We start from the raw sequence: 56,498 nt of genomic DNA, 5'->3' as shown, positions 1-56,498 counted from the left end.
ATTTAGAGTTGGCCACACGAGATACGGTTGAAATATCCATATCAATCTTGTCCGCAATATCTTTCAGGATCATGGGACGCATTTTACGCTCATCGGCCGTTAAAAAATACTCGTACTGATAATGCATAATTGCATTCATGGTTTTCAGGAGGGTTTGCTGACGTTGTTTAATGGCATCAATAAACCATCTTGCCGAATCGAGCTTTTGCTTTACAAACTGAACGGCTTCTTTTAGTTTTTTATCTTTTGATGCAGCCTTATCGTAATGCTCGAACATTTCCTGGTACGAGCGGCTAACTTTTAATTCGGGTGCGTTTTTTGAGTTCAGGGTCAAAATCAGTACACCATCATTATTGCTGATGTGAAAATCGGGGATAATCTGCATCTGCTTGGTAGTTACCTGATTGGCGTCGCCAGGTTTAGGATTTAAGCGCAAAATCTCGCTCACTACCTCTTTAAGTTCTTCGCTATCCAGGCCTAAACTTTTTTCCAGTTTATCGTAATGTTTGCGGGTAAATTCATCCAGATAGTTTTCTACCACATTCATCGCTTTAATGATGATTGGGTTATGTGCGTCTTTCCTTTTCAGCTGAATCAACAAACACTCTTTAAGGTCTCTGGCACCTATGCCCGGAGGGTCGAAGCTTTGAATCAGTTTTAACATTTCGAGCACATCCTCTTCTTCAACCATTACATTCTGCGAAAAAGCAAGATCATCGATCATTGAGCCCAGCGGACGACGTAAATAGCCATCATCATCTAAACTGCCAATAATCTGTTTACCAATAATAAAATCCTGGTCCGATAGCGGGATGAGGTCTAACTGCTCTTGTAAACTTTCAAAAAAAGTACTTTCAATGGCAATAGGCGTTTCTTTCTTCTCTTCATCGTCGTCGCCGTTATTATAATTGGTACTGTAGTCGTTAGCCGAGTCGTCCTGCAGGTAATCATCCACATTAAACTCATCCATGCTGGTGTCTTCCGATGATTGTTCGTAATCATCAGGACCATCATTTAAATCATCATACTCACTTTTTGGCTCATCCTGAGTCATTAAACTAGGATCTTCCAAAGCCGGATTTTCTTCCAGTTCTTCTTTTACACGCGTATCTAAGGCAACAGTAGGCACCTGCAACAGCTTAATAAACTGTATTTGCTGGGGTGATAACTTTTGTAATAATTTTTGTTGTAAGTGTTGCTTTAGCATAGTATATATAAAAGAATGGGCAAAAATAAACAATAGATTTCAGATATTCTGTTGAATTAGCCTAAATGCTATTGATATGTTCGGTTTTTAAATTATTTCCTAAACATTTGGATTCAAATTAAAGTTTGTTAATTTTAATAAAAAACTAAAACTTAATTTAAAATGGGATTTGTAAAAGAATTTAAAGAATTTGCTATAAAAGGCAATGTAATGGATCTTGCTGTCGGTGTAATTATCGGTGGCGCCTTCGGAAAGATAATCGACAGTGTAGTTAATGACTTGGTGATGCCTGTTGTTGCTGCGATTATCGGTAAGCCTGATTTTAGTAATTTATACGTTGTACTGCGCGGAGCCGTACCAGAAGGAACAGCACTGGCTGATGCCAAAAAAGTAGAGGGTGCTGCAATTTTTGCTTATGGTAACTTTATTACCGTAGCTATAAATTTCTTTTTATTAGCGTTGGTTATTTTCTTAATGGTTAAAGCAATTAACCAAATGAAACGTAAAGAAGAAGCTGTTGCAGCAGCTGCACCACCAGCACCAACAAAAGAAGAGGTACTTTTGACCGAAATAAGAGACTTGTTAAAAACAAAAGCATAATCAAAAAAAACGCTGCAGATTCGTCCCATCTGCGGCGTTTTTTAATAGCTCCTCTTTACAGCCGGGTCGGTAATAATAATGTAATCGCCCAGGTTTTTAAACTTTTCCCAATCCGGATTAGTAAAGCTCTGATCTGAAAACGAAGAAATGTTCAATATTTTTAGTTTCGGGTTGGCCTGAGCCAGTTTAGCCAGTGTACCCAGTTTTTCATCACTGTGAAAGCGGCCATTAAGCTGCAGTATCTTAAATCCTTTATTTAGTTTAGCAAACTTACCTATAGACCAGGCCATGGTCGCATCCCACAAATTTTGTGTCTGGTAAATTTTCATCGATCCCATGTTATGCCCGCCTAAGGTTTCGGTAAATTTATCGTAATACCTGCCCTGTGCCGTATCGATTGGGAGCGGAGGTAAAAAGTTGAGTGAGCTTTTAGGCAGGTTATCCAGTGCTTTTAAACCATTCATGGTAACTGCGTTGCTGTAGCGTGCAGCTGCGTTTGCAGCAATAACAGGTAGCTTTTGCTGTTTGGCTTGTTCTACCAAAGGTTTGTAGTCTTTGTAATTTCCCCAGGCGCGACCTTCTTTAATGAAGTTTTTTTCCGAAATCAATCCAGCCAGGTACTCATTTACTACGGGTTGCACATCGGTATGAAACATCTCTAAAGATAATGCGGCTTTTTGAGGATACCTGTTGCTTAACTTTTTGAAAATCTCGGCTTCGAGGTAATGCCCAACCGAATCGTTGTGATCTTCGCCAAAGAAAAGCACATCAGCCCGGTCCATATCTGTAATCAAATCATCAAGGCTGATTGTTTTTTGCTTTCTGGTATCGAAAATTTTATAATGGCTATTTATGTCTTGTGCGTAGAGTTTGCCGCAAAGCCCCAGACTGATAATAATAAGGAGGATTTTCATATTTCAAAATAACAAAATAATTTTCACCGACAAAATAAGGCTGCTTACCGCCATTTATCCAATTCCTGCACTTGTCGTATAGGCTGATGTCTGGCTGATATATACTTTTGATTATTAAATAACAGGACACAATGGAAAATCTCAATATAAACGAAAATAGCCATATTAAAAACTCAGGACGGGTTTGGAGTGGCGTAATCATAGTGGTAATCGGACTAGCTTTTTTACTGGATAATATAGGGTTCGATATTCCAAACTGGATCATTAGCTGGTCTAATTTTTTAATCGTGCTGGGCCTTTTTATCGGGGCACGCCGCAACTTCAGAGGCATAGGCTGGTTGATCTTAGTATTAATCGGAGCTTACAATACCCTCGATAACATGGGGCTCGATTTCGATTTCTCGAAATATGCCTTAGGAGCAGGCTTGGTAATAGTTGGGGGCTTTTTGATCTTCAGGCCTAAAAACTCATTTAAAGATGGCGGCTTGTTTGGCAGGCGCAAAAATGATAAGATCGATTCTACCACCTTTGGTTATGATAAAACAGCAAATAATAACGATATTATAGATGTGATGGCGGTTTTTGGTGGTAGTCATCAAACTGTTTACTCTAAAAATTTTCAAGGTGGCGATATTACTGCCGTTTTTGGTGGCGCTGATATTGTAATGACCCAGGCCGATTTTTCGGAAACTGTTTCACTTGATGTAACCGCCGTATTTGGTGGCATTAAATTAATTGTGCCGCCAAACTGGGCCATCAAATCGAATGTAACCGCACTATTTGGTAGTGTTGAAGATAAACGTGCCCATACCATGCCGATAAGCGAAATGCAGAAAACGCTGATTTTAAATGGTACAGCCTTATTTGGAGGAATAGAGATTAAAAGTTTTTAATGTGATATAAAATCATTTGCCTATGAAGTGGTTTGCTGTAAATTGTATTTATCAGGTAATTTGTGGCGACGGAAAACATGCGCCGCAATTTAACGAGCAAACGCGTTTAATACAGGCTGTTGGGCAAATGGAGGCCCTCGATAAGGCCAGATTAAATGCAGTAAATTTTAACCCACCCTTTGATAACTGTAAAGGAGAAAAAGTGGTGTGGAGGTTTATCGGGGTAGGGGGAATATCAGCAGTAGAAGAACCTGCTGATGGTGCGGAGGTTAGTTCGAGTATTGTTGAGCCGGAATCGGTTGATCAATACCTCGAAGCGCTTAAACACCGCAATCAATCATTAACTAATCAAAAACTGTTTTGACAACTAGACCATTATCCGTTCCACAGATACAAAAAACATCACTCTCCTTTGCGGTAGTTTGGGTGATATTGTGTGCTGTCGGATTGCATTATGTCGTAAATTTTTCGTGGTGGATCGCGATTACAGATAGCCTCATTAATAATATTTTATTGGCGCTGGCCTGTGTCGGAATCAGCAATATGCTGGGCTATTATCAGCCCAAAAATGAGCGGATCCTGTATGTGCTCATTATTACTATTGCACTCACCTTTGTAATTATTTATGCCGCAAAATATTCTTTGCTGTACATCTTCGCCGATTACACAGAATACAAAGACTTTTATAATTTTTCTTTCGCTTTTCGTGGCTTAATCTCCTTTATGTGTTTAGGCTGGTGTGCGCTGGCTAATATTTTATGGTACCGTTTAGAGGAGCAATCAGAAACACACGAAAGACTGTCGGCAGCTAAAAACCTGGCCAAAGAGGCCGAGTTAAATAAGTTAAGGCACCAGTTACAGCCGCATTTCCTTTTCAATAGTTTAAACTCAGTTTTTGCGCTAACAATGGTTAATCCTAAAGAAGCTGGTGTAATGATTACCAAACTGGCAGCCTTTTTACGCGGTACACTGAAACGCGACGATGAATTGTGGGTTTCTGTCGAAGAAGAAATGGAGTACATTCAATTGTACCTTGATATTGAGAAAGTAAGGTTTAGCCACCGGTTAAACATAGAGGTAAATGTAGCTGAAGATACCCTGAATCTTTGCCTGCCGGGTACCTTATTGCAGCCAATTGTAGAAAATGCCATTAAGTTCGGGCTATACAATACCTCTGCCGGTATTACCATTAAGATTGATGTTACTGTTGATCAGAATTTACTGTCGCTACGTGTACAAAATCCTTTCGATCCTGAAATGAAGGCTGCCGGGGGCACAGGTTTTGGTTTAAGTGCCATTAAACGGAGGTTATATCTGTTATTTGCGAATACCCATCTGTTACAGACCGATATTGAGGCAAATAATTTATATATTACCACCCTAAAAATTCCACAAAAAAATGATCAGAACAATACTAATTGATGATGAACCTTTAGCTAGAGATATTGTAAAATTCTATCTTTCCGATCATGCTGAAATAGAGATTGTTGCCGAATGTGGAGATGGTTTTGAAGGTTTAAAAGCGATTACCCAACACAAACCCGATCTGATTTTTCTGGATATACAGATGCCAAAAATCAGTGGTTTCGAAATGCTCGAGCTGGTTGAAGATAAACCTGCTGTAATATTTACAACTGCTTTTGACGAGTATGCCATTAAAGCTTTTGAAGTAAATGCTGTAGATTATCTGCTTAAGCCAATCGATAAAACCCGTTTTGACGCTGCGGTTAAAAAAATACCTGCCAAGTTAAACCAGACTGAAAATACCGAAGCTGTTTTAGATGCAGCTGCACTAAGCCCCGCACAAAACAATAGGGTAGTGGTTAAAAAAGATGGAGTAATTAAAATTATCCCGGTGGCCGATATAAACTACCTGGAGGCCGACGATGACTATGTAAAACTCAGCACCATTGAAGGTGTTTACTATAAGAATAAAACCATGGCTTATTTTGAGCAAACGCTCGATGCAAGTCAGTTTATCCGTATACACCGCTCGTACATCATTAACCTGGCGCAGGTAACCAAAATTGAACTTAAAGAAAAAGATAGCTATGTCGTGCTGCTAAAATCAGACATCTGGCTGCCTGTGAGCAAAACAGGTTATGCAAAATTGAAGACAGCTTTGGGATTGTAAGAGATAAGTTTAAAAGATAAAATAGTGAATAAAATATACTACCGTATTCTTTTGGGCGCTAGCATATTTGGACTCTTTCTTTTTGCATTTGGTATTATAAATACCATGGTGAGCTTAAAATATGAAACGGATGGTGGCAGTGATTGCATTTCCAAAATAACAGGAGATAATCTATGTCAATCTATTGTGCGAATGAAAACTTATTTGGGAATTTCTGCTCTATTGGCTTTGGCTCTGCTAATTTTTAAAAGAAGGATTTTAGGTGTCCGAAGCTAATGCAACGATCTTTTAGTGATTATAAGAAGAGATACAGCCCGTTTTTCAAAAGAATTATTACATTTGCAGCTAAATAGAAAAAATAATAATTAATCACTCTTGCATTTGTAGAGAAATCGCTTTATATTTGCACCTCTTAATTTTACAATAGATAATATACAGTCATGAAAAGAACATACCAACCTTCGCAAAGAAAGAGAAGAAACAAACACGGCTTCCGCGAAAGAATGGCAACAGCTAACGGCAGACGAGTATTAGCATCACGTCGTGCTAAAGGAAGAAAAAGATTAACAGTTTCTGACGAACGCAAGCATAAAGCATAATTTTTGATTGCTTTTCCGTAAAACCGGAATTGGCAGATCAAAATCTGCAGTTATCAATCAAAATATATGTACACATTCAGAAAAGAAGAACGGTTATGCAGCAGGAAACATTTAGACCTGTTGTTTAAAAACGGTTCTTCTTTTTTATTATACCCTTTTCGGGTTTCCTATCTTTTTATCGATCAGCCAGCCGATGTACCGGCGCAGGTAGTGATCAATGTTCCAAAAAAAAGATATAAGCGCGCAGTTGACCGCAACTTGCTTAAACGCCGTATCCGAGAGGCTTATCGCCTTAACAAACAAAGCCAGTTATACCTGCCATTACCAACTGATAAGGGATTGCTGTTATTTTCCATTCAATTTGTAGGGAAAGATAAGTATGCATTTCCTTTTATCGAGAAAAAACTCATTGCTACATTTAAGCGATTCCAAAACTTAATTCAGCCCAATGAAGTTCATCAATAAACTGTTTGGTTGGTTCTTTTTAGGCTTGATAAAAGTGTACCAATATGCTATTTCGCCTATGTTGGGCGCAAATTGCAGGTTTACACCAACCTGTTCGCAATATGGGGTAGAAGCCATTAAAAAATACGGGCCCTTTAAAGGTGGCTGGATGGCACTAAAAAGAATTGGCCGATGTCATCCCTGGGGTAAACACGGGCATGATCCAGTACCGTAGTGTTTAGTTGTTCATTAGTCATTAGTTCATTAGTCAATAGCTCATAGTTTATAGTAGAATCCAAACTGAAAACTGACAATTGCAAACTGAATTATGCGATTAGTTCTTCTCATCGTACGATCTTATTGATAATTGGTTATTGAGTATTGGTGATTAGTTTATAGCATAATCCAATTGAAAACCGCGAACTGGTAACTGCAAACTGACTCCGCACTTCTGACTAAAAAACTTATCTTTGCAGCATGGCTAAAATACTTCAAATAGAAACAGCTACAGCGGTTTGTTCAGTTGCTTTATCGGTTGATGGGAAAACAGTTTCAGTGAAAGAAGAAAGCGGGCAAAATCTGCATGCCAGTAAGCTCACCCTGTTTATTGATGAAGTATTAAAAAGTGCCGGTGTTAACTACAACGAGCTCGATGCCATTGCGGTAAGTAAAGGCCCCGGATCTTACACGGGTTTGCGTATAGGAGTTTCTACTGCGAAAGGTTTATGTTACGCCCTGGATAAGCCTCTAATTGCCATCGAAACGCTAAAAATGATGGCAACAGGTTTCCAGTCAGAAAACCCAGGATATATCGGGCTAATTTGTTCGATGATTGATGCGCGCCGTATGGAAGTTTATACTTCAGTTTTTGACAACAATTTGAATGTACTTTTACCAACTGAGGCCAAAATTATCGACGAAACCAGTTTTGCTGATTTGCTGGCCACAGAACAAATTACTTTCCTGGGCGATGGCGCAGCAAAATGTGCAGCCGTTTTAACGCACCAAAATGCCTTGTTCAATACTGCTAATTTTAATGCTGCAAAATATATGTCAGCATTGGCAGAAACAGCATTCCAGCAAAAAAACTTCGAGGATGTGGCTTATTTCGAGCCTTTTTACCTGAAGGACTTCGTAGTTACCCAATCTAAAAAACAACAGGTACAGCCTTAATTACCTTCTTTTAAAGATCGAGAATAAGCTTTTAAAGAAACTTCCGCCTTCATTATCGTTAATGCCAGGCATAACATCGCTAAATTGCGGGTGGTTAACCACATTCCCGAATTTAATGCCTACACCCATATAAAACGATGCCCCATTTGGCCCGCTTCCTACGGTAGCATCATTTCTGATTGTACCAATAGTTTGAAAGCTGGTGGCAACCAAATTATCCGTGCCTAAAAATAATTCGAAATTTGGGGTCTGGTATTTTACTTGTGCGCCAACCATAAATACCTGGTTCAAATTGTATAAAGGCGTAACACTGGCCGAAAAATCGTTGGCTATAAAAGTATTTACAAAAGCGATATCGCCGCCTTTGTAAAACAAATTCTTCGAAACTGCTAAAGCTGGTTTATAGAAGCCATAACGTTTAGATACAAATACATCAATTTTGGCATTTGTAGGTGCCAGAAACTTTTTGCTTTGTTCTGATAATAGAAAGATGTCTTCAATTTCCTGATTGGTATTGGACTGGTTGTTCTCGAGGTCTTCGATTATTTTCGATTGATCTACCGTATTTCTGTGTGTATTGCTACGCCACCAGATAAAACCGAGGTCTTTAATATTGGCCATTAAAAACAATCCTTTTTTTGTGGTATAGTTAGTGCCAAAACCTAATGATAAGCCTGGGTTTTTAAAATTAGGAAAGAACGTTTTTTTATCTACTTCGTTAAAATCAGAAAAATTAGCTGAATAAGTACCTCTCAAGCCAATCAGCATGGCCGATGCATCCGGATCAATATAGAGATAAGAATCCTTAATATCCAGTTTGTTATAAACCATACCACTCAATAAACTGGCTTTTAAGCCAAATGCAAGGCGTTTATCCCAATTTTCGCGGTAAGTAAAGCTAAACTGGTGGTAAGTTTGCTGATATCCCTTAGTATCGAATATACCAGTGTATTCTCTGCCCGGCGTAAAGCGTTCATACGAATCGAAAATAGCCAGTGTTTCGTTGGTATAATCGATATGGGCATCCGATCTGATTTGCCAGGCAAAGCCCATTTCTTTCTGGTATTTATACGATTTAAAAAGGCGGAACGCAGCAACATAAATATTGCTGTTTTCGAAGAAATGGTTAACCTCACCAGTGCCCAAAGGTAACCCTTCAGTATCCCAGGTGCCCTCTTGTGTTAATTTGCGGATCACATATTTAGAGCTCCCTTTATTAATGGCATTGGTGCCAAAATAGGGCAGGAAGAAGTTGGAAGAAAATTTTCGTGACGAATCTAAAGTGAACGATTTCTGAGAGGGGTTTTCGAATGCATCAAACATCGTTTTTGAGCCAAAAAGCGCATATTGCTGAGCATTTGCTACCCCGATACCAGCTACTGCCAGTAACGTAAGTAAAAGTTTCTTCATGTAAATTAGTTCTTGGGGACGGTTCTTTTTATTAACGGTTGCTTAGTGAATCTGGTATTTCTGGTTTTAAATATTTGTTTAAGAGTAAGTTGGTAATAAATTTGTCGCGATCGGCACTCATCTGATAACAAAAAGTATCGAAACTTTTTAAACCACTATCAGCCCTTAAATGTTTGTAAAAAGGTTGTTGGATGTTATCCTTGAAAATACCCGTCGAATTTTTGGTGTTGATGTAATAACTCACATTCGAAGTGTTCGAAATCTGGTTTACCGCATCTAAATATTCGGGGGTTTGTATTAAAAGCCTGTTATTTTTGTAATTGTTCAAAAATACCTGGATGGTACTCGCGTTATTGGCTACAATTAAATTATTATCAATGATGGTGTAATAGGGCCTTCCGAATTTTTTAAAAGGCTCGCCGAAATAGCTGAATAAAATATCGGCTGATTTAAAAATCTTAATGTCTTCATTGTAATCTGCACTTACTTCCAGTAGCAGCTGCCGTACCTTTTCACCATTGCTCAAGGCAATTGCACCCAGTTTTTCGGTTGTACTCAATTGAAAGGTTACAAATTGATTTTTGGCGTAAGCCGGAAAAACCGTATTCAAATCAACCCTGTACTGATCTTTAATGCGTTGGATTACGCTACCGGCCTGCTCAAAAGTTTTATTTTGCTCTTGCCAGGTACTTAACTTTGCCGACCATTTGGTGTAATCATCAAAGGCATACAGTACATAACTGGCTGTATTATCGGGTAAAATATTTTGTATGGTCGTATTTTGTGCAGGTGTGTTTTCGAACAATTTAAGGTAATTGTTGGGGTCTTTTAGCAGCGTATTTCCGTTAAACAGGATTTTTTCTTTACTGAAATTGTAACTGAGGATGGCATAACTGTTTTGTTTATCAAATACAGCAATTTCGCCATTAATATTACCGGCAATAATGCTTTTGAGCAATAGCGGGGCCTGGTTAAAGTTAATGTAAACATGCGCCAGCACATTTTTAATCTGATGATTATTTTCTTTAATAAACTCAGTAAAAGGATTTTCGCTTAAGCGGATGCTTGCATCTTTAATCAGTTTTAGCGAAGTAGATACCGTTATCACTTGGTTTTGTACCCCCATATAAACCGAGAGGCTATCATTTACTTTAATGCTGTAAATATCTTTTGAGGTTTGGCCAATTGCCTTTTTCGATTTTAACTGATCGTAAAACTTTTTAATGTCGTTTTCGGGCGAAATCTGAATGGTGATCAGAAAGTTTAAGGTCTTATTCGTATCAGGCAATACGCTAATGTAAATTTGCTGATCTTTAATGAATTTGTTGAGTGCGTTATCGTCGATGATACTTTTTTTTAACTGGTTGAGCAGGTTCATTTTATCCTGACCCAAAACCTGTTGAATCAGTTGCTGACCCTCCATAATATTATAAAAGCCCTTATCGTTCTGAAATGAAAATACCAGCGCTGCATTATTGGTGGCCGATTGCAGGGCCAAATCTTTTGCATTATTTTCAATCCCTAATCTCGAAAAATAGAGGTAAGCCATTAGGGCTACACCTAAAAATAAAGCGCTTGTTAGAATTATGATCTTTTTCATCTGCTGTGCAACAAATTTAATTTATTACATTGATTAGTGAGAAGTTCTTTGTCAATTTATTAATTTAGCGATTGCTTATAGCAAAGAACTATGAATAAACGAATAATCCTTACTGCTTCTTTTTTTGGTGTTGTTGCTGTTCTGTTGGGTGCCTTTGGCGCTCATGGCTTAAAAGCTTTGATCGATGCACCTTCACTTGAGATCTGGCAAAAAGGCGTTGATTATCAGTTTTATCACACTTTCGCGCTGCTATATCTGTCTACCTTTGCGCGTTACCGCAATAAACTCATCAATATTGCTTATTTCTGCTTTACTTTCGGGATTGTGCTTTTTTCGGGCTCCCTGTATTTAATGGCAACGAGGAGTATATCGCACTTAGGTTTTACTGAATTTATTGGCCCGTTAACCCCAATTGGTGGACTTTTATTTGTGCTGGGATGGATAATGCTCTTTTTTGCGGCATTTAAAGATAAATAATGAATACTTACGAAAACGATATATTTACAGAAAGAGAAACACTTTTTGTTGAAGTTATTTTGCCCTTATCTCTGGCAAAAAACTATACTTATCGTGTACCTTTTGATCTTAATGAGCAGATTGCCATCGGGAAACGTGTGGTGGTTCAATTTGGGAAACACCGCATTTATACTGCTTTAATTAGTGGCATAACCACTGTTCCGCCTACGGTTTATGAAGCCAAATATATTATTGATGTAATTGATAACGAACCTGTAATAACGCCTACCCAGCTAAAGTTCTGGACCTGGATGACCAATTATTACATGTGTAATGAGGGCGATGTAATGGCTGCAGCTTTGCCTGCAAGTTTAAAACTCGCCAGTGAAACCATTCTGATCCTCCGCGATGATTATGACGAAGAAACGGCGCTGACTGATAAAGAGGAAGTAATTATTGCAGCCCTTAAAAAACAGGAGAAACTGACAGTAAACGATGTTTCTAAACTGTTGGGGCAAAAAACGGTGTATCCGATCATTAACCAGCTGTTAGATAAAATGCTGGTACTGGTGGCAGAAGAGGTGGTACAGAAATATAAACCATTGCTTAAATCGTTCGTAGTGCTGAATGATTTTTACAGTGACGAAGAAAACCTCAAACAGCTTTTTAATGTTTTAGACCGGGCACCTAAGCAATTAGACGCTTTACTGGCTTACCTTAAATTGCAAAAATCTAATTTACCTGTATCTAAAGAACAACTTTTAGAAGAAAGTAATTGCGGACCTGCGGCGTTAAAAGCCCTTACCGATAAAGATATTTTTGTGGTGATGAAGCGACCGGTTAGCCGGCTTGCAAGTCACGATGAAGCATTTAACGTTAATTTTGAGCTGAACGAAGGTCAGCAGCAGGCTTTAACGCAGATTAACCGTCACTTTGAAGAAAAAGAGGTGGTACTGTTGCATGGTGTTACCGCCTCGGGTAAAACACAGGTGTACATTAAGCTGATAGAAGAAATTATTCAAAATACCGATGGTCAGGTGTTATTCCTGTTGCCTGAGATTGCTTTAACCACCCAAATTGTAGAGCGGATTAAACGTTATTTCGGCAATTCGATAGGGGTGTACCACTCTAAATTTAATAATAACGAAAGGGTCGAAATCTGGAATAAAGTAAGAACTGGTGCTTACAAGGTTGTACTCGGAGCACGTTCGGCTGTCTTTTTGCCTTTTCAGCACCTTAAATTAATTGTGGTGGATGAAGAGCACGAACCTTCTTATAAACAATATGATCCGGCGCCACGTTATCAGGCTCGGGATGCGGCCATTTACTTAGGTTATTTGCATCAGGCAAAAGTGATATTGGGCTCTGCTACACCATCACTCGAAAGTTATTACAATGCCTTACAGGGTAAATATGGTTTGGTAGAAATGAAAGAGCGTTTTGGTGGGGTACAATTACCCAATCAGCAAGTGGTCAGCATTTCGGAAGAAACCAAGAAAAAAACGATGAGTTCGTATTTTTCGAGTGTGCTCATTAAAGATATCGATCTGGCACTTTCTAAAAAAGAACAGATTGTGCTGTTTCAGAACAGGAGGGGATATGCCACCATTCTCATTTGCGCCACCTGTGGTTATACGCCTAAATGTGTAAACTGCGATGTGAGTTTAACTTACCATAAAAGCAGCGGTAAATTGCATTGCCATTATTGTGGTTACCAGCAAAGCAGCGTAAACATTTGCCCGGCCTGTGGTTCGGTGCATGTAGAGCAAAAAGGATTTGGTACTGAACGTATTGAAGAGGAGCTGAGATTGCTGTATCCAGAGGTTACTATTGCCCGTCTGGATATGGACAGCACACGTACCAAAAATGGTTTGCAGCAAATTTTAAACGATTTTCAGGAAAAGAAAACTGATATTCTGATTGGTACACAAATGGTGGCCAAAGGATTGGATTTTGATAACCTGAGTCTGATTGGGGTAATTAATGCCGACACACTTTTAGGTTATCCCGATTTCAGGGCTTACGAGCGTAGTTTTCAGCTGCTGGCACAGGTTGCCGGTAGGGCAGGCCGAAGGGCAGACCAGGGTAATGTTTGCATCCAGACTTATGATGCCGAGAACCGCATTATAAAGCAGGTAGTAAACAACGATTACGAAGGGATGTATAATGATGAGATTGTAGAACGCGAAAAGTTTTTATATCCGCCATTTTCGAGGATGATTTTCCTGTACATTAAACATAAAGATTCGCATGTGTTGGATCATGCTGCATTAACGCTGGCCAATATTCTTAAAGCTAAATTTGGTAAAAGGGTTTTGGGACCAGAGCAGCCATTGGTTACCCGTGTGCGTAATCTTTACATCAAACAGATTATCATTAAAGCCGACAAGCATACTGCTATCCAGAAAGTTAAAGATGCCCTGCGCGAAACATTAACAGAATTTAATGCCACCAAAGAATTTAAAGGCATTTTTACGCAGATTGATGTTGATCCTTACTAAGTGATTTTGAATGATTGAGATTATACAATTCAATCATTCAATCCACCACTCATGCTTTAATCCAGAAAAATCAGTAATTTTATGTGGATAATGTATCCTTCTCAAACACAGGTATTCACTCGTTAATCGTAAGCTAAATTCTATAATGCTCTTGTAACACGGTTTAAAAAGGCTAATTTTGAAACTTCATGGCGTATAAATTTGTTGATAATTATCGGGAGCGGGGAGCTAGAAAAAAATTGGTCGAGTTGTTAAGATCTCGCGGAATTGAAGATGAAAGCGTATTAAAAGCCATTGGCAAAGTACCGCGCCATTTCTTTTTCGACGAAACCTTCTGGAACCAGGCTTATAAAGACATTGCTTTTCCGATTGGTGATGGACAAACCATTTCGCAACCTTATACGGTAGCTTATCAGAGCGAATTACTGCACATTAAAAAAGACGATAAAGTGCTCGAAATTGGTACCGGTTCTGGCTACCAAACCTGCATTTTAATGGAGCTTGGTGCAAAGGTTTATACGATTGAAAGACAGGAAAATATTTACAACAGAACCATTCAGGTTTTACCGGGAATGGGTTATAAACCTACCTTTTATTGTGGCGATGGCTCAAAAGGTATTGCTGAACATTCGCCTTACGATAAAATAATTGTTACTGCAGGTGCACCACTGGTTCCAGAAATCTTATTGAAACAGTTAAAAATTGGTGGAATTCTGGTTATTCCGGTAGGCGACGAGAAAACGCAGAAAATGGTAACTGTAATCCGCGTAAGTGAAACCGATTACGAAAAAATTGTATTGGATACTTTCAGGTTTGTGCCCCTGGTAGGCGATCAGGCATGGTAGGTGAGTTTGGAGTTTTTAGTTCGGAGTGTTGAGTTACAACCCCATCAATTAAAAACTTCCAGCCATTTTTAACAACAGTTTATCTGAGTCTAGACTCCCAACTAAATACTGCCAACTCCAAACTATCTCTTCAATGCTCTATCCAATTCGCGTTTGGTATCTCTATCTTTAATGCTATCGCGCTTGTCGAATTCCTTTTTACCTTGCGCCAGGGCAATTTCCATTTTGGCGAAACCCCTTTCGTTAATAAAAATACGCAAAGGAACAATGGTGTAGCCTTTTTCTTCTCCCTTTACTCTCAATTTTCTGAGCTCTTTCTTTTGTAGTAATAATGCCCGGTCGCGTTTAATATCGTGGTGATAAAAAGAACTGTGGCTATATTCAGAAACGTGGAGGTTACGCACATACAAAATGCCACCAATAAACGTGCAAAAGGCATCGGTCATATTGGCTTTCCCTTGTCTGATCGCTTTTATTTCAGTACCTAAAAGGGCAATTCCGGCTACGTATTTATCTATCAGATTGTAATCGAAATAGGCTCTTTTATTTTTTATATTGATATCGTTTTTCAAAATTTTATAAAGTATAGGTTATTGCTATAATTATACAATTGTATATAAAGTATAGTTTCGGGGTTGCAAATATCTTAAAAATTGATGTGATAATTTAATTTTTAATTGTACAGTTTAAAGAAGTCAGGTTTTATAGCGATTTGTACATTCAAACCTGACTTCATTTTGGTTTTAAAAGTTTAAAGAAGTCAAGTTTTTATAGCGATTTGTACATTTAAACTTGACTGTTTTTGGTAATGAGGTGTGATTTGGAAATGTACGGCTATCTCTTTTGGCATCTTCAGTCCCGCTTTCCCTCCTGCCAATTTGAAGGAAATTGGCATCCGTTCCATCCGATAGCTATCGGATCGGGTTTATTTAACTCTGGCTAGTGCAAGGAACCTAAAAACCTTTCATCTACATACCAACCGCTGTTCCTAAGCCCGACAGCAGCGAACACGGAGTGCAACGGAGTAAAGCGGATGGCGGGGCTGCAGATGCGATGGAAAACAGACTTTCGCTTTCAAAATGTTTACTGCTTTTTAAAGCCAGGCAACCCATAATGGCCATTAAAAATCTTCATCTGTTTGTAAAAGCTAACGATATATTATTATGTTCGCATTTATTCGTTTAAGTTTGGACTTTAACTATCTAAAATGAAATTCAGGAATTTACTTTTAATCTTATTACTCGCCATTACTTTTCAGGTAAAAGCACAACAGCCTACTTTACTGCCTCAGTTTACCTTTTATAAATTGGATGGAAAAGCTTTTTCAAACGGCGATATTAAACAAGGAAAGAAAAATCTTTTCATTTTATTCGATTGTACCTGTGAGCACTGCCAGAGAGAAAGCAAGGAGTTGAATACCAATTACGCCAAATTTAAAGATGTAAACATTTACATGATTACCATGGATGAAGGCTATATTATCCCTCAGTTTTTCAATTCGTATGCTAAAGGTTTAAATACTAAGCCGAACGTATTGGTGTTGCAAGATAAAAAACGCATGTTTATTCCAACCTTTTTGCCTAAACAATATCCAGCCATGTATTTATACTCATCGGCAGGCAAGTTGTTGTTATATGAGTCAGGCGATGGTGGTATTAAAAAAATGATGAAGGTAGTAGGTAAATAACCCCGGTTTTAGCCGCAGATTTACACAGATAAAATTGCCTGGATAAACAAAGTCTGGTATATCTGTGTCTATCCTTTTTATCTGTGGTTAATTGTACTTTAACCGGCTAATGATGAGCATAGCTGAAACTACCTGATAATCAATACCGGTATTTTTACCTTATGCCTCACCGAATCTACGGTTGTACCAAAGATTAGGTCTTTAAGGCCTTTATGTCCGTGGGCACCCATAACCAGTAATTCCATTTCGTTTTCGTTGCTGATATTGGCTATGGCTTTTGCTGTGCTCCCAAAACCAATAAATGGAGTTGCATCGTAGCCCAAATCGCCCAGGTTAGCAACATATTTATCCAGGTTTGCCGCATCACTTTGGGTTTCGTGGTCCATTACTTCTTTGCCGAGATAACGGGCGGCAGCGGTTTCAACTACATGGATTAAATAGTAATGCGCATCTTTCCCTCCCTGAATTAAGGCATGTCTGATGGTATTTCTATCGTTTTTAGAAAAATCGACCGCAATACCGATGCGTTTATAGCTGATTTTTTCAATTTTACCGATGTCAAGTGCATTGCCATGTGGTACCAGTTGTTTGCTTGCATTTCTTTTACTTTCAATCATCGGATGAAAGAAAACGTATAACAAAAGCAATACAACAAGAATTAAAGCTGGAATCACAATTACGTAAATCCACCAGTTATTGGCTTCTTTTGCCCAGCCTCCAATCTCTTCTATTACCAGCTTTACATTGAGTGCGATAATTACCAATGCACTGGCCCATGCCAATACTTTTACCCAGGGTTTAATGGCAAAATCTTTCATCTGTTTCTTATCAGAGGTAAAGTGAATAAGCGGGATGATGGCAAAACCAAGCTGTAAACTTAAAACCACCTGACTCAATACCAGCAATCCTCCTAAAGCATCTTCACCATAATGTAAGATCGTGAAAAAAGCCGGGATAATAGCCAGCAAACGGGTAATTAGCCTGCGCAACCAGGGCTGGATACGTAAGTTAATGTGTCCCTCCATAATGATTTGTCCGGCTAAAGTTCCGGTTACGGTAGAGCTTTGTCCAGCTGCAATTAATGCAATGGCAAATAGGGTTGGGGCAACATTCCCAAAAATATTCGATAGCAGTTTATGGGCATCCTGTATTTCGGCAACTTCGTGTAATCCATTTTTATAAAAAGCAGCTGCCGCTAAAATGAGGATGGCTGCATTTACAAAAAAAGCAAGGTTTAACGCAACTGTGGTATCAATCAGGTTAAATTTCAAGGCTTCTTTAATGCCTTTGTTGCTGCGCTCTATTTTGCGTGTTTGTACAAGCGAAGAATGGAGGTACAGGTTGTGCGGCATTACTGTGGCACCAATAATCCCAATGGCAATGTACAAGGCATCGCCAGTTAATATAGAAGGTTCAAAACCTCTGGCAACTTCCTTTAACGATGGTTCTACGATGAACATCTCCACTAAAAACGAAATGCCTACAATAAACACCATCGATACGATAAAACCTTCCATAGCGCGCATGCCCTTGTTGAGCAGGAAAAGCAGCAACATGGTGTCGAATATGGTAATAGAAATGCCCCAGATTAAAGGCAAACCGAAAAGGAGTTGTAAACCAATGGCCATACCGATAATTTCGGCCAGATCGCAGGCAATGATTGCGGTTTGGGCCAATGCAAATAATGGAATGTTCGCCCAGCGTGCATAAGCTTGTTTTGATGCCTGTGCTAAATCGAGCCCGCGTACAATACCCAAACGTGCACTTAGCGATTGCAAAAGGAGGGCAATGAGGTTCGACATGAGCAAAACCCATATTAGCTGATAACCAAATTTACTACCACCGGCTAAATCTGTTGCCCAGTTTCCGGGGTCCATGTAACCTACACTAATGAGGTAGGCCGGACCAATAAACGATAAAATTTTTCTCCAGCCTTTTCTTTTATCGGTATTTACGCTTTGATGAACTTCACTTAACGATTCAGTTTTTACCATTACTGCTTATTAAAATGTGTTTTGCAACTTCTCTGCTAATATTAACTTGTTTATCTGCTAACTGGATTTCTACTGAACCATCGAAATCGGTAACATCGCTGATTTTTATTTTTTTGCCCAGGGTTAGGCCTAGTTTCTCTAAATGTTTTAAAAAAGCCGAGCTATGCTGACTAACGCCTGTTATTGTACCGGTATCGCCAACTTTCAGCTCAATTAATTTAATAAACTGGGTTTTGGCAAAGCGGCCGTTTTTATCGGGGATCGGGTCGCCATGTGGGTCTGCTTTCGGAAAACCCAAAAATTCATCTAGTCTTTCTATCAGTTCTATCGATCTGATGTGTTCCAGTTCTTCGGCTACATCATGCACCTCGTCCCATTTAAAATTTAATTTATCAACCAGGAAAACTTCCCACAAGCGGTGTTTTCGTACAATATCGATTGCAGCATTCCTGCCTGTTTCGGTTAAAGTAACCCCCTGGTATTTAACATAATCTACCAAACCTTTATCTGCCAGCTTTTTTATCATATCCGTAACCGAGGCTGGTTTTGTTTGCATTTGCTCTGCAATGGCGTTTGTTTGTACGTTAGTGGTCTTCTCAGCAAGGTGATAAATGATCTTTAAATAGTTCTCCTCGGTGTAACTTTGCATTTATATTTATCTAATTAAATTTTTAGGTAAATCTAAAAATTTTTATTTAAAATATATATGATAAATTATGTTAAAATTTAGAATATAATTTGGTTATGTTTGTGTTCTCAAATACCTTTAACACCTTATGGCATCTGAATTAGATAAAATTGATTTTAAAATTTTAAGAATCCTTCAAGAGAACGGAAGAATTACCAACTTACTTCTATCACAAGAAATTGGTTTATCGCCTGCACCAACTTTAGAGCGCGTACGCAAGCTGGAAATGGCTGGATATATTAAAAGTTACCATGCTTTGGTTGATGAGGAAAAACTGGGTTTAGGGATTAAAACCTTTATTCAGATTCAGCTCGATTTTCATAAAAACAATACCATTCAGATCTTTTTGGATGAAGTAAATCAGATTAAAGAAATTACGGAATGTCACCACGTTACTGGTCAGGCCGATTTTTTATTGAAGGTTTATGTGAAGGACATTAAGGCTTACGAAAGGTTGATTATGGATAAGATCAGTAAAATTTCGGTGGTTAAGACCTTCCAGACGATGATGATTATGTCGACGACCAAGAAAGAGCCAATTGTGCCTTTGGAATACTAAAATATTGCACCACCTAAGACACCTTAGTGCATCTAAGAAAATATAAGACCAGGTTCTAACGCGTTCTTAGTTGTCTAAGGTGGTAAGAATTATTTAAAGGTTGTTCCTCCATGCATATCATTACACCACCTAAGACATCTTAGTGCATCTAAGCAAGTATAAGGCTAGGTTCTAACGTGTTCTTAGTTGTCTAAGGTGGTAAGAATTATTTAAAGGTTGTTCCTCCATGCATATTATTACACCACCTAAGACACCTTAGTGCATCTAAGGCGATATAAGACCATGTTCTAACGTGTTCTTAGTTGTCTAAGGTGGTAAGGACTATAATGTTACCGTCTATTATTGCACCACCTAAGACACCTTAGGGCATCTAAGCAAGTATTAGATCAGGTTCTAACATGTCTTAGTTGTCTAAGGTGGTAAGAAATGTTATTGCAATAGGAGTTGAAATAAATTAAAAGTCATACATAAACTCACTTACAAAACTCCGCTTACCGTGTTGCACGATATTTGTTGAGTTAAAATTTATGAGTAGCCCTTTAGGTGCTTTTAATAATTTCATGTAGGTTAAAATTTGCGCTTCGTGGATAGGAAGTATGCTTTCAACTGACTTTAGCTCCAATACCATACAGTTTTCAATAACTAAATCTGCCCGAAGAGAGGTGTCTAACACTACATCTTTATATGAAAGTAAAATTGAATGTTCTGCTTTAAAGCTTATACATTGCAGCTCCAATTCTCGCATTAAACATTTTTGATAAACACTTTCCAATAAACATGGTCCCAGTATTTTATGCACTTCTATACAGGCTCCTGTAACTTTGTATTCTAAATTGTCGAGAAAAGTTTTATTCATCATAAAAATCAAACTATTAGGTTAATAAATATTTAATGGGATGATTTTTTCTGATGACTAACTAAATATGTTGAGCCATCTAGGGAGTAAGACGCAATACTAATTTATCAATAATTCCTGATATTTCAACTGCATTTTGATAAACCATAAAGTGGGTTCCGTTTTCGATTACAAAATCGGGCTTTGCTGTTTTGCTGTATAATATTTTATCATTTGTACCGTGAATATGATAAATCCGTTCTGGTTTAATGTTATTTTTCCAGCCGAGTATACTGCCTATGGCCCATTTTAAAAAATAAGGGTCGGTATCCTTTATAATTTTGCTCAATAATATTTTCTCACTACCTGATCGGGTACCGAAATAGTAGTTTTGGGTAAGCTTATTAGAAGATTTTAAGATTTTGGCCGGAATCAGTTTCAATAAGCCTAATTTTCCAGCTAAACGGTAAAGCCGGGGCAATTGCTTGCTAAGCATTGTACTGGAAATGATAACTGTTGTGGTAGGCGCTAAAATTTTTGCAATTTCAACGGCAATCATTCCTCCAAAAGAAACACCTACTAAAGCAAAAGGTTGGCTGGTATCTATAATCCGGCTCAACCGTTGGGCGTAAGCTTCAAGTGTTTCATTTTTCTTAGGGTTTATCCAATCGATATGAATGATGTTTATCTTTTCGCTGAGCTTTAGCTTCGAAAAAATCCGCTTATCGGCACCTAAGCCGCTAATAAAATAAGTATTCATTATGCTGGCAAGTTCCAGTCAATTGGTTTCAGGTTATTTTGTACCAATAACTGGTTTGCTTTCGAAAAATGTTTTGATCCGAAAAAGCCATTATAAGCCGAAAAAGGCGAGGGGTGTGCTGCGGTAAGCACGTAGTGCTTTTTCTGATCAATTAACGCTGCTTTTTGCTGAGCATATCTGCCCCACAACAAAAAGACTAAATGCTCACGTTTTTGCGATAAGGCTTTTATAATTTCATCAGTAAAAATCTCCCAGCCCCGGTTTTGGTGCGATCCTGCTTCAGATGCGCGCACAGTCAAGGTTGCATTAAGGAGCAACACACCTTGTTCTGCCCAGTGTGTTAAATGGCCATGATTTGGCGCTTTAAATCCGGGTATGTCGGTTTCTAACTCCTTGTAAATGTTTTTTAATGAAGGCGGTACTGCAATGCCGCGCTGTACAGAAAAGGAAAGTCCGTGCGCCTGACCTACGCCATGATAAGGATCCTGACCCAGAATGACTACCTTTACCTCATCAAAAGGAGTTGTATTTAGCGCGTTAAATATATCTGCACCTTTCGGATAAACAGTAGCACCTCTCTGCTTTTCTTCCTGCAAAAAAGACTTCAGCTTAATCATGTAGTCTTTCTCAAATTCTTCTTCTAATACGGCTAACCATCCCGGTTCTAATGCTGCTGACATATTTTTGTGTAGGTAAAATGTGTAATGTAAAATGGTTCATGGTTAATAGTGAAGTTAAGCTATCAGCTATCAACCATTATCTAACAAACCTCAACTATGGTTTCTTTTGGTAAATCGCTAGTAAATCAGCTTCCAGTGTGGCTTTAGGCCCCTCAATAATTCGTCCTAGCTCTTTACCTTTTTTATCGTAAACAATAAAAGTTGGTACCCTTAAAATTTCTAAGCCGTCTAATATGCCGTTTTCTGCTTTTTTGTTGCCATCAACTGCTATAAATTCTACATTTTTTTGTTTAAAGTGTAAATCATCAAGCACTTTTAAGAAATTAGGCACATTTACTTTGCTATCACCACACCAGGTGCCGAAAACAATTTTAATCTTTTCGTTTTTGATTAGTTTTTTCAGTTCGATCATGGTTGCTGCATCTGGCACATAAGCTTTATATAGCGGATCGTACATTTCCTTAAACTCGGGGAAGGTAGTAACCCCTTCGCGGGTACAGGCATTGATCAGGATATCTTTATTGTGAACTGAATCGTGGATTTTTTTATTGACTTCTTGAGCAGAAACATTCATGGCAAGTATAATTAGTGTGATAGAAAGGATGATTTTCATAGTATTGAGCTGGTTTTTTAAGTCTTTGAAATTTTTAATGAAATTATTGTTTTAAAATCTAAATTCTGCCATTTAAACACGATATTTGCAAAAAAATAATTAGAATAGAATTTATGCCAAATATTATCAGATTAATTGCGGGGTTTGCTTTATTGGGAGGTGCAATAGCTTTATTTGTTTTCGGCTTCTGGCCTTGGGGCATTGTTGCCATTTTATTGGGAATAATTGTATTGGTAACTTATTTCTTTAATGAAAACATGCTTTTGGCACAATGGTTTTTAAGAAAAGATAATATGCCTAAAGCAAAACAGTTTTTAGATCGCATTACCAATTACGAAAGTCAGTTAATTAGAGTACAACATGGTTATTATAACTTACTAATCGGTTTAATTGAAAGCAGGACTGCACCAATGAAATCGGAAAAATATTTTAAAGCTGCATTAAGCTTAGGTATGCAAATGGATCATAACGTTGCCCTGGCTAAATTGAGTTTAGCAGGTATTGCAATGGCAAAACGCAATAAACGCGAAGCAACCATGTATCTGGCCGAAGCTAAAAAGGCAGATAAAAATAAATTACTGGCCGATCAGATTAAGCAGATGAAAGATCAGATGGGGATGATGGATAAGCAGCAGCAAGTTCGTTACCGCTAAAATTTTAAAGCTATTTCTTAACCGGAATGGCTTTTTTGTTTCAAGCAGGTTTTGTTTATTTAAAATTGCAGCCGATAATTTATTATTTTTATGGATACTAAACTTTTAAATATTCATGAAAAAAGTATCTTATTTACCCATGCTGACTTTTTTAGCCATTTTAGGTGCCTGTAATAATCCTAAAAACGGCGAAACCAGTAGCGAAAGCTTTTCGTCAGCCAATCCCTTTTTTAAGGCCAGCGAACTTCCCTTTCAGGCTCCGGCATTCGATAAAATTAAAAACGGTGATTTTAAGCCTGCGCTTGAAGAAGGAATGAAGCAGCAAATGGAAGAAATCCAAAAGATTGCTGATCAACCCGAAGCACCAAGTTTTGAAAATACCATTCTGGCGCTGGAGAAAAGCGGTCAGTTGCTGAGTCGTGTAAATATGGTTTTTACCTTGTTAACAGGTGCCAATACCAACCCCGAATTGCAAAAGGTTAAAGAGGAGGAAGCGCCTAAGTTAACCGCAAATACCGATGCCATTTACTTAAATACCAAACTTTTTAAACGAGTAGAAAGTCTATTTAAGCAGAAGGATCAACTTAAACTGGATGCCGAATCTTTGCGTTTATTGGAATATTATTACCAGAAATTTGAACTGGCTGGCGCGAAGTTATCAGATGCAGATAAAAACAAACTGAAAGAGCTGAATAAAGAAGAAGCTACCTTAAGCGCTAAGTTTACCGCACAGTTGCAGGCCGCAGGTAAAGGTTTAAAAAATACCACTCAGCAACCCGAACTGCAATCGATGACCGATCGCGCGAAAAGAGAAGAACTTTTTAATAAATCTTGGAACAGGGCAGAAAAAGGCGATGCAAATGATACCCGTAAAATCATTTCCAGGATAGCACAAATCCGTTCTACGTAGGCGGCCTTATTAGGTTTTAAAAACTATGCAGCCTGGAAATTGCAAAATCAGATGGCTAAGACACCAGAAGCGGTCGAAGATTTTTTTAGTAAGGTTATTCCGGCCGCTACTGCGAAAGCAAAAAGCGAAGCGGCAGATATACAAGCCGTAATCGATCAGCAAAAGGGCGGTTTTAAATTAGAACCCTGGGATTGGGATTTTTATGCCGAGCAGGTGCGTAAGGCAAAATACGATTTAGACGAAAATGAAGTTAAGCCTTATTTCGAATTAAATAAGGTACTCATTAATGGTGTGTTTTATGCGGCAAGCCAACTGTATGGTATTACCTTTAAAGAACGTAAAGATTTACCTGTTTATCAGGAAGATGTACGTGTGTTTGATGTGATGGACAAAGATGGTAAGCAGTTGGGCTTGTTTTACTGTGATTACTTCAAACGCGATAACAAGGATGGTGGTGCGTGGATGGATAACCTGGTACCTCAGTCTAAATTATTTGGCACCATTCCGGTAATTTACAATGTCTGCAATTTTACAAAACCTGAAGCCGGAAAGCCAGCCCTGATTAGTTTTGATGATGTGACTACTATGTTCCATGAATTTGGGCATGGTTTACATGGTTTATTCGCCAATCAGCAATATCCAAGCCTTTCAGGTACCAATGTCGCCCGCGATTATGTTGAATTCCCATCTCAGTTTAACGAGCACTGGGCTTCTGATCCGAAAATATTGAAAAACTATGCCCTTCACTATCAAACTGGTGTACAAATGCCGCAAGCATTATTAGATAAGATTAAAAAAGCAAGCTCGTTTAACCAGGGGTATATTTTTACAGAGGCTTTAGCAGCAGCTGATTTAGATATGCAATGGCATACACTTCCGGCTGGCTCGCCTTTACAGGATGTAGATCAGTTTGAAGCCGATGCTTTAAAGAAAACCAACCTCAATTTATCTTATGTTCCACCGCGTTACCGTTCGAGTTATTTTCTACACATCTGGAGTAATGGTTATGCAGCCGGTTATTACGCCTACAGCTGGACTTCAATGCTGGAGAACGATGCTTACTCGTGGTTTCAGGAAAACGGTGGTTTAACGAGGGCAAATGGTCAGCGGTTTCGTGATCTGATTTTATCTAAAGGAAATACCGAAGATTTGGGTAAAATGTTTTTCAATTTCAGGGGGCATAATCCTGATATTAAGCCTATGCTTAAAAAACGTGGGTTGTTGTAAAACTGATTTTTAATTCATGTTCAGGGAGGTCAGGTTTTTAAAAACCTGACTTCCCTAAATTCCATCTCTCCCGATAAAACGCTCTTTACCCAAAAGAAACTGAATAGCCTTCTTAACATTCCGGTCTATCGATTCTTCCGTTTTTAAATGATTGATGTACCTGATAATTTCAAGTTGCAGATAAGGAGCTTGCTGCTCGAAAATGGCCTTAGCTGCAGCATTTTCTGTCAAAGCCTGTAAAAGCATAGGGTGTGCAGTAATGGTGCGTTCTTCGGCATCAAATTCGATTTCAAAAAGCGCTTCAGCTCCAACTTCTTTTCCTGCGGCTTTACGCATAGGTGTGTTAAGGTATAAACGCCAGGCACCGGCATATTTAACGAGTGTTTGTTTAAACTCATGCCCGTCTATTTTCATCCGTACCGGAATTTTTCCCTTTTCTTTTCCTGCTTGTTCAAAGAGGTAGCTTAAATATGCTTCAGGTACAAATACAAAAGGGTTTATACCAATAATATCAATTTTAGCTTTAAAGGGATTGGGCCTCGTTTTACTCATATTATACAATAAATTAAAGTTAATGCTTTCTGTTCGATGGTACAAATTGGATATGCTCACTTTGAGATTGTTAAAACCAAAGTGCTTTGTTTCTTGTACTTTAAATAAAACCTACATTATGGCAACATCACAAGAAGGAAGTACAAACCGTACCCAGGAGGAAGAAAATATTAAAGATTTAAGTGGAAAAGGCGCTGTTGAAAAGCTACGTGAGCTGGCAGAGAAAGCCGAAAGTTGTTTCTTTTGCACCAATATTAAAACAGGCGTGCCTTTATCTGTAAGGCCAATGGCCATTCAGCAGGTAGATGATGATGGCAATATCTGGTTTATGAGTATGAAAGACAGTCATAAAAATGAAGAGCTGGCTACCGATCCATTTACGCATTTGTTTTTTCAGGCCAGTGAACATTCAGGCTTTGTAAATATATATGGTATTTCCGAAATCAGCCGCGATCAGGCAAAAATTGATGAGCTGTGGAGCCCGTTGATCAAAACCTGGTTTCAGGGAGGAAAAGACGACCCAAATATTACCTTAATCAAGGTAATTCCATCTGAAGGATATTATTGGGATACAAAACATGGAACAGCTGTTGCTTTCTTAAAAATGGCAGCATCTGTAATTACAGGAAAAACCATGGATGACTCGGTAGAGGGGAGCCTGGAGATTGATTAGCTAGTAAATATTATAGTGGGTTAACTGCCAACTGAATATTGTTGACTGTTAACCTTTATTTATCCCCTAAATAATCAAAACCTTCAAATTCTTCTCTTTGGGCTCTTTTGCTTAAGATATCATCCTCTTCGGCTTGCACTCTTGAGAAGAACAAAGCTTCGGCCTGGATTCTTTTAATTAATTGACGTACTAAGGTCAAATCAAAAGCTTCTTTGCTTAATTTGATGCAATATTCTCTTTCGTTAATTTCTAAACTTGAAGTATTCATAACAATCTTTTTTATTTATCGATTGCTGTAAATATAGAAAAGGCTTGCTAAACAATTGTTAGCAAGCCTTTTAAGTTTATGTTATGTTTTTGTTAAAATCTGACCGGTGTTTTGCCGCTACATTAACAAATTTACTATTTATGCGATAAGAATAAACCATTATCGGTTTTGGCTACTTTTAATATGCCTTTACCGGTTAAGCCTTTTAAAGTAGTATCCCATTTTTTATTGCTCCAGTCGGTTAATTTTGCTTTTACATCGGTTAAAAGGTGTTGTTCGTTTTCCTTTACCAATGCATACAATTCACTTTCTTCGGCAGTCATTTCGATTTTCTTTTTCTCCGGGCGCATCTGCGGGAAGAAAAGAACTTCCTGGATGGTCGATTGATCAGTCATCAACATCACTAATCTATCAATACCAATACCTAATCCAGAAGTAGGAGGCATACCATATTCTAATGCACGAACGAAATCATCATCCATCGCCATTGCTTCATCATCGCCTCTGGCCGCTAATTTCAATTGCTCTTCAAAACGTTCTTTCTGGTCAATCGGATCATTTAACTCTGAGTAAGCGTTGCCAATTTCTTTACCCATTACAAAAAGTTCGAAGCGCTCAACCAAACCTTCTTTGCTGCGGTGTTTCTTCGCTAAAGGTGTCATTTCGATAGGGTAGTCGGTAATGTAGGTAGGCTGAATTAAGTTAGCTTCCACTTTCTCACTGAATAGTTCATCTACCAGTTTACCACGACCCATGCTGTCATCAATCTCGATGCCCAAATCTTTACAGGTTTGCGCCAATTGTGCTTCAGTCATTTCTGAAACATCGATACCGGTATATTTTTGAATAGATTCGTACATGGTTAACTTCTCGTACGGACCAGCAAAATCAATTTCATGTCCACCAACTTTAACAACAGGTGAACCGTGTATGGCCACTGCAATTTTCTCTAAACACTCTTCCACCATGCCCATCATCCAAACGTAGTCTTTGTAGGCTACATAGATTTCCATTGAGGTAAACTCAGGGTTGTGGGTTCTGTCCATTCCTTCATTACGGAACATTTTACCGAACTCATAAACGCCATCAAAACCAGCAACAATTAGCCTTTTCAGGTAAAGCTCGTTGGCAATACGCAAAAATAATGGCATATCTAAAGTGTTGTGGTGTGTAGCAAACGGACGGGCCGCAGCACCACCATGTACCGCCTGTAAAATTGGCGTTTCTACCTCCATCCAGCCCTGGCCGTCGAAATAATTACGCATGGTGTTGATTACTTTAGAACGGTTAATAAAGATCTGTTTGTAATCAGGATTTACCGTTAAATCTACATAACGCATGCGATAACGTAATTCAGGATCGGTAAAACCATCGTAGATATTACCATCATCATCACGTTTCACTACAGGAAGTGGTTTTAATGATTTTGATAATACTGTTAGTGAGGTAACATGTACCGAAATTTCACCGGTTTGCGTGGTAAATACATAACCTTTTACACCAACATAATCTCCAAGATCCAGTAATTTTTTGAAAACCGTGTTGTATAAAGTTTTATCTTCATCAGGACACAAATCATCACGCTTCAGGTAAAGTTGTACTCTACCGGTAGAGTCCTGCAATTCAGCAAAAGATGCATTACCCATAATACGACGGGTCATGATACGTCCGGCAATGCTGATATTCTTGTAAGCAGTTTTATCTCTTTCGTAATTTTCGTTAATATCTGCAGCGTAGGCATTAATTTCATAAGCCTCGGCAGGGTATGGGTTGATGCCCAATTCGCGAAGTTGTTTTAGCGAGTCACGTCTTTGTATTTCCTGTTCTGATAATCCTATACTCATTTCGGGTATTTTTTGCAAAAGTAATGAATTACTTCGTCATTGTGAGGAACGAAGCAATCATAAAGCAATAGAAATTGATTTTTTTAATTCACGATGATGGTTCTGCCAATCTTGTTTTACCTAAGATTCTGCTTCTACATCTTCTTCATACATTTCGTTAATCGCTTCCGCATATTTCTTTTCTACAATGCGGCGTTTAACTTTCATGGTTGGCGTAATTTCTCCTTCGTCGATATTGAAAGGATTACGTTTGATCTTAAAATTTTTAATGCGTTCGAATTTAGCCAGTTCGTTTGAGATTTTTTTGATATCCTGCTCCATCCATTCTATAATTTCAGGGTTGCGGATAAACGGATCGGCCTCTTCAAAAAATGAAGGCTTCAGTTTAAAGGTTTCTTCTAAAGTTTCGCGGTTTGGAATAATGATAGCGGTAATAAATTCACGCTTATCGCCAATTAAAAATAACTGGTCAATTTTTGGACTTTTTAAGTAAATGTTTTCAACCGGGGTAGGGTAAACATTTTTGCCATAAGCATTTACGATCATATTTTTCAAACGATCGGTAATTTGCAGGTTACCCTTGTAAAAACGGCCAATATCACCCGTGTGGAACCACATATCTTTATCAATAGCTTCGGCGGTTTCTGCAGGCTTGTTGAAATAACCTTTCATTACACAATGGCCTCGTACAATTACTTCGCCTTCTGCACATTCAAATTCTTCGTTAAAAGTATTGTGGGTTTGGATGCTGATCATTTCTTTGCTCTCCACATCCTGTATAGCCACTTCAATACCAGGGATAATCCGCCCGACAGTACCATAAACCTGTCTGTGGTATTCGGTAACCGACATTACCGGAGAGGTTTCGGTTAAGCCAAAACCCTCTAATATTTTAATGCCCAGATCGCCAAAAAACTCGCCCACATTTTTAGGCAAAGCAGCGCCACCCGAAATCATAAACTTTAAACGACCACCGGTTTTTTCTTTAATCTTACTGAATACCAGTTTCTCGGCAATTCCTTTTTTTGCCGATAGGATCATTCCCGGATTTTTACCGGCTTCCTTAGCTACTCGGTATTTATTTCCCGTTTCTAACGCCCAGGTAAATATTTTGGCTTTGGTGCCTCCACCGGCAGTGCCCGATTTAATGGCTTTATCGTGGATGCGTTCCAGTAAACGCGGCACGCAACTCATAACGGTAGGGCGTACTTCGCCCATGTTTTTGGCCAATAGCTCCAAACTTTGGGCAAATGCAATTTTACAACCCTGTGCGCAACATACGTGGTAGGTAGCTGTACGTTCGAATACGTGCGATAGCGGTAAGAAAGACAGGAAAGTTTCAGTCTGATCTATTACCGGAATCTGCTGCAAACATACCTCTACGTTTTTAACAAAATTATAGTGGGTAAGCATTACGCCTTTAGGTGTTCCTGTGGTGCCGGAGGTATAAATCAGTGAAGAAACATCCTGCGGTAAAACCTGGTTTCTGCATTGATCTATTTCGGCCTTTTCTGCAGCTGTAATCTGGTGTTTAAGTGCCAGGATATCAGAAAAAGCAATTACTTCAACATGAACATCGGCCGGAACCGTTACTTTTTCGAAATCTTTAAAAGCCGGAATAATGTATTTTAATTCTTTACAGTTGGCGGCTACCTTTAATACTTTGCGATAAAGGAAATTGTTCCCTACCAGGATGGCTTTAATGCCCGAATCATTAATAATATAGGCTACTTCCTGTTCAGACAGCGTAGGGTAAATAGACACGTTAACCACACCAATTTGCTGGATACCCTGATCGTAATATACATATTCGGGAGAGTTTTCGATCATTAAGCCCAAACGGTCGCCTTTTTTGATTCCCTTTTCTAAAAAGAATGCAGAAACGGCATCAGCTCTTTTAAGGGTGTCCTCATAAGAAATTTCGAGCCACTCATTACTTTGTTTATGGATCAGGAAAGTTTCTTCGGGTTTATGTATATTTTTTACAACATTCCTTAAAAGGGTAGGAACGGTTGAAAATTCGTTAATTAGTGGCATGCTCGTAATTTGGTGTGTTCGTTATTTTAACAATTATAACGCTTTTTGGTTTAAAAATACAATTTGATGTGCGCTCAGGGAGGTTTCACTTTTTGGTTGGACTGATCTTAAGTTATTTTCTGCATATTAAACAGGAAAGAAACGCAGGTTAAAGCAACTTTACATCATTGCCAATTCTTTATATATAACATAATTTAAGGAGATGGGAGGTATTGTATGATGGCTTGGTTAGGCAGTGAATATGTTGTTACATGAAATCTGCTAAATCTGCGGGAAACCAATGCTAATGGTCTGAAAAAATAAAATCCATAAACGCAAAAAAGGTTCCATAGCCATGAAACCTTTTTGTAAAATATTTTAATTCGCTTAAACGGAGAAACTCTCGCCACAGCCGCAGGTACGGCTTGCATTTGGATTTACGAAGTTGAAACCTTTTCCGTTCAAACCATCAGTAAAATCCAGTTCAGTTCCGGCCAGGTAAAGAAACGATTTCATATCTAATGCAATCTTAATTCCTTTATCTTCAAAAAACTGATCGCCTTTTTGTTCTTCGTTATCGAAATCTAAATTGTATGATAAACCAGAACAACCACCACCTTTTACAGAAACGCGTAAAAAGTAATCAGAACCCATTGCAGAATCCTGCATTAAGTGATCAATTTTATCTTTTGCCTTATCGGTTATTGTGATCATGGTATTGAGTATTTTAGTATCAAGTATCAAGTATCTAGTATCAAGTAGCATGAGATTATCAAGCCGAAATTTAAATCTTGATAATTGATTCTCTAATACTTGCTACTAGATTAGTGGTGTGATTTTTCTAAAGCAATTGCTTCTAAACCATTTTTAACGCGGTAATCGTTAATAGCCGATTTAATTGCATCTTCTGCCAATACTGAACAGTGAATTTTAACAGGTGGTAAAGCCAGTTCTTCCACAATATCCATATTATCGATCGCTAATGCTTCGTCAATTGTTTTTCCTTTTAACCATTCGGTTGCTAAAGATGAAGAAGCAATAGCCGAACCACAACCAAATGTTTTAAATTTAGCATCGGTAATTACATTATCTTCTCCAACTTCTATTTGTAAACGCATTACGTCGCCGCACTCTGGTGCACCAACTAACCCAGTGCCTACAAATTTACTGTCTTTATTTAAAGTACCTACATTACGTGGGTTATTGTAATGATCAATTACTTTTTCTGAATATGCCATGTTTTTATTTTTTAATCTCCTTACGGAGCAAATTTTAAATAGTTATCAATTTTCAGTTATCAATTATCAGTTAGCGTACTCAAAACTGCAAACTGCCAACTCCAAACCGTTCTTAGTGTTCTGCCCACTCAATTTTACTCAAGTCAATACCTTCTTTAAACATTTCCCAAAGCGGAGAAAGTTCTCTTAAGTGATTAACTGCTTTTTCGGTTACGGCAATCGCCTGGTCAATTTCTGCTTCAGTGGTAAATCTTCCTAAACCAAAACGGATAGATGAGTGAGCCAAATCATCAGATAAACCTAAGCTTTTTAAAACGTATGATGGTTCTAAAGAGGCAGAAGTACAAGCCGAACCCGAAGATACTGCTAAATCACTCATGGCCATCATTAAACCTTCACCTTCAACATATTTGAATGAAATGTTGGCTACGTGTGGTAAACGGTGTTGTGTATTACCATTAACATAACTTTCTTCCATTTTGTTTAAAGTCGATTCTAACTTATCACGTAAAGCTGACAAACGAACGGTTTCGCTTTCCATCTCTAAACGGCAAAGTTCGCAGGCTTTACCTAAACCAACAATACCCGGAACGTTTAAGGTACCTGAGCGCATGCCACGTTCGTGACCACCGCCATCCATTTGTGCAGTAACTTTAACCCTTGGACCTTTACGGCGTACATAAAGTGCACCAACACCTTTTGGTCCGTACATTTTGTGTGCCGAGAAAGCCATTAAATCAATACCGTCAGCATTTACATCAACCGGAATTTTACCAACTGCCTGCGTAGCATCAGTCATAAATAAAGCGCCGTGTTTGTGTGCAATAGCCGAAATTTCTTTAACGGGTTGGATTACGCCGATTTCGTTGTTACCATACATAATCGAAACTAAAATCGTTTCTGGTGTCATGGTAGCTTCTAATTCAGCTAAATCAATTAAACCATCTTCTTTAACACCTAAATAAGTAACACGTGCACCATTTTTTTCTAAGTGCTTGCAGGTATCTAAAACTGCTTTATGCTCAGTAACCGCAGTAATAATGTGGTTACCTTTTTCTTTGTACATTTCAAATACACCTTTAATGGCCAGGTTATCGGCCTCGGTAGCACCTGATGTAAAAATAATTTCTTTTTCAGTACAGCCGATTAATTTGGCTACCTGTTCACGAGCATAATCTACACCCTCTTCAGCCACCCAGCCAAACGCGTGATTGCGGCTCGCGGCATTCCCAAATTTCTCAGTAAAGTAAGGTAGCATTGCTTCCAACACTCTCGGATCTAACGGTGTTGTTGCATTATTATCTAAATATATCGGCTGTTTCATCTTTATTCTGTTGATTATTGATACAAAGATACAAAAAAAGTTTGCTAACAATTATAAATAATAGCTATGAGGTTATAGAGAAAACCTGCATTTTTACATTTAACCAACCTTTTAAAACGATGAATAAGATAGAACATATCGGAATTGCCGTAAATAGTTTAAATAAGTCGGTTCCGCTTTACGAGCTTTTACTCAACACTTCGTGCTATAAAACCGAATTGGTAGCTTCGGAGCAGGTGAACACAGCGTTTTTTAAAACCGGCGAGAACAAGGTTGAGCTGCTGGAGGCTACCGATGAAGATAGTGCCATTGCCCGCTTTCTGGAAAAAAAAGGAGAGGGGATTCATCATATTGCCTTTGCTGTTGATGATATTCTGGCCGAAATGGAGCGCTTAAAAGCCAATGGTTTTGTGTTGTTAAACGAAACACCCAAAAAAGGCGCAGATAATAAAATGGTGTGCTTTGTTCATCCAAAACAAACAAACGGCGTTTTAATAGAGCTTTGCCAGGAAATTAAATGGGTATGATGGGAGGTAAGATGAAAGGATGTAAAAGGGAAGAGGTTGGGGTGAAATGTCTTTGAAAACGAACGGTTCTGTATTTCATAGCATCTGCAGCCCTGCTGTACATTATATGCCGATGAAAAATCGGCATGCCATTTCCATCAGGTTTATTTAACTTTGTATGGTGGTTCTTGGCTTAAAAAGTGTTTTTAATAAAATGAAGAAAATCGATTTATATAAGGGGTACGAGGGATATTCAGAAATTGTTTTATATGAGCAGGCTGTCAATAAAAAAAATGAAATAACCATTTTTGAAGTTCACTTACTCGAGTTTCATTTTGACGAAATTTTATCATTGATCCCATTAGGTCAATACCACGAACAGAGTGTAATGTATAATTATTTTAGAGCTGAAGGTTGGCATAATGATAGATGGGAATGTAAACGGATTCAGGAGTTTTATACTCAACTATGTCAAATTAATATTTCGCTGGAGTCATCTTATATTGATGCTTATAGTGCTTTAAAAGAGATCTGCAGATCTACCCTTGATAATGGACGCAGACTTTTTATAGCGTCACAATAAAACTAATTTTACTATTTGATGCAAAATGTTTCGCCTTTAACCAAAATCATCAGCAAAGATTTCGATATCGCCGAAAACCTGTCCGAAAATCAACTTCGGGAGGTGATGGTCGATGCATTTGCCTATCTGATTGATAACGATTTTCCGAAGTTGATTCAGATTTTGTATAAGGCCGATGTAGATCAGTATAAGTTAAAAGAATTGCTCGAAACGGCTGAGGGCTCAAGCTCGGCCGAGGTAATTGCCGATGCTTATATCGCCCGGCAAAAAGCAAAGATCGAAACCTGGCAAAAATATAGTCCCAAAAAAGATTAGTTTAAAGTGCTGTATTTGGCTTTTTTGCCATCATTTTTAGTTTATAATTGTAGCGAAATACCTTATTAATTAAAATTCTTGAATTAGGCTTGTAAATCAAAAATAAAATTAGGATATTTGCATCCTCTAAAATAGAGGTAGAAAGACTAATAGGAAATGTCATAAGCGTTGTTGCCAGCAAATTGCAAAAATGTTCTTGATGCTTTCACACAGATAACTAAAAATAATATTCAAATGAAAAAAGATTTGCACCCAACAAGCTACAGACCAGTTGTTTTTAAAGATATGTCTAACGAATATGCTTTCTTAACAAAATCTTGCGTAGACACTAAAGAAACTATTAAATGGGAAGATGGTAACGAGTATCCATTATATAAATTAGAGATTTCTCACACTTCACACCCTTTTTATACTGGTAAAATGAAATTGGTTGATACTGCAGGACGTATCGATAAATTCAAAAACCGTTACGCTAAGAAATAATTTTAGCTACAAAAAGCATTTTTTAAAGTCCCTTTGCCAAAAGCATCGGGACTTTTTTTATTTTTGTTGCTTATGACAATCAATCTTTTTGATGATGCCAGCTGGATGTCCCTTCGTCCGCTTACGTTTACCAGGCCTGTGGCCAATTTGCGCATTGGTATTTTAACCATTGCAGAAAAGTGGGCGAAATACTTAAAAGCCGATTTTGGCTTTCAGACCCAGGATTACCTCTCTGTAAAATTTGCTCCGAAATCTAACGCCAGTTTATTTATAAATGGTTCGGTATGCCCCGATGAAGATTTGCTCAACGCGGTTACCGCACTTAAAGTCGGTGAAGTGTTGTTGGCGGGTGATGTTGTTCTGGCCTTTAATAATGGTGAAGTTTTAACCTATAAAGAGGCTCGAAAACAGTTGAAACCAGTTGATTACAGTTTAAATTTCAGCAAGATTAGCTATCCGGAGCACATTTTTGGTAACAATCCGGCTGAGATCAGGAAAGATTTTAAATTGTTAACCGAAGGACGAACCTCTGCAGACATTAGTAGTACCAACCAATTATTGGGCAATGATATTTTTCTGGAAGAAGGTGCTAAGGTAGAGTGTAGTGTACTCAATAGTGGTTACGGTCCCATTTATATCGGCAAAAATGCCGAGGTTTGGGAAGGCTCGTTAATAAGAGGCTCCTTTGCCTTATGCGAAAATTCTTCCATAAAAATGGGGGCTAAAATATATTCGGGTACTACCATTGGTCCAAACAGCCGGGCCGGAGGTGAAATTAACAACTCAGTAATTTGGGGTAACTCAGCTAAAGGTCACGAAGGTTATTTGGGTAATTCGGTAATGGGCGAGTGGTGCAACATTGGTGCCGATACCAACAACTCGAATTTAAAAAACAACTATGCAGAAGTAAAGCTTTACGATTACGAAAGCGAAAAACTGCGCAATACCAATTTGCAATTTTGCGGCTTAATTATGGCCGATCATGCCAAAAGTGGTATCAATACCATGTTTAATACCGGTAGCGTAGTAGGTGTTGGAGCCAATGTTTTTGGCGCCGGTTTCCCGCCGCATCATATAGCCGATTTTGCCTGGGGTGGTGCTGCTGGTTTCGATACTTATAAACTGCATAAAATGTTCGAAACAATTGAAAAGGTGTTTGCAAGAAAAGATGTGGCCTTTAACGAGGTTGAAAAAAACATCCTGACTAAAGTATTTGAATTAACCGAATCGTATAGGCGATTTTAATATAAAAACCTGATCTTGAAAAAGATCAACCAATCCTTAAATAATACAAAATGAGAAAAAAGATTGTTGCCGGTAACTGGAAAATGAACTTAGATTATAACGAAGGCGTTTCGTTGTTCAGTGAAATCGTAAATATGGTTAGAGATGAGCGCAAAGGCGATCAGTTAGCGATTATTTGCTCGCCATTTATCCATTTAAACAGCCTGGCAAAATTGGGTGGTAACGATGTTAAAATTGGTGCTCAGAATATCAGCGATAAAGAAAGCGGTGCTTACACTGGCGAAACTTCTGCTAAAATGGTAAAATCTGTTGGTGCAGAATATGTTATTTTAGGTCACTCAGAGCGCAGACAATATTTTGCAGAAAGCGATGCTTTATTGGGAGAAAAAACTAAAATAGCTTTAGCCAATGGCTTAACCCCAATTTTTTGTATTGGCGAAACTTTAGACGAGCGTAACAACGGCAGTTATTACGAAGTGTTAAAGAAGCAACTGGTAGACGGTATTTTTGGTTTAACCGAAGAAGATTTTAAGAAAATTGTAATTGCCTATGAGCCGGTTTGGGCTATTGGTACAGGTTTAACCGCTTCACCAGAGCAAGCTCAGGATATTCATGCTTTCATCCGTAGCGAAATTCAGGCAAAATATGGCTTCAACACCGCTGATGATACAACCATTTTATATGGCGGTAGCTGTAACCCGGGTAATGCGGCAAGTTTATTCGCACAACCTGATATTGATGGTGGCCTGATTGGTGGTGCATCATTAAAATCGCGCGATTTTACAGATATTATTAAAGCATTAAACAGCTAATGCAATACACAAAAGCAATATTTACATTTCAGGGTATCGAAGACTATCAGCAGGATTTGCTTATTAGCGATCTGGCAGATTTAGGCTTCGATACTTTCGAAGACAGTGAGGGTGGTTTTACGGCATTCGTAATAAAAGATAATTTTAACGAGCAGGAGTTGAAAGATCTGCTGGCTAATTACAGTGATGAGTTTGCAACAGATTATACTTTGGAAGATGTTGCCGATGAAAACTGGAATGCCGAATGGGAGAAAAATTTCAGTCCGCTGGTAATTGATGATGTATGTTACGTGAGGGCAACCTTTCATGAACCACAACCATCGTATCCTTACGAAATTGTAATCGACCCGAAAATGTCATTCGGTACAGGTCACCACCAAACCACCACCATGGTGATGCAGTATATCTTGGCAGCTGATGTAAAAGATAAAGCCATTTTGGATATGGGCTGTGGTACGGCTATTCTGGCTATTCTGGCTGCTAAATTAGGTGCTAAAAGCCTGGTTGCAATCGATTACGATGATATTTGTTATCAGAGTACCATCGAAAATGCGGCGCTTAATGGTGTCGATAATTTAACCGCACTTTGTGGTAGTAAAGAGGTGATTCCGGATGAAGCTTATGATATTATTTTTGCCAACATTAACCGGAATATTCTTTTAGATCAGATTCATCGCTATGCGGAAGTATTAAAGCCAGGCGGAAAGATTTTCTTCAGTGGTTTTTACCTCGACCCCGATTTAAGCATGATTACTGCCGAATGTGCTAAATACGGCATTAAATATATCGACCATAAACAAAATGGCGAATGGGTTGCGGCTCAGTTTGAGAAAAGGTAGAAGGCGGAAGGTTGAGGGTTTAAGGTAGAAGGCTTAGGGTTTAAGGTAGAAGGCAAAAAGGATAGAGAAATCAGATGCTTATTCTCCTGTCTCAAATCTCATATCTCAAATCTCATATCTAACTTCTCAAATCTAAAATATTAAAAATATGCGTATACATTTTATTGCGATAGGCGGAAGTGCGATGCACAATCTTGCCATTGCCCTGCATAAAAAAGGTTATCAGATTACCGGGTCGGATGATGTAATTTTCGAACCCGCAAAATCGCGTTTGGATAAATACGGTTTACTGCCCGCTGAAATGGGTTGGGATGAAAACCGCATTACCAACGATCTTGATGCTGTTATTCTGGGTATGCATGCCCGGATTGATAATCCTGAGTTGTTAAAAGCACAGGCGCTTGGAGTTAAAATTTATTCTTACCCTGAATATATTTACGAACAAAGCAAAAATAAGCTACGTGTAGTTATTGGCGGTAGTCATGGTAAAACAACCATTACCAGTATGATTTTGCATGTGCTGAACTACTATAACCGAGATTTCGATTATCTGGTTGGTGCACAACTTGCCGGTTTTGAAACCATGGTAAAAGTAACGGAAGAGGCACCGGTTATGATTATTGAAGGAGATGAGTATTTATCTTCACCAATTGACAGAAGGCCTAAATTTCACTTGTATAAAGCCAATGTGGCCGTAATTAGCGGTATTGCCTGGGATCATATCAATGTTTTTCCAACTTATGCCGATTATACAGCCCAGTTTGATAAATTTATTGATACCATTGAAGAAAACGGCACGCTAATTTATTGCGAAGCAGATGCTGATTTAAATGAGATTGTAAGCCTTTCAAAAGCTAAGGTGAATAAAATTGGTTATGCTATACCAGCCCACGAAATTAAAGTCGGTATTACCTATCTGCTTCCTGAACATACCGCTTTGAAAGTTTTTGGCGATCATAATTTAATGAACCTGAATGCTGCCAAACTGGTATGTGCACAACTGGAAATCGACGAAACTGCATTTAATACGGCTATTGCTTCTTTTACCGGTGCAGCCAAACGTTTAGAAGTGATTTCGGCCGATGCTTCGACCAATGTATACAAAGATTTTGCACATTCACCCTCGAAATTAAAAGCTACAATTGATGCAGTTAAAACACAGTTTACTAATCGTAAACTGGTGGCTTGTATTGAATTGCATACTTTTAGCAGTTTGAATAAAGATTTCTTAAAAGAATATGCAGGTGCTATGGATAAAGCCGATGATGCCATTGTATTTATCGATATTAAATCTTTTGAGCAGAAGCGGATGGAGCCATTCTCAGAAGACGATGTGCAAAATGCTTTCCAGAATCCAAAACTGAAATTTTTTAACGATGCTTCAAAGCTGAAGTCATATTTACTGAGCTTACATTATGCTGATACCAATTTGCTGATGATGAGTTCGGGTAATTACGCGGGTTTTGATTTGCCAGAGCTGGCAGCTGCTTTAGAGAAATAGATTTGAGGCCTGAGATTTGAGACAGAAGATAACTCCGTCTCAAATCTCACGTCTCATATCTCACATCTTATATCTCAAATCTCAAAGACATGAAAAGCATAGGAGATCAAATTAAGCAATGCAGACTGGCTTTAAATTTAAGTCAGGCCGATGCAGCTAAAAAACTGAATATCTCTACCCCGGCTTTTTGTAAAATCGAAACCGGTCAAACCGATCTGAACATTTCCCGTTTACAACAAATTTCGAAAGTTTTCAAAGTTCCCATTACCCAGTTACTTGGACTATCGGCTGCGCCTGATTCATCTGAAGAGCTCGCTATGCTGAAAAAAGAGCTGATGGAGAAAGACGAAGAAATTAATAAGCTCCGTAAAAAGGTAATCGACCTGTACGATAAGCTGGGTATGTAAATTGTGTTTATTTCGACTATTTGTCATTGTAGAATTATTATTTCGAATAAAATTCATTTTTAATTAAATTGTTGTGATTTTTATTCTAAATATTTATAGTTTTATACTATGGTAACGGAAAACAATTTTAGCCTCGATCATATCGATCTGGCTATTCTCAGATTAATGCAGGATAATGCCCGTATTTCGAATGTCGATTTAGCCAAAGCACTTGAGCTGGTTCCATCGGCTGTGCTGGAGCGGGTAAAAAAACTCGAAAAGAAAAATATAATCACCGGTTACAATGCTAAGGTGAATCCGCTTGCTGTCGACTTGAAATTACTGGCTTTTATCTCTATGAAATCGTCGCAGAGTTTTAGCTGCAATGATACTGCAAGCGAGCTGGCGAAAATTCCGGATGTGCAGGAAGTGCACGTTATCGCCGGCGATGATTGTTTCCTGGTAAAGGTGCGAACGGCCGATTCGGCTTCGTTGATGGCTTTGTTACGCGATGAGTTTAGTAAGGTGCCCAATATCCTTTCCGTTAAAACCACCATCGTATTAGAAACGGTAAAAGAGCAACAAAAACTGGTAATCCCCGAAAAATAAAGTTATGACAGATTTAAACAAAAAAGCATCGCCGGTTATGGTTTACCTGGCCTTCGCCATCGTATATATAGTTTGGGGTTCTACCTACTTTTTTATCCAGAAGGCGCTGGCTGGTTTTCCACCTTTTGCTTTGGGTGTAATCAGGTTTTTTATTGCCGGAGTTTTAATGCTGAGCTGGTGCAAATATAAGGGAGAGGATATTTTTAACCTCAAAACCATTAAAATTGCAACGGTAAGTGGTATTTTAATGCTGGGGCTTGGCAATGGTATCGTAATTTGGGTAGAGCAGTTTATTCCAAGTGGTTTGGTAGCCATTATGGTGGCTTCGGCGGCGATCTGGTTTGTTATTCTCGATAAATCACACTGGAAAGAAAATTTAAGCAATAAATACATCGTGTCTGGCTTGATTATTGGCTTTTTGGGCGTGGTATTGTTGTTTGGTAACCAGCTTTTGCAGGCGCTGGATCAGCCTCAAAGTAAATTGCAGGTTATCGGTATAGTGTTGCTGGTTTTCGGACCTGTTGCCTGGGCCGGAGGATCGCTTTATTCCAAATATCACCCAACCACCGGTAGTTCGGTTTCGGTAAATACAGGCTGGCAAATGTTAATGGCCAGTATTGCTTTTTTACCTGGCAGTTTGATTAAAGCTGAATTTAAAACGCTTGATTGGGGGAGTATTCCACTCGATGCATGGTTATCTGTCGTTTATCTTATTTTGTTTGGCTCTATAGCCGCTTTTAGTGCGTACGTATGGCTTTTAAAGGTACGTCCGGCTACGCAAGTCAGCACTTATGCTTACGTTAATCCTGTAGTGGCTGTTTTGTTGAGTTTAACTTTTACAAACGAGGTAATTGGTGTAACACAGGTGATTGGCCTGGCTATTATTTTAGGTAGTGTGCTGTTGATTAATCTGCCTAAGTATAAAAGTGCTTAGGTTGCTTAAATTGTAATCCTCTTTTTAATGGCGATAAAATCGCCAATCTCATCCATCCTCGTTGTTCCAAAGGAATCACTTTGTGACAAACGAGGACAATGGAAAATAAAAATGGTTCGTGGTGGCACGAACCATTTTTGGTATCTAAAATACTTTGCGCATAGTCAGGTGCTTCTTACCAAAGGTTGCGCCTGTAGCTTTGTGAATGGCAATCATTTGTTCGTTGAAATCACCAACCCAGCTTAATTCGAGTTCTTTATATTGATTTTTCGGTAATACATACTCGCCCAGGCGGATAAAAAGAACCGATTCGAGTCCATGTTTCTGGTATTTTGGCTTGGTGCCCATCACAATGGCGCGCATGCGGGTTACACCCACCCAGCGCCTGTAAGCAAATTTTAATTTCTGTAATAAGCCCAGTTTCCCGTCAAAGCCTTTAATCATTTGGTTAGCATCGGGGATCAGTACCACAAAAGAAGCTGGTTCGCCGTTAAAATAGGCAAACTGGATTAAGTGCTCATCCATAATAGGTTCCATGCTTTTAAAGCTTTCCTGAAGCGTTTCTTTTTTGATGGGCACAAAATTTTCGAAATCCTGCCAGCCATCGTTGTAAATTTCCATTAAATCGTTGATGTACTTGTCTGAGTTGGCTTTGCTGAAATATTCGAAGGTATAGCCAGGTTTATTTCGTACCCAGTTGGCAATTTTGGTAAAACGCTCAGGGAAGGGGATGGTAAGGTTAATGTGATTGGTTAACTGTTCATACTCCGTAACAAAGCCATATTTGTCGAAAAATTTCTGATAGTATGGGAAATTGTAGTTCATACCAAAAGAGGGAGGTGTGAAGCCATCAACCAACAGGCCCCAAAAACTATCGTTCTCACCGAAATTAATCGGACCGTCCATAGCTTTCATGCCATTTTCGGCTAACCAGTTTTTAGCAGTATCAAATAACAGGAAAGCAGCTTTTTCATTATCGATACATTCAAAAAATCCCATGCCCCCCGTAGGTTGCTCATATTGGTAAGCCTTTTTTTCGTTAATAAACGCGGCAACACGGCCAATTAACTTTCCGGCATCATCTTTTAAAACCCAGCGTGTACATTTTCCGTGGCTGAAAAAAGTATTTTTATCAGGGTTAAATACATTTTCTACCTCACTATCCAGCGGACAGATCCAGTTTTTATCGTTTTTATAAAGTAATTTAGGCGTATTGAGAAAGTCTTTTTTTAAAGATGGGCTGCTTACTGGTATGATTTGCATGAAAAGATTTTAAAATTAAAAAAGCATCCAACCAAGCGGTAGGATGCTTTTCAAATATATGTTTTTTAAATATTAATAATCGTCGTCGTCGTCATCGAAATTATCGAAGGTATCAAGATCATCTAACGGCATGTCAAAATCATCGTCGTCATCATCGTCTTGAGGCTTCTTTTTCGTAGTTTGAATATCGTCATCTTCAAGATCATCATCTTCGTCTACCTGTTTCTTGGTAGTCGGCTTTGCTGGGAGTTTCTTTGGCGCTTTCATAACACAAAAATAAAAATTGCTTTTATACTTTAAAATTACAAAAAAACTTTTTTTAATAACAATCTGGAAGCAAAGAAAATAAATTATTTATTCAACATTTTCGCCTACAGTATTTTCTTCTTTTACGATGTCTTTGAGCTGCGGAAGTTGGTTTAAACTGTTTAAACTGAAATAATCCATAAATAAAGGGCTGGTACTGTAAAGAATCGGCCTGCCCGGAGTTTCTGCTTTTCCATCGATACTGATCAGTTCTTTTTCAAGCAATCGCTGTACGGAGTAATCGGAATTTACCCCTCTGATTTGCTCGATTTCGAGCTTGGTAATGGGCTGGCGATAGGCGATAATGGCGAGTGTTTCCATGGCTGCCTGACTCAGTTTTTTCTTCGAGCGGTGCAACTGCAGCTGGTTAACGGTTTCGTGGTAATCTTTTTTGGTCAGAAACTGGTATCCGTTATTCAAATGTACCAGCTCGATAGCGAAATCATCGTGGCTGTATTTTTCTTTAATCTGATCGATGCTTTCGAATACCTGGGTTTCGATATGTTCGGTATTAAAAATGGCATTTAAAGCGAGTATAATCTCCTGTACGCCGATGCTTTGAACAGAAGAGAATACCAGGGCTTCAATGTGCCTGGTAATGTTAGGATTGGACATATGCAAAAATAGAATTTTTGGACATAAAAAAAGCGGTCTCGCTTTTATAAAACAAGACCGCTTTCAACACACAAATGAAACCTGAATTAAGATATAGTTTTAGGTTAGGTTATTAAATATCTATATCAATTCTATAAGAACGTCTTTGATAAACACTATCGTTTATTTCTATTACAAGTTTAAGGCTAATCGGGCTTCCGTGAAACTCCTATTTAGTGAGTGGTATTAATAATTGAGTAAACGGTAAATTTTCTATTTTAACGGTATAGAAATAGAAACTGTTGTACCATTTACAGGGTTTTGGCGTACACTTAAGTGTATAGGTTTTGCTCCAATCTGACCTAAAAGGTGCAATCTTTCTTTGGTAAGTTGCATGCCTTTGCTGATGTGGGTTTCTTTTTTGTTCTTTAAAGAGTTATCAATACCTACGCCATCATCAATAATTTCGATGTTTAAATAAAAAGCATCCTGCAATTTAATGTTGATCTGGATTTTACCTCCGGTTTCTTTGGGCATAATGCCATGCCAGATCGCATTTTCTACATAAGGCTGCAATAACATCGATGGAATAAAGGTTTCTTCCTGATCGATATTTTCGTCAATGATAAAAATATAGTCGAGTTTATCACCAAACCGGTTTTTTTCCAGTTTGAGGTAAAGGTTCAGGTATTCGAGTTCTTCCTCTAAGGAGATGTAGCTTTTGGTACAAATTTCCAGGTTTTTTCTAATCAGCCGTGCAAAACCAGTTAGAACTTTATTGGCCGAAGTAGTATTTTGCGTGTTGATGTAATGTTGAATGGAGTTCATTACATTGAATACGAAATGTGGGTTCATCATGGCCTGCAAAGCCTGTTGCTCCAGCATGAGTACTTTGTTTTTTAGCAGTAATTGTTCCTGTTCTTTATCTTTCTGCTTGCGGGTAATGTAAACGGCAACTTTATAAAAGATATAGGCTACGAGCAAAATTAAAATAGAAAGGAACCACAAGCTTTGCCAGAAATGCTTTTTAATGGTAAAGGCAATTTTAGCAGACTCTCCCCAGTTTCCGTTCTGGCTTTTTGCACTTACTTCGAACACATAATCGCCGGCTTGCAACGAAGAAAAATCGAGGCGGCGCGTGCGGGTTTCTACCCAGGCCAGGTTATCATTTAAGCGGTAACGGTAGGTAATATCACTGGTAGTAAAATCAACTGCGCTAAAAGTAAACAGAATGGTATTGTTGCCCGTTTCGAAGGTAAAATTGGCCTGGTCAACTGGTAAGCGTTCGTTATCTTTAATAATGGAGGTAACATACACTTTGGGCAGGCTTTTCAGGTTGTTTTTATTATTGTATTTAAACAAGATTAGACCTTTATTCGTAGCGAAATAAGCCGTACTGTCATCAATAAACAAACTATTTACATCATCGCTCAACAGGTCTTTTCCATAATCAAAATTAGCTACACTGGGTTCGGCAGGGTAGTTGGCAATTTTATTTACGCCTTTGTTGGTAAGCACCCATATTTCACTGTTTTTGACAAAAATTTTGGTACAGATGTTATTGGTTAGACCATCTTTTTGGGTAATCTGCGTCCTGATTTTGTTGTCTTTGTAGAAAATCAATCCGTAACCATCGGTGGCCAGTACCAGTGTACCATCAGCCAGTTGCTGGATATCGTTAATCCGCTTGGTAAGCAAAGGATGATTTTCGAAGTGCTTAATCAGTTTTCCCTTTACCAATTGCGAAAGACCGTTGATATTGGAGAACCAGAGATTGCCGTCGCGATCATAAAAAACGTGGTAGGAGCGGTCTTTAAAAAAGTCTTCCTTTTCGCGGTATTTTGCTGCATTAAATTCGAATTTATTCTTCCGATCAGCCAGAAAAACCACTCCTGACGAAAGCGCCAGCGCCAAGTGATTGTTGTTTTCGCCAACGCTGAAGTGTTTAATTACGAACATAGAGTTGTTCGATTCTTTTAAATAGCTTACCTCTTCAGTATTGTTATAAACGTGTTTAAAAACGCCCATCCCATAATCAGATGCGAAGTAAATGGATTGCTCTTTTGGATCGAAAGTAATTTGTTTAATGGTTTTATACTTCTTAAAGTCATCTAAACCAATTTCGTCAACCTGATAGTTATTAATGGTTAAAACATCAATTACGGCATCGTCGGTGCCCAGCCAAAGCCTGTTTTTCCCATCTTTGGTTATGCTTTTAATTACGTTACTGCTTAAGCCCGATTCGGCATCAATTATCGACAGGCGGTTGTTTACATTGGGCAACATGTAAATGCCCTGGGTGGTGGCAAACCACATATTTTGGTTATTGTCTTTAATCACCTGGTTTACCGGAATATCCTGAAGGTACTGCACCGTTTTGCCATTTTTATTGAGTGCAAAGGCACCATTGGCATTAGAGAGCCATACTTCTTTAGTGCTGCTATCGTAATAAAAATAACCCGACATATTTTTGATCAGGTTTTGCGGGATAGCAATTAAATCGTTAATACGACCCTGTTTAAATTCCTTTAAACCACCATTATCCAGATAGAACATCGATTTATTGGCCGTGTTAACAGCGGTCATGTAAGAAATGGGCTGTACTTTGGATTTGATAAGCGAAAAGTTTTTCCCATCAAACTGTTGCACACTCTGATCGCTGTAAGCCAATATGTTTCCCTGCTCATCTTCGTGGATAAAAGCATTGATAAATTTATCGTTGGGATTAGGGGAGACGTACTTTTTGATCGTTTTTCCATCCCAGCAAACAATCAGGTTGGAATTGGTACCCAGCCAGATCCTGCCGGCTTTATCAATTAAAAAAGATACAATTACGGTGTTGAAACTTAGTTTTTTGAGTAGCTGATCGTTGTTGCGGTTATAAAATTTACCTTCTTTTAAATAACTGAGCTGGCCATTAAGCGCAAAAAACCATAACCTGCCATCTTTATCCTCTTTCATCTGCAGGATTTGTGTATCGGGCAGGCCATCTTCGATGGTGAAATTCTGAAAATTGGTGCCATCAAAACGGCTTAGGCCGTTATCAGTGGCAATCCAGATAAAGCCTTTTTTATCTTGTAAAATATAGTAGCAGTTGTTGCTGGCCAGACCGCTTTTTGCATTGTAATGGGGCAGATAGGTGGTTTGCGCCAAGAGCTTTTTGGGCTGAAAAAAAGCTAAAAACAAAAGGAAAAGTACAAAGAAATTTCGGCTGAGGTTTAACTTCAACTTTGCTTTTTGGGCTGAATTTCTGTGCACGGTGCGGTATTTAATGCTCACTGTTTGCCTTGGTAAATAGTTTTATTTTTTCAAAGAAATCGCTGGCCCTGCGGCGCGAAATATTAATGCTCTCGCCATTTTTCAGAAAAACCTGCAGCCCATTTTTAGAATTGTATTCTTTTAAATGATTGAGGTTAATGATGCTCGATTTATGGATCCTTACAAACTGATCGCCGGGTAGAAGCTCTTCAAACTCTCGTAAAACCTTAGAAACCGTTATTTTATCGTGACTATTTAAATGTACGATAGAATAATTACTATCGGCCTCGATATAAATAATATCGTCAATATCGATCATTTTAAAACCTTGCCCGTAGGGTAAAGTCAGTTTTTTTATCTCTGCCCTCGAGCTTAAACTGGAAGCCAGATTCTGGATTCTTTCATCATTTTCTTCTTGCCCTTTAAAGCGTTTAATGTGTTCAAAAACCTTATCAACGGCAATAGTCAACTCGTCAATATCTATGGGTTTTAATAAATAATCAAGTGCATTTGCCTTAATTGCTTTAAGGGCATACTGATCGTAAGCGGTTGTAAAAATAACTGCTGCATTGTGCTTTTGCGCATCCGGAATTAACTCAAAACCATTACCGCCCGGCATGGCAATGTCTAAAAAAATCAGGTCGATAGGGTGGTGGGCTAAAATGTCTTTAGCCTCTGCTACAGATCGGGCAATTCCGGTAATTTCTACCTGTGGGCAGTTCTGTTGCAATAAAAAAAACAAGGATGACCGGGCAAATTCCTCATCATCAACAATAATGGCTTTTAAAGTTGTCATATCAATACGTTGGTGAATGTATTAAAATCGGACAACAAAAAAAAATAGAATAGCAAAAAACCAGTGCTCTGATTGTCACGTATGTATCATCAAACGTATTCAAAACCACTAACATAGATGACTATGAAAAACAATGAACCAATAAGGAAAAGTGAACTTCAGGAAGAAAGTTTATTTGAAAAAGCTGTAGGAAGAAGATCTTTTCTGCAGTATGCCGGAGCAAGCGCGGCAGGTATTGCCCTCGTAGCTGCAGGCTGTAAAAAAGACCGTGGCTATCCGGATATGAATACCGGTGTAACTTTAGATTTTAAAGATGATTTTGGTGTTTTAAATTACGCCTATGCTTTAGAACAGCTGGAAGCTGCATTTTATGTTAAAGTTGCTTCAGCGCCACCAGCAAGTTTTACCGCTGCCCAAAAAGCCTACTTTCAGGATATCCAGTTTCACGAAATTGCTCACCGTGAGTTTTTCAAAGCAGCTTTAGGTACAGCTGCAATAGGCAGTTTGGAAGTGAATTTTGATTCTATAGATTTTACCAGTGCATCGAGCGTATTGGGTACTGCCATGGCTTTCGAAGATTTAGGCGTTTCTGCATACAATGGTGCCGGACCACGAATTAAGAGTGCTACTTATTTATTATTGGCAGGAAAAATCGTTTCGGTTGAGGCCCGTCATGCAGCCTATGTGCGCGATTTGATTTCGAACGGATCTTTTGCCGATTTGAATAGCCTTGCGCCACTGGGAGCCAATAATGCCGGGGGCCTGGATGCTGCTTTAACCCCTGACAAGGTTTTAGCTACTGCAGGTAAGTATATCAAAACCAAAATTAATGTAATTAATCTTTAATTTTTAAAATCAGAAATCATGAATATCGTAAATATATTAGAAGAAATTGAAAAAGTTGATGGCGAAATCTATGAGCGTTTAAACCCGAGAAGAGCCGCAATGAAAAGCTTTTTCAACATAGGTAAAAAGATCTCGCTGGCTGCAATGCCGCTTGCTTTAGGCTCTATGTTCCAGAAAGCTTACGGACAAACGACTTTACCAACTGCCGTAGTTGATGTGTTAAACTTCGCTTTATCGTTAGAATATTTGGAATATCACTTTTACAATCACGCTTTGCTGGGTACTGACGTTACTTTCACTTATCCAACTGCCGCGGCAAAAACAGCCATTACAACCATTCGCGATCATGAAAAAGCACACGTAGATTTATTAGTTGGTGCTTTGGGAAGTTCGGCACGTGCACCTATTGCCTATGCCGATACCGATTTTAGGGCTGGAGGTACATTTGCTACAGTATATACAGATTACAATACATTTTTAGCGGTAGCACAGGGTTTTGAAGATACAGGTGTTAGGGCTTACAAAGGTCAGGCAGGCAATTTATTGGTTAGCCCTGGCGTATTACAAACAGCTTTGCAAATCCACTCGGTTGAGGCGCGTCATGCTTCGCATATCCGCCAGATGCGTACTGCAGCAGGTTCAACGGTTTACAAACCATGGGTAAGTCTTGGCGCTTCAGGTCAGGCAAATGATTCGGGTGTACCGCAGGTAGATGCAGTATACGCCGGTGAAGATTTAACTGTACAGGCTAATGTGAACATTGCCAATATTACAGGGGCACCAAATGCAACAGCAGCTAAACTGGCAGCGGTTGAAAGTTTTGATGAGCCTTTAGATAAAGCTAGTGTTATTACAATTGCAAACTTATTCTTGCAGCCAGGTAAAAAATTATCGTAGCCAGATAGATTGTTGAGCAGGTAATGTTTAGTTTAAGGTAGGGAAGTAGCGTTTGGGCTGCTTCCCTTTTTTATAACTTGCGGTTTTGTTAATTCTTAAGCCAGATAGTACTCATGAATATATCTTTGTTTTTTACACTTTTTCCATCAGGTAAAAAACAGGAAAAACTGTACGCAGTACCATCTAAAAAGCAAACATTCATGTACAAGCTAATCTTGTTTTCTTCATCGCGGGCGGTTACAGCGTAAGTTCTTTGACCACTTACCATGATCAGTTTAGGGTTTTCAAATGTATATTTCGGGAATGAACCGCTTATACCAACAACAAACTCGTCTGCAAATTTTTGGCTTTCAATTTCAGCATTAAAGCTTTCTACGTCTAATTTCATTATCGGAAGCAGGTCGACTCTGGAATTGACATAAATGGTTCCCGTCGAATCTTTTAATGCATAAGAAGTTTCGTTAACTTTTCTGGGTTGAATGGGAAAGCTAACACTTACCTTTTCGCTAATCTGTTGTTTAAACCATTTGCTTTGGGCATTTAATTTAACAGCTCCAATTACCAGGAACAATAAAAGCGTAGTTTTCTTTAACACGAGCGTTTTTTTATTTAGTATGTAATTACTTGTTCCTCTAAATGTTCCGGCAAATCCCGGTAGTTGTATTTTTGTCCACGTAACTGAGGTTCGAAACCTGCTGCCCTGATAGATTGCTGGATTCCTTTAGCCGTAAAACGATGTGGGGCACCTGCAGCCGAAACTACATTTTCTTCGATCATAATCGATCCAAAATCGTTTGCGCCTGCATGTAAACACAATTGAGCGGTTGTTTTGCCTACGGTTAACCAGCTGGCCTGAATGTTTTTAATATTTGGCAGCATAATACGGCTCAGCGCAATCATGCGGATATATTCATCGGCAGTTACCGTATTGCTGATGCCACGTAGTCTTTTTAACAAAGTACCGTCATCCTGGAAAGGCCAGGGGATAAAGGCCAGGAAGCCATTGGCATCGGCAGGCTTTTCGCTTTGTACCTGACGAATCCAAACCAGGTGCTCGAAACGTTCTTCGATGGTTTCTACATGGCCAAACATCATGGTTGCCGAAGTGGTAATATCCAATTGATGGCAGGCACGCATTACATCCAACCATTCTTGTCCACCGCATTTACCCTTCGAAATCAGGCGACGCACACGGTCGTTTAAAATTTCGGCACCAGCACCTGGTAAAGAATCCATTCCGGCTGCTTTTAACGTTTTTAAAACTTCGGTATGGCTCATGCCTTCGAGTTTTGCAACGTGTGCAATTTCCGGCGGACCTAAAGCGTGAAGTTTTAAATCGGGATATAGTTCTTTTAGTTTTTTAAACAGATCGGCATAAAAAGCCAAACCTAAATCGGGGTGATGCCCACCTTGTAATAACAATTGGTCGCCACCTAAGCGGAAAGTTTCTTCGATTTTTACCTTATAGGTTTCGATATCGGTAATGTAACTCTCCTCATGGCCAGGCCTGCGGAAGAAGTTACAGAATTTACAGTTGGCAATGCAAACATTGGTGGTATTTACATTTCTATCGATTTGCCAGGTTACCTTACCGCTGGGTACCTGTATTTTTCTCAGTTCGTTTGCCACAAACATCAAAGATGCGGTATCGGCATGGTGGTATAAATGGACACCTTCTTCAAGGCTTAAAAAATCAAAATGTAATGCCCTATGCAGTAAATCGGCTGTATTCATAAGGCAAAAATACTAAATTGTTTATACAAACAGTGATTAGTTATTCTGGCGGGAAAGTAAATTTTTGACATAAAAAAAGGGCGACTGTATTTAAACAGTCGCCCTTTTAAAAGATTTATTATTTAAGTGATAATAAAAATCCAATGGTAAAGTTTGCATCCCAGTCAAACACAAAAGTATCGCAATTGGTAGCATCTTTAATGGCTTTGTAAATGTTTACACCGCTTTTGATTTTAATTTTATCGGTATTGTATTTACCCGGATCATTTAAAACCGTAAATCTTTCCTCGCCGCTACGGGTTTGTTTAGCCAGTTCAAATGGCACACCGCCAATAATGAAACAAACTTCGCGTTTTCCTGAAGGTATTTTTGATGATAAAGATTTAACATCATTGTATACCACATCATCTTTCAGGTTTTTCTCATAATATTTTGCACCTGGTGCTTCAAAAGATTTAATATCGCCATCCATCCACGAAATTTTAGTGTTTCCAGAGCCAATATCAACAACAAAAGAGTTATCATAGTAAGATGCCGGTAGCACGCATTTTAAAGCCAGTTTACCTTCCTGTTCTGCCGTAACCAGGTTAACCACAAAGCCCATTTTCTTTAATTCAGAAACAATGGCAGTTGTTTTAGGCTCTTTTTGTGCACCAGAACTGATAACAAAGTGAATGTTTTTAGATTTAACACCTTTATCAAACATAGCACCGATATAATCTTTCAGACCGGTTCTGATATCGGCAGTATTTGCCAAACCTTCGTAAACAAATGATTTTCCAAAATCTTTAGAGATAATTTCCCAGCGTTTTTCTTTATCAATATTTACTACAAAAGAGTTAAAGCCTGATGCACCAACTTCTACAACACCTTTATATTCGCCATTTACCGGTTTTTCCGGTGTGTAATTAAAGCTCCTTGCTTCGTCGCTTTTAGCTGAAGAAGAGGTAGGCGAAGATACCTGCTCTGTGCTGTCTTTTTTACTTCCTTCGGTTGATATGGCATCAATTTTTCCTGATTCGAAAGCCCAGTAACCAAGGCCAATAATCGGTATTGCGATAATAATTGCTTTTATAGGCCAGCGTAATCTTGCCCAGGTTGATTTTTCTTCCATTGTGATATGTTTTTAATTAAGAGTTTGATTAATCTAGTAAGGTAAAGCCTTTATCTACTTTTTCTTCAGGTTTAAGTTCGTAAGAAGCATCGGCCATTCTGCTTACATTAAGCATTTTAAGGTTACGATCGTCTACTTTTTTGATGAATTCTTCCAATTCGCTTTGCGATGGGGCACCGCCAACAGTAATGTTATTGTTTTGATCCAAGAAATCGAGATTTGAACGGATAGAAGCAATGTTCTGGCTAATCGCACCTGTAGCCGCATTCATCGCTTCCTGGAAAGCCCATCCATCCTTAATGTTAAAAACTTCTGCAAGCCCTTCGGTGGCATTTTTCATTTTTTGGGTTGCTTCTAGTTTTTTAGAAATGATAGAAATACTGCTATCTAAAGTACTTACATAAATACGGGCAGCACTTTCATTATCTTTTAAAACCTCCAAAACTTTCGCAAACTGGTTGGCATATTGTACGTAACTGCGCGCATTTTGTTCTTCGGCTTCCCCTTCTTTACCTAAAAGGAAAGCTTTTGTACGTGTTTCTTTGGCATCCCTGTTTAAGTCGTTGGCTTTTTCAATGTTGTTGTTGGCCGATTCCTGTTTAGCTTTTTCATCTAAATTGGCTGCTTCAACAGTAAAACGTTTAGCATAAGTATATTTTTCTTCGGCAGTTTTTTGGGCTGTTTCTCCGCTTTGTATCATGTCTATGCGAACACCATCAACATTGGCTATTTTATCTTTTACTCTTTTTAAAGTGTCTTTTGCGTCTTTTGAGAGCAGTTGAAGGGTTTCGATAGGATTACCTCTTATAATGGCTTTTTCGCCTTTAAAAATTAAAACAGTACCCAATCTGTGGAGTAATGCAATAATTTTTGGGGCCAGTAAAAGCAATACAATCAGTATAATACTAAAGATAACCAGTAAAATACTTTTAGCTGCATATTCCAACATAATAGGCAGGAATTTGAAAAAAGCAAATGCACCCCCTAAAATTAGTGCCCAAAAAAAGATACTCGAGATTACCTTTTTGCCTTCAGGTGTTTGGATCTGGCTTGGGAGATGATCGCCTAAAACCTGAAATATAGGCAGCTGACTTTTAATTTCGGCTGGAATATTTACATACTGACTTTTGTTTTCCATTACGTTTTCGTTAATTTTTAATCGTTAATTTATGTTTGTTTCAATAATACTTAATGCTTTTTCGATATCTGCAATTACCTCATTAACGGCAGCATTACCCAGGGCAATTTTCTGATCGATGTCTTTCAGTTGCGGGTCGTACTTGGCATTAATGCTCTTTAAATCCTGTTCTTTATTTTGCAATTTGGCTTTAAGATCGGCAATATCTTGTTCAATGGTTTTAATTTCGTCTGCCAGCCTGTTTTTTTCATCAATCAGGCTATTTTCTATGTTTTGTTTTTGCTGTTGTTTCTGGTTGCTTTCCTGGTCTATAACTTTTTTCAGTTCTGTAGCATAATTACGGCCGGTAGTTAACAGTTTTTGTTTGCTTAAGTCTTTTTCTACATATTTTAAAGAGGTATATGCCGCTTTAATGGTTGCTGCATCAACACTGCCCATTTCTGCTGCGGCATTCCAAACTTCAAAAAAATCGAGTCCCGGTTCATTCATTTTCTCCAGTATACCCAAAACTTTTACCTTCATTTGCTTAACATCAGTAGCACCGGTTACGGCAACATTTTCCTTTAGATTAACAGGTGGCTGGTAAGTTACAGGTTCGGGTGTTTTTGTAGTGGCAGGCTGCTGTTCTGGTGGGGTTCCAACTGTATCTGCACTGTCTTCGAAGATTAATTTTTTTAAACTGTTTAAAATTCCGAATGAATTTTTTGGTGTTTCCTCGCCCATGTTAACTTGATTATCTGTCGCTAAAATAATAAAAATAGCATTGCCGCCTACCAAAATATCTTTTAATTGTATTCTCTTTACCAATCGCTTTCTGCTAAATGAATTATTAAATTATCTTTACCGCTCTAAAATTTGATAATGGTAGATTTTAATCGTTTTACACTGGCTAACGGCTTAAAAGTTTTGGTGCACGAAGATGCAACTACTCCGATGGCAGTTCTGAATATTTTATATGATGTGGGCGCGCGTGATGAAGACCCTGAAAAAACCGGCTTTGCGCATTTGTTTGAACATTTAATGTTTGGCGGATCAATTAATATCCCCAATTACGATGAACCCTTACAACGCGTGGGAGGCGAAAATAACGCCTTTACCAGCAACGATATTACCAATTATTACATTACTCTGCCGGCCGAAAATATTGAAACGGCGTTCTGGCTGGAAAGCGACCGGATGCTGAGCCTTGCTTTTTCTGAAAAGAGCCTGGATACGCAACGCAATGTGGTAAGCGAAGAATTTAAGCAACGTTACCTGAACCAGCCTTATGGCGATGTTTGGTTAAAATTGCGTCCGCTGGCCTATAAAAAACACGCTTACCGCTGGGCTACTATCGGGAAGGAGCTTTCGCACATCGAAAATGCAACGATGGATGATGTGAAGGCGTTTTTTAAGAAACATTACAATCCACAAAATGCGATTTTGGTTGTAGGTGGTAATGTGAAAACTGAAGAGGTGAAAAAACTGGCCGAAAAATGGTTTGAACCTATCCCGGCAGGAGAGAAGTACCACCGGAATTTGGTGCAGGAAGAACCGCAAACTGAAGCCAGGCAAGAAACCGTTAAGGCAAATGTGCCGTTAAATGCCATTTATATGGCTTTTAAAATGCCGGGCAGATTGAACAGTGATTATTATGCCTTCGATTTACTGTCTGATATTTTATCGCGCGGACAATCGTCGCGTTTATATAACAGCCTGCTTAAAGAACAACAGCTTTTTAGCGAGATTAACGCTTATATTTCGAGTAGTTTAGACCCAGGGTTGTTTATTGTTGAGGGTAAACTGGTAGAAGGCGTAGTCATAGAAACAGCCGAAAAAGCCATATGGGCCGAACTGGAAAAACTAAAAACCGAACTGGTTTCGGATACTGAACTTACTAAAGTAAAGAACAAGGTAGAATCAATCCTGGTATTTTCTGAAATGGGTTTACTGGATAAAGCGATGAACCTGGCTTATTACGAATTGTTGGGCGATGCTGCTTTATTGAATAACGAAACAGCCGAATTTTTAAAGGTTCAATCAGCAGACATCCAACGGATAGCCAACGAAACTTTTAATAAAAATTCATCCTCAACCTTATATTATTTAACTGAAGAACATGCTTAACAGACAACAAGCGCCTGATTTTAAGCAGGTATCTGCTATAAATTTTATCCAGCCTGAAAAAAGATTATTAACCAACGGCGTGCCTGTTTTTACGATTTATTCGGGTGAGCAGGATCTGGTACGGATTGAATTTATTTTTGAAAACGTAAACTGGAATCGCGACAAACCTTTGCAGGCCATTGCCGTAAGTACTTTAATTAATAACGGAACGAACAAACTATCGGCGAAGGAAATAGCCGAAAAAATTGATTTTTACGGTGCGTTTTTTCAAACGGAATATACGCAGGATCAATCGTTGGTTACCCTGTATACTTTAAACAAACATTTGCATTCGGTATTACCGATTGTAAAAGATGTTTTAACCAACAGCCAGTTTCCGCAAAACGAACTCGATATTTATATTCAGAACCAGAAACAAAAGCTGCAGGTTAACCTTAAAAAGAACGATATCGTTTCGAGAAAAGAATTTGCCCACGCTTTATTTGGTGAAACTGCTTACGGTGTGGATATTAAAGCAGAACACTATGACGGGCTGGAGCGTGAAGCGCTTTTAACTTATTTTAAAACTGCTTATGCACCAAACAACTGTACCATTGTGGTATCGGGCAAATTTGATGCAGCAGGCTTTGATCTCCTGGATAGTCATTTTGGCCGCGATTGGGATAAAAGTGAGGTGGTAAAAAACGCTTTTAGCTTTAGCCCGACTGAAAAACAGTTTGTATATAAAGAGAAACCCGAGGCTTTACAATCGGCCATTAGGATTGGGCAGCTGGCCGTTAACCGCAAGCACGAAGATTTTTCGGGACTTCAGATTTTAAACACAGTTTTAGGTGGTTATTTCGGATCGCGTTTAATGGCCAACATCCGCGAAGATAAAGGTTATACTTATGGCATTGGCTCAGGTATATCATCGTTGCAGCAAGCCGGATACCTTTT

60 protein-coding genes and 1 pseudogene (2 of these 61 cut by a window edge) are annotated in these 56,498 nt (G+C 38.6%); 33 read left to right on the top strand and 28 right to left on the bottom strand.

What is annotated here, in order from left to right:
* A protein-coding gene (gene rpoN, locus BLR37_RS03795) for an RNA polymerase factor sigma-54 (RefSeq protein ID WP_039476292.1) crosses the window boundary here: on the bottom strand, positions 1 to 1,207 show its 5' portion. It extends 266 nt beyond the left edge of the window; the window shows 1,207 of its 1,473 coding nt (coding positions 1–1,207); it begins with the start codon at positions 1,205 to 1,207; the stop codon falls past the left edge of the window.
* A 162-nt stretch (positions 1,208 to 1,369) separates the two neighbouring features.
* On the opposite strand from rpoN, the gene mscL reads away from it, so the two are divergent.
* Positions 1,370 to 1,807: a large conductance mechanosensitive channel protein MscL gene (gene mscL / locus BLR37_RS03790; protein WP_090764691.1), complete on the top strand. Its 438-nt coding sequence runs from the start codon at positions 1,370 to 1,372 to the stop codon at positions 1,805 to 1,807.
* Between the two features lie 41 nt (positions 1,808 to 1,848).
* Here mscL and BLR37_RS03785 read toward each other — a convergent pair whose 3' ends face one another.
* A complete protein-coding gene (locus BLR37_RS03785; protein ID WP_090764688.1) occupies positions 1,849 to 2,721 on the bottom strand; it encodes a ChaN family lipoprotein in 873 nt (290 codons plus the stop codon).
* Between the two features lie 131 nt (positions 2,722 to 2,852).
* Here BLR37_RS03785 and BLR37_RS03780 point away from each other — a divergent pair, with 131 nt between their 5' ends.
* The 8 genes from BLR37_RS03780 to tsaB all read left to right on the top strand — a co-directional run bounded on the left by BLR37_RS03780 (position 2,853) and on the right by tsaB (position 7,964).
* Positions 2,853 to 3,614: a LiaF transmembrane domain-containing protein gene (locus tag BLR37_RS03780; RefSeq protein ID WP_090764685.1), complete on the top strand. Its 762-nt coding sequence runs from the start codon at positions 2,853 to 2,855 to the stop codon at positions 3,612 to 3,614.
* A gap of 22 nt (positions 3,615 to 3,636) precedes the next feature.
* Positions 3,637 to 3,978, top strand: coding sequence for a DUF4288 domain-containing protein (locus BLR37_RS03775; RefSeq protein WP_090764682.1), 342 nt, complete (start codon positions 3,637 to 3,639; stop codon positions 3,976 to 3,978).
* Positions 3,975 to 5,036 carry a sensor histidine kinase gene (locus BLR37_RS03770; protein ID WP_244154586.1) on the top strand — a complete coding sequence of 354 codons (1,062 nt, stop codon included), beginning with the start codon at positions 3,975 to 3,977 and terminating at the stop codon, positions 5,034 to 5,036. The genes BLR37_RS03775 and BLR37_RS03770 overlap by 4 nt, the downstream gene beginning before the upstream one ends.
* On the top strand, positions 5,014 to 5,748 hold the full coding sequence (locus BLR37_RS03765) for a LytR/AlgR family response regulator transcription factor (RefSeq protein WP_090764679.1): 735 nt from the start codon (positions 5,014 to 5,016) through the stop codon (positions 5,746 to 5,748). Before BLR37_RS03770 ends, BLR37_RS03765 begins: the two co-directional genes overlap by 23 nt.
* Before the next feature lie 440 nt (positions 5,749 to 6,188).
* Positions 6,189 to 6,347: a 50S ribosomal protein L34 gene (rpmH, locus tag BLR37_RS03760; protein ID WP_010601723.1), complete on the top strand. Its 159-nt coding sequence runs from the start codon at positions 6,189 to 6,191 to the stop codon at positions 6,345 to 6,347.
* Positions 6,348 to 6,413: 66 nt separating this feature from the next.
* Complete coding sequence (locus BLR37_RS03755; RefSeq protein WP_090764675.1) at positions 6,414 to 6,812, top strand: ribonuclease P protein component; 399 nt, start codon at positions 6,414 to 6,416, stop codon at positions 6,810 to 6,812.
* Positions 6,796 to 7,026, top strand: coding sequence for a membrane protein insertion efficiency factor YidD (yidD, locus tag BLR37_RS03750; RefSeq protein ID WP_039476271.1), 231 nt, complete (start codon positions 6,796 to 6,798; stop codon positions 7,024 to 7,026). The genes BLR37_RS03755 and yidD overlap by 17 nt, the downstream gene beginning before the upstream one ends.
* Positions 7,027 to 7,268: 242 nt before the next feature.
* Positions 7,269 to 7,964 (top strand): tRNA (adenosine(37)-N6)-threonylcarbamoyltransferase complex dimerization subunit type 1 TsaB, encoded by a 696-nt coding sequence (gene tsaB / locus BLR37_RS03745; RefSeq protein WP_090764672.1) that lies wholly within the window; start codon positions 7,269 to 7,271, stop codon positions 7,962 to 7,964.
* Here tsaB and BLR37_RS03740 read toward each other — a convergent pair whose 3' ends face one another.
* Positions 7,965 to 9,374: a DUF5723 family protein gene (locus BLR37_RS03740; protein ID WP_090764669.1), complete on the bottom strand. Its 1,410-nt coding sequence runs from the start codon at positions 9,372 to 9,374 to the stop codon at positions 7,965 to 7,967. It abuts the gene before it with no gap.
* A gap of 31 nt (positions 9,375 to 9,405) precedes the next feature.
* Positions 9,406 to 10,974, bottom strand: coding sequence for a hypothetical protein (locus BLR37_RS03735; protein WP_090764666.1), 1,569 nt, complete (start codon positions 10,972 to 10,974; stop codon positions 9,406 to 9,408).
* A gap of 90 nt (positions 10,975 to 11,064) precedes the next feature.
* Here BLR37_RS03735 and BLR37_RS03730 point away from each other — a divergent pair, with 90 nt between their 5' ends.
* The 3 genes from BLR37_RS03730 to BLR37_RS03720 all read left to right on the top strand — a co-directional run bounded on the left by BLR37_RS03730 (position 11,065) and on the right by BLR37_RS03720 (position 14,776).
* The gene (locus BLR37_RS03730; protein ID WP_090764663.1) at positions 11,065 to 11,451 is read left to right on the top strand and encodes a DUF423 domain-containing protein; all 387 of its coding nucleotides are present in this window, start codon (positions 11,065 to 11,067) and stop codon (positions 11,449 to 11,451) included.
* Positions 11,451 to 13,931: a replication restart helicase PriA gene (gene priA / locus BLR37_RS03725; RefSeq protein ID WP_090764661.1), complete on the top strand. Its 2,481-nt coding sequence runs from the start codon at positions 11,451 to 11,453 to the stop codon at positions 13,929 to 13,931. The genes BLR37_RS03730 and priA overlap by 1 nt, the downstream gene beginning before the upstream one ends.
* Before the next feature lie 188 nt (positions 13,932 to 14,119).
* Positions 14,120 to 14,776 (top strand): protein-L-isoaspartate(D-aspartate) O-methyltransferase, encoded by a 657-nt coding sequence (locus tag BLR37_RS03720; protein WP_090764658.1) that lies wholly within the window; start codon positions 14,120 to 14,122, stop codon positions 14,774 to 14,776.
* A 122-nt stretch (positions 14,777 to 14,898) separates the two neighbouring features.
* Here the strand turns inward: BLR37_RS03720 and smpB are convergent, their stop codons facing one another.
* Positions 14,899 to 15,348 carry an SsrA-binding protein gene (gene smpB, locus BLR37_RS03715; RefSeq protein ID WP_039476253.1) on the bottom strand — a complete coding sequence of 150 codons (450 nt, stop codon included), beginning with the start codon at positions 15,346 to 15,348 and terminating at the stop codon, positions 14,899 to 14,901.
* A gap of 635 nt (positions 15,349 to 15,983) precedes the next feature.
* Here smpB and BLR37_RS03710 point away from each other — a divergent pair.
* The gene (locus tag BLR37_RS03710) at positions 15,984 to 16,463 is read left to right on the top strand and encodes a TlpA family protein disulfide reductase (protein WP_090764655.1); all 480 of its coding nucleotides are present in this window, start codon (positions 15,984 to 15,986) and stop codon (positions 16,461 to 16,463) included.
* A gap of 128 nt (positions 16,464 to 16,591) precedes the next feature.
* Here the strand turns inward: BLR37_RS03710 and BLR37_RS03705 are convergent, their stop codons facing one another.
* Together BLR37_RS03705 and BLR37_RS03700 are read right to left on the bottom strand one after the other, a co-directional pair.
* A complete protein-coding gene (locus tag BLR37_RS03705) occupies positions 16,592 to 18,457 on the bottom strand; it encodes an Nramp family divalent metal transporter (protein ID WP_090764652.1) in 1,866 nt (621 codons plus the stop codon).
* Positions 18,444 to 19,106, bottom strand: a complete 663-nt coding sequence (locus BLR37_RS03700) for a metal-dependent transcriptional regulator (RefSeq protein WP_090764650.1) — start codon at positions 19,104 to 19,106, stop codon at positions 18,444 to 18,446. Before BLR37_RS03700 ends, BLR37_RS03705 begins: the two co-directional genes overlap by 14 nt.
* Positions 19,107 to 19,233: 127 nt before the next feature.
* Here BLR37_RS03700 and BLR37_RS03695 point away from each other — a divergent pair, with 127 nt between their 5' ends.
* Positions 19,234 to 19,704 (top strand): Lrp/AsnC family transcriptional regulator, encoded by a 471-nt coding sequence (locus BLR37_RS03695; protein WP_025142637.1) that lies wholly within the window; start codon positions 19,234 to 19,236, stop codon positions 19,702 to 19,704.
* Between the two features lie 454 nt (positions 19,705 to 20,158).
* Here the strand turns inward: BLR37_RS03695 and BLR37_RS03690 are convergent, their stop codons facing one another.
* The 4 genes from BLR37_RS03690 to BLR37_RS03675 form a co-directional block, all read right to left on the bottom strand.
* Complete coding sequence (locus BLR37_RS03690) at positions 20,159 to 20,563, bottom strand: GxxExxY protein (protein WP_244154585.1); 405 nt, start codon at positions 20,561 to 20,563, stop codon at positions 20,159 to 20,161.
* Between the two features lie 76 nt (positions 20,564 to 20,639).
* On the bottom strand, positions 20,640 to 21,299 hold the full coding sequence (locus BLR37_RS03685) for an alpha/beta hydrolase (RefSeq protein WP_090764648.1): 660 nt from the start codon (positions 21,297 to 21,299) through the stop codon (positions 20,640 to 20,642).
* Positions 21,299 to 21,979: a uracil-DNA glycosylase gene (gene ung / locus BLR37_RS03680; RefSeq protein WP_090764643.1), complete on the bottom strand. Its 681-nt coding sequence runs from the start codon at positions 21,977 to 21,979 to the stop codon at positions 21,299 to 21,301. The genes BLR37_RS03685 and ung overlap by 1 nt, the downstream gene beginning before the upstream one ends.
* A gap of 94 nt (positions 21,980 to 22,073) precedes the next feature.
* Positions 22,074 to 22,592, bottom strand: coding sequence for a thioredoxin family protein (locus BLR37_RS03675; protein WP_090764641.1), 519 nt, complete (start codon positions 22,590 to 22,592; stop codon positions 22,074 to 22,076).
* 113 nt (positions 22,593 to 22,705) lie between these two features.
* On the opposite strand from BLR37_RS03675, the gene BLR37_RS03670 reads away from it, so the two are divergent.
* The 3 genes and pseudogenes from BLR37_RS03670 to BLR37_RS25560 form a co-directional block, all read left to right on the top strand.
* Positions 22,706 to 23,245, top strand: a complete 540-nt coding sequence (locus BLR37_RS03670; protein WP_039476229.1) for a YgaP family membrane protein — start codon at positions 22,706 to 22,708, stop codon at positions 23,243 to 23,245.
* Between the two features lie 115 nt (positions 23,246 to 23,360).
* Positions 23,361 to 24,155, top strand: coding sequence for a hypothetical protein (locus tag BLR37_RS25565; protein ID WP_244154584.1), 795 nt, complete (start codon positions 23,361 to 23,363; stop codon positions 24,153 to 24,155).
* A 12-nt stretch (positions 24,156 to 24,167) separates the two neighbouring features.
* Positions 24,168 to 25,382 (top strand): annotated as a pseudogene (locus BLR37_RS25560) (M3 family metallopeptidase); the annotation flags it as partial.
* 54 nt (positions 25,383 to 25,436) lie between these two features.
* On the opposite strand, the gene BLR37_RS03660 reads toward BLR37_RS25560, so the two are convergent.
* Complete coding sequence (locus BLR37_RS03660; RefSeq protein WP_090764638.1) at positions 25,437 to 25,934, bottom strand: YdeI/OmpD-associated family protein; 498 nt, start codon at positions 25,932 to 25,934, stop codon at positions 25,437 to 25,439.
* Positions 25,935 to 26,052: 118 nt separating this feature from the next.
* Between BLR37_RS03660 and BLR37_RS03655 the strand changes: the two genes are divergently transcribed.
* Complete coding sequence (locus BLR37_RS03655; protein ID WP_090764635.1) at positions 26,053 to 26,607, top strand: pyridoxamine 5'-phosphate oxidase family protein; 555 nt, start codon at positions 26,053 to 26,055, stop codon at positions 26,605 to 26,607.
* A 55-nt stretch (positions 26,608 to 26,662) separates the two neighbouring features.
* Here the strand turns inward: BLR37_RS03655 and BLR37_RS03650 are convergent, their stop codons facing one another.
* From BLR37_RS03650 to BLR37_RS03625, 6 genes are all read right to left on the bottom strand, one after another.
* Positions 26,663 to 26,875 carry a hypothetical protein gene (locus BLR37_RS03650; RefSeq protein ID WP_039476219.1) on the bottom strand — a complete coding sequence of 71 codons (213 nt, stop codon included), beginning with the start codon at positions 26,873 to 26,875 and terminating at the stop codon, positions 26,663 to 26,665.
* A 134-nt stretch (positions 26,876 to 27,009) separates the two neighbouring features.
* Positions 27,010 to 28,719: a lysine--tRNA ligase gene (lysS, locus tag BLR37_RS03645; protein ID WP_090764633.1), complete on the bottom strand. Its 1,710-nt coding sequence runs from the start codon at positions 28,717 to 28,719 to the stop codon at positions 27,010 to 27,012.
* Positions 28,720 to 28,839: 120 nt separating this feature from the next.
* The gene (locus BLR37_RS03640; protein WP_090764630.1) at positions 28,840 to 30,756 is read right to left on the bottom strand and encodes an AMP-dependent synthetase/ligase; all 1,917 of its coding nucleotides are present in this window, start codon (positions 30,754 to 30,756) and stop codon (positions 28,840 to 28,842) included.
* A 366-nt stretch (positions 30,757 to 31,122) separates the two neighbouring features.
* A complete protein-coding gene (locus BLR37_RS03635; protein ID WP_039476203.1) occupies positions 31,123 to 31,449 on the bottom strand; it encodes a HesB/IscA family protein in 327 nt (108 codons plus the stop codon).
* Positions 31,450 to 31,559: 110 nt separating this feature from the next.
* On the bottom strand, positions 31,560 to 31,973 hold the full coding sequence (gene iscU / locus BLR37_RS03630) for a Fe-S cluster assembly scaffold IscU (RefSeq protein WP_039476200.1): 414 nt from the start codon (positions 31,971 to 31,973) through the stop codon (positions 31,560 to 31,562).
* A gap of 112 nt (positions 31,974 to 32,085) precedes the next feature.
* Entirely contained in the window at positions 32,086 to 33,297 is a 1,212-nt protein-coding gene (locus tag BLR37_RS03625; protein WP_090764626.1) for an IscS subfamily cysteine desulfurase, read from the bottom strand.
* 119 nt (positions 33,298 to 33,416) lie between these two features.
* On the opposite strand from BLR37_RS03625, the gene mce reads away from it, so the two are divergent.
* From mce to BLR37_RS03570, 11 genes are all read left to right on the top strand, one after another.
* Entirely contained in the window at positions 33,417 to 33,824 is a 408-nt protein-coding gene (gene mce, locus BLR37_RS03620) for a methylmalonyl-CoA epimerase (protein ID WP_090764623.1), read from the top strand.
* Between the two features lie 193 nt (positions 33,825 to 34,017).
* Complete coding sequence (locus BLR37_RS03615; RefSeq protein ID WP_143009528.1) at positions 34,018 to 34,386, top strand: hypothetical protein; 369 nt, start codon at positions 34,018 to 34,020, stop codon at positions 34,384 to 34,386.
* Between the two features lie 18 nt (positions 34,387 to 34,404).
* The gene (locus BLR37_RS03610; RefSeq protein ID WP_090764617.1) at positions 34,405 to 34,701 is read left to right on the top strand and encodes a hypothetical protein; all 297 of its coding nucleotides are present in this window, start codon (positions 34,405 to 34,407) and stop codon (positions 34,699 to 34,701) included.
* A gap of 234 nt (positions 34,702 to 34,935) precedes the next feature.
* A complete protein-coding gene (locus tag BLR37_RS03605; protein WP_025142617.1) occupies positions 34,936 to 35,184 on the top strand; it encodes a type B 50S ribosomal protein L31 in 249 nt (82 codons plus the stop codon).
* Positions 35,185 to 35,256: 72 nt separating this feature from the next.
* Complete coding sequence (locus BLR37_RS03600) at positions 35,257 to 36,429, top strand: putative sugar nucleotidyl transferase (RefSeq protein WP_090764612.1); 1,173 nt, start codon at positions 35,257 to 35,259, stop codon at positions 36,427 to 36,429.
* Positions 36,430 to 36,479: 50 nt separating this feature from the next.
* Positions 36,480 to 37,241, top strand: coding sequence for a triose-phosphate isomerase (gene tpiA / locus BLR37_RS03595; protein WP_090764609.1), 762 nt, complete (start codon positions 36,480 to 36,482; stop codon positions 37,239 to 37,241).
* Entirely contained in the window at positions 37,241 to 38,080 is an 840-nt protein-coding gene (prmA, locus tag BLR37_RS03590) for a 50S ribosomal protein L11 methyltransferase (protein WP_090764606.1), read from the top strand. Before tpiA ends, prmA begins: the two co-directional genes overlap by 1 nt.
* Positions 38,081 to 38,228: 148 nt before the next feature.
* Positions 38,229 to 39,581, top strand: coding sequence for a UDP-N-acetylmuramate--L-alanine ligase (locus BLR37_RS03585; RefSeq protein ID WP_090764603.1), 1,353 nt, complete (start codon positions 38,229 to 38,231; stop codon positions 39,579 to 39,581).
* Positions 39,582 to 39,670: 89 nt separating this feature from the next.
* On the top strand, positions 39,671 to 39,988 hold the full coding sequence (locus BLR37_RS03580) for a helix-turn-helix domain-containing protein (protein WP_090764600.1): 318 nt from the start codon (positions 39,671 to 39,673) through the stop codon (positions 39,986 to 39,988).
* Between the two features lie 108 nt (positions 39,989 to 40,096).
* Positions 40,097 to 40,576, top strand: coding sequence for an Lrp/AsnC family transcriptional regulator (locus BLR37_RS03575; protein ID WP_090764597.1), 480 nt, complete (start codon positions 40,097 to 40,099; stop codon positions 40,574 to 40,576).
* Between the two features lie 4 nt (positions 40,577 to 40,580).
* Positions 40,581 to 41,510, top strand: coding sequence for an EamA family transporter (locus BLR37_RS03570; RefSeq protein WP_208599587.1), 930 nt, complete (start codon positions 40,581 to 40,583; stop codon positions 41,508 to 41,510).
* Between the two features lie 144 nt (positions 41,511 to 41,654).
* Here the strand turns inward: BLR37_RS03570 and BLR37_RS03565 are convergent, their stop codons facing one another.
* From BLR37_RS03565 to BLR37_RS03545, 5 genes are all read right to left on the bottom strand, one after another.
* Entirely contained in the window at positions 41,655 to 42,773 is a 1,119-nt protein-coding gene (locus tag BLR37_RS03565) for an N-acetyltransferase (protein ID WP_090764594.1), read from the bottom strand.
* Between the two features lie 72 nt (positions 42,774 to 42,845).
* Positions 42,846 to 43,040 (bottom strand): hypothetical protein, encoded by a 195-nt coding sequence (locus BLR37_RS03560; RefSeq protein WP_039476158.1) that lies wholly within the window; start codon positions 43,038 to 43,040, stop codon positions 42,846 to 42,848.
* Positions 43,041 to 43,127: 87 nt separating this feature from the next.
* A complete protein-coding gene (scpB, locus tag BLR37_RS03555; RefSeq protein WP_090764591.1) occupies positions 43,128 to 43,694 on the bottom strand; it encodes an SMC-Scp complex subunit ScpB in 567 nt (188 codons plus the stop codon).
* Positions 43,695 to 43,946: 252 nt separating this feature from the next.
* Positions 43,947 to 46,931 carry a ligand-binding sensor domain-containing protein gene (locus tag BLR37_RS03550; protein WP_244154582.1) on the bottom strand — a complete coding sequence of 995 codons (2,985 nt, stop codon included), beginning with the start codon at positions 46,929 to 46,931 and terminating at the stop codon, positions 43,947 to 43,949.
* Positions 46,932 to 46,941: 10 nt separating this feature from the next.
* Positions 46,942 to 47,727, bottom strand: coding sequence for a LytR/AlgR family response regulator transcription factor (locus BLR37_RS03545; protein WP_039476151.1), 786 nt, complete (start codon positions 47,725 to 47,727; stop codon positions 46,942 to 46,944).
* A gap of 123 nt (positions 47,728 to 47,850) precedes the next feature.
* Here BLR37_RS03545 and BLR37_RS03540 point away from each other — a divergent pair, with 123 nt between their 5' ends.
* The gene (locus BLR37_RS03540; protein WP_039476148.1) at positions 47,851 to 48,573 is read left to right on the top strand and encodes a ferritin-like domain-containing protein; all 723 of its coding nucleotides are present in this window, start codon (positions 47,851 to 47,853) and stop codon (positions 48,571 to 48,573) included.
* 18 nt (positions 48,574 to 48,591) lie between these two features.
* Positions 48,592 to 49,470 carry a ferritin-like domain-containing protein gene (locus BLR37_RS03535; protein WP_090764586.1) on the top strand — a complete coding sequence of 293 codons (879 nt, stop codon included), beginning with the start codon at positions 48,592 to 48,594 and terminating at the stop codon, positions 49,468 to 49,470.
* An 88-nt stretch (positions 49,471 to 49,558) separates the two neighbouring features.
* Here the strand turns inward: BLR37_RS03535 and BLR37_RS03530 are convergent, their stop codons facing one another.
* The 5 genes from BLR37_RS03530 to BLR37_RS03510 form a co-directional block, all read right to left on the bottom strand.
* Positions 49,559 to 50,065: a hypothetical protein gene (locus BLR37_RS03530; RefSeq protein WP_090764583.1), complete on the bottom strand. Its 507-nt coding sequence runs from the start codon at positions 50,063 to 50,065 to the stop codon at positions 49,559 to 49,561.
* Between the two features lie 14 nt (positions 50,066 to 50,079).
* Positions 50,080 to 51,204, bottom strand: coding sequence for a CofH family radical SAM protein (locus tag BLR37_RS03525; RefSeq protein WP_090764580.1), 1,125 nt, complete (start codon positions 51,202 to 51,204; stop codon positions 50,080 to 50,082).
* Between the two features lie 118 nt (positions 51,205 to 51,322).
* Entirely contained in the window at positions 51,323 to 52,318 is a 996-nt protein-coding gene (locus BLR37_RS03520) for a hypothetical protein (protein ID WP_039476135.1), read from the bottom strand.
* Between the two features lie 28 nt (positions 52,319 to 52,346).
* On the bottom strand, positions 52,347 to 53,456 hold the full coding sequence (locus tag BLR37_RS03515; RefSeq protein WP_039476131.1) for a hypothetical protein: 1,110 nt from the start codon (positions 53,454 to 53,456) through the stop codon (positions 52,347 to 52,349).
* 24 nt (positions 53,457 to 53,480) lie between these two features.
* Positions 53,481 to 54,263, bottom strand: coding sequence for a hypothetical protein (locus tag BLR37_RS03510; RefSeq protein ID WP_090764575.1), 783 nt, complete (start codon positions 54,261 to 54,263; stop codon positions 53,481 to 53,483).
* 54 nt (positions 54,264 to 54,317) lie between these two features.
* On the opposite strand from BLR37_RS03510, the gene BLR37_RS03505 reads away from it, so the two are divergent.
* Together BLR37_RS03505 and BLR37_RS03500 are read left to right on the top strand one after the other, a co-directional pair.
* Positions 54,318 to 55,562, top strand: coding sequence for a M16 family metallopeptidase (locus BLR37_RS03505; RefSeq protein ID WP_090764572.1), 1,245 nt, complete (start codon positions 54,318 to 54,320; stop codon positions 55,560 to 55,562).
* Positions 55,555 to 56,498, top strand: the 5' portion of a protein-coding gene (locus BLR37_RS03500) for a M16 family metallopeptidase (RefSeq protein WP_090764569.1). The gene runs 328 nt beyond the window's last position; only the first 944 of its 1,272 coding nucleotides appear in the window; its start codon is at positions 55,555 to 55,557; its stop codon lies off the right edge, out of view. Before BLR37_RS03505 ends, BLR37_RS03500 begins: the two co-directional genes overlap by 8 nt.

The organism is Pedobacter soli (genome assembly GCF_900101435.1).
Lineage (GTDB): Bacteria > Bacteroidota > Bacteroidia > Sphingobacteriales > Sphingobacteriaceae > Pedobacter > Pedobacter soli.
This window is presented reverse-complemented; position numbering and strand designations above follow the sequence as displayed.

What these genes read in the sequence shown, in the direction of transcription:
- mscL (WP_090764691.1), top strand. Translation starts at nt 1,370, where the DNA reads ATGGGATTTGTAAAAGAATTTAAAGAATTTGCTATAAAAGGCAATGTA.
- BLR37_RS03785 (WP_090764688.1), bottom strand. Translation starts at nt 2,721, where the DNA reads ATGAAAATCCTCCTTATTATTATCAGTCTGGGGCTTTGCGGCAAACTC.
- BLR37_RS03780 (WP_090764685.1), top strand. Translation starts at nt 2,853, where the DNA reads ATGGAAAATCTCAATATAAACGAAAATAGCCATATTAAAAACTCAGGA.
- BLR37_RS03775 (WP_090764682.1), top strand. Translation starts at nt 3,637, where the DNA reads ATGAAGTGGTTTGCTGTAAATTGTATTTATCAGGTAATTTGTGGCGAC.
- BLR37_RS03765 (WP_090764679.1), top strand. Translation starts at nt 5,014, where the DNA reads ATGATCAGAACAATACTAATTGATGATGAACCTTTAGCTAGAGATATT.
- rpmH (WP_010601723.1), top strand. Translation starts at nt 6,189, where the DNA reads ATGAAAAGAACATACCAACCTTCGCAAAGAAAGAGAAGAAACAAACAC.
- BLR37_RS03755 (WP_090764675.1), top strand. Translation starts at nt 6,414, where the DNA reads ATGTACACATTCAGAAAAGAAGAACGGTTATGCAGCAGGAAACATTTA.
- yidD (WP_039476271.1), top strand. Translation starts at nt 6,796, where the DNA reads ATGAAGTTCATCAATAAACTGTTTGGTTGGTTCTTTTTAGGCTTGATA.
- tsaB (WP_090764672.1), top strand. Translation starts at nt 7,269, where the DNA reads ATGGCTAAAATACTTCAAATAGAAACAGCTACAGCGGTTTGTTCAGTT.
- BLR37_RS03740 (WP_090764669.1), bottom strand. Translation starts at nt 9,374, where the DNA reads ATGAAGAAACTTTTACTTACGTTACTGGCAGTAGCTGGTATCGGGGTA.
- BLR37_RS03735 (WP_090764666.1), bottom strand. Translation starts at nt 10,974, where the DNA reads ATGAAAAAGATCATAATTCTAACAAGCGCTTTATTTTTAGGTGTAGCC.
- BLR37_RS03730 (WP_090764663.1), top strand. Translation starts at nt 11,065, where the DNA reads ATGAATAAACGAATAATCCTTACTGCTTCTTTTTTTGGTGTTGTTGCT.
- priA (WP_090764661.1), top strand. Translation starts at nt 11,451, where the DNA reads ATGAATACTTACGAAAACGATATATTTACAGAAAGAGAAACACTTTTT.
- BLR37_RS03720 (WP_090764658.1), top strand. Translation starts at nt 14,120, where the DNA reads ATGGCGTATAAATTTGTTGATAATTATCGGGAGCGGGGAGCTAGAAAA.
- BLR37_RS03710 (WP_090764655.1), top strand. Translation starts at nt 15,984, where the DNA reads ATGAAATTCAGGAATTTACTTTTAATCTTATTACTCGCCATTACTTTT.
- BLR37_RS03705 (WP_090764652.1), bottom strand. Translation starts at nt 18,457, where the DNA reads ATGGTAAAAACTGAATCGTTAAGTGAAGTTCATCAAAGCGTAAATACC.
- BLR37_RS03700 (WP_090764650.1), bottom strand. Translation starts at nt 19,106, where the DNA reads ATGCAAAGTTACACCGAGGAGAACTATTTAAAGATCATTTATCACCTT.
- BLR37_RS03695 (WP_025142637.1), top strand. Translation starts at nt 19,234, where the DNA reads ATGGCATCTGAATTAGATAAAATTGATTTTAAAATTTTAAGAATCCTT.
- BLR37_RS03690 (WP_244154585.1), bottom strand. Translation starts at nt 20,563, where the DNA reads ATGATGAATAAAACTTTTCTCGACAATTTAGAATACAAAGTTACAGGA.
- BLR37_RS03685 (WP_090764648.1), bottom strand. Translation starts at nt 21,299, where the DNA reads ATGAATACTTATTTTATTAGCGGCTTAGGTGCCGATAAGCGGATTTTT.
- ung (WP_090764643.1), bottom strand. Translation starts at nt 21,979, where the DNA reads ATGTCAGCAGCATTAGAACCGGGATGGTTAGCCGTATTAGAAGAAGAA.
- BLR37_RS03675 (WP_090764641.1), bottom strand. Translation starts at nt 22,592, where the DNA reads ATGAAAATCATCCTTTCTATCACACTAATTATACTTGCCATGAATGTT.
- BLR37_RS03670 (WP_039476229.1), top strand. Translation starts at nt 22,706, where the DNA reads ATGCCAAATATTATCAGATTAATTGCGGGGTTTGCTTTATTGGGAGGT.
- BLR37_RS25565 (WP_244154584.1), top strand. Translation starts at nt 23,361, where the DNA reads ATGAAAAAAGTATCTTATTTACCCATGCTGACTTTTTTAGCCATTTTA.
- BLR37_RS03660 (WP_090764638.1), bottom strand. Translation starts at nt 25,934, where the DNA reads ATGAGTAAAACGAGGCCCAATCCCTTTAAAGCTAAAATTGATATTATT.
- BLR37_RS03655 (WP_090764635.1), top strand. Translation starts at nt 26,053, where the DNA reads ATGGCAACATCACAAGAAGGAAGTACAAACCGTACCCAGGAGGAAGAA.
- BLR37_RS03650 (WP_039476219.1), bottom strand. Translation starts at nt 26,875, where the DNA reads ATGAATACTTCAAGTTTAGAAATTAACGAAAGAGAATATTGCATCAAA.
- lysS (WP_090764633.1), bottom strand. Translation starts at nt 28,719, where the DNA reads ATGAGTATAGGATTATCAGAACAGGAAATACAAAGACGTGACTCGCTA.
- BLR37_RS03640 (WP_090764630.1), bottom strand. Translation starts at nt 30,756, where the DNA reads ATGCCACTAATTAACGAATTTTCAACCGTTCCTACCCTTTTAAGGAAT.
- BLR37_RS03635 (WP_039476203.1), bottom strand. Translation starts at nt 31,449, where the DNA reads ATGATCACAATAACCGATAAGGCAAAAGATAAAATTGATCACTTAATG.
- iscU (WP_039476200.1), bottom strand. Translation starts at nt 31,973, where the DNA reads ATGGCATATTCAGAAAAAGTAATTGATCATTACAATAACCCACGTAAT.
- BLR37_RS03625 (WP_090764626.1), bottom strand. Translation starts at nt 33,297, where the DNA reads ATGAAACAGCCGATATATTTAGATAATAATGCAACAACACCGTTAGAT.
- mce (WP_090764623.1), top strand. Translation starts at nt 33,417, where the DNA reads ATGAATAAGATAGAACATATCGGAATTGCCGTAAATAGTTTAAATAAG.
- BLR37_RS03615 (WP_143009528.1), top strand. Translation starts at nt 34,018, where the DNA reads ATGAAGAAAATCGATTTATATAAGGGGTACGAGGGATATTCAGAAATT.
- BLR37_RS03610 (WP_090764617.1), top strand. Translation starts at nt 34,405, where the DNA reads ATGCAAAATGTTTCGCCTTTAACCAAAATCATCAGCAAAGATTTCGAT.
- BLR37_RS03605 (WP_025142617.1), top strand. Translation starts at nt 34,936, where the DNA reads ATGAAAAAAGATTTGCACCCAACAAGCTACAGACCAGTTGTTTTTAAA.
- BLR37_RS03600 (WP_090764612.1), top strand. Translation starts at nt 35,257, where the DNA reads ATGACAATCAATCTTTTTGATGATGCCAGCTGGATGTCCCTTCGTCCG.
- tpiA (WP_090764609.1), top strand. Translation starts at nt 36,480, where the DNA reads ATGAGAAAAAAGATTGTTGCCGGTAACTGGAAAATGAACTTAGATTAT.
- prmA (WP_090764606.1), top strand. Translation starts at nt 37,241, where the DNA reads ATGCAATACACAAAAGCAATATTTACATTTCAGGGTATCGAAGACTAT.
- BLR37_RS03585 (WP_090764603.1), top strand. Translation starts at nt 38,229, where the DNA reads ATGCGTATACATTTTATTGCGATAGGCGGAAGTGCGATGCACAATCTT.
- BLR37_RS03580 (WP_090764600.1), top strand. Translation starts at nt 39,671, where the DNA reads ATGAAAAGCATAGGAGATCAAATTAAGCAATGCAGACTGGCTTTAAAT.
- BLR37_RS03575 (WP_090764597.1), top strand. Translation starts at nt 40,097, where the DNA reads ATGGTAACGGAAAACAATTTTAGCCTCGATCATATCGATCTGGCTATT.
- BLR37_RS03570 (WP_208599587.1), top strand. Translation starts at nt 40,581, where the DNA reads ATGACAGATTTAAACAAAAAAGCATCGCCGGTTATGGTTTACCTGGCC.
- BLR37_RS03565 (WP_090764594.1), bottom strand. Translation starts at nt 42,773, where the DNA reads ATGCAAATCATACCAGTAAGCAGCCCATCTTTAAAAAAAGACTTTCTC.
- BLR37_RS03560 (WP_039476158.1), bottom strand. Translation starts at nt 43,040, where the DNA reads ATGAAAGCGCCAAAGAAACTCCCAGCAAAGCCGACTACCAAGAAACAG.
- scpB (WP_090764591.1), bottom strand. Translation starts at nt 43,694, where the DNA reads ATGTCCAATCCTAACATTACCAGGCACATTGAAGCCCTGGTATTCTCT.
- BLR37_RS03545 (WP_039476151.1), bottom strand. Translation starts at nt 47,727, where the DNA reads ATGACAACTTTAAAAGCCATTATTGTTGATGATGAGGAATTTGCCCGG.
- BLR37_RS03540 (WP_039476148.1), top strand. Translation starts at nt 47,851, where the DNA reads ATGAAAAACAATGAACCAATAAGGAAAAGTGAACTTCAGGAAGAAAGT.
- BLR37_RS03535 (WP_090764586.1), top strand. Translation starts at nt 48,592, where the DNA reads ATGAATATCGTAAATATATTAGAAGAAATTGAAAAAGTTGATGGCGAA.
- BLR37_RS03525 (WP_090764580.1), bottom strand. Translation starts at nt 51,204, where the DNA reads ATGAATACAGCCGATTTACTGCATAGGGCATTACATTTTGATTTTTTA.
- BLR37_RS03520 (WP_039476135.1), bottom strand. Translation starts at nt 52,318, where the DNA reads ATGGAAGAAAAATCAACCTGGGCAAGATTACGCTGGCCTATAAAAGCA.
- BLR37_RS03515 (WP_039476131.1), bottom strand. Translation starts at nt 53,456, where the DNA reads ATGGAAAACAAAAGTCAGTATGTAAATATTCCAGCCGAAATTAAAAGT.
- BLR37_RS03505 (WP_090764572.1), top strand. Translation starts at nt 54,318, where the DNA reads ATGGTAGATTTTAATCGTTTTACACTGGCTAACGGCTTAAAAGTTTTG.